Annotated in this window: 55 protein-coding genes, 6 tRNA genes and 1 pseudogene (2 of these 62 running past the window's edge); 28 read left to right on the plus strand and 34 right to left on the minus strand. The window is 63.7% G+C overall.

Annotated elements, in window-relative coordinates; genetic code table 11:
* The 3 genes from ABIC32_RS13335 to ABIC32_RS13345 all read right to left on the minus strand — a co-directional run.
* Positions 1 to 364, minus strand: the 5' portion of a protein-coding gene (locus tag ABIC32_RS13335) for a sugar transferase (RefSeq protein WP_354074496.1). The gene continues 299 nt to the left of window position 1, outside the view; only the first 364 of its 663 coding nucleotides appear in the window; the start codon lies at positions 362 to 364; the stop codon falls past the left edge of the window.
* A gap of 79 nt (positions 365 to 443) precedes the next feature.
* A complete protein-coding gene (locus ABIC32_RS13340; RefSeq protein WP_354074497.1) occupies positions 444 to 941 on the minus strand; it encodes a hypothetical protein in 498 nt (165 codons plus the stop codon).
* Complete coding sequence (locus tag ABIC32_RS13345) at positions 938 to 1,891, minus strand: M28 family peptidase (protein WP_354074498.1); 954 nt, start codon at positions 1,889 to 1,891, stop codon at positions 938 to 940. Before ABIC32_RS13345 ends, ABIC32_RS13340 begins: the two co-directional genes overlap by 4 nt.
* A 120-nt stretch (positions 1,892 to 2,011) precedes the next feature.
* Between ABIC32_RS13345 and ligA the strand changes: the two genes are divergently transcribed.
* Positions 2,012 to 4,345 (plus strand): NAD-dependent DNA ligase LigA, encoded by a 2,334-nt coding sequence (gene ligA / locus ABIC32_RS13350; RefSeq protein ID WP_354074499.1) that lies wholly within the window; start codon positions 2,012 to 2,014, stop codon positions 4,343 to 4,345.
* Positions 4,346 to 4,467: 122 nt separating this feature from the next.
* Positions 4,468 to 4,890, plus strand: coding sequence for a DUF2147 domain-containing protein (locus ABIC32_RS13355; RefSeq protein ID WP_039247316.1), 423 nt, complete (start codon positions 4,468 to 4,470; stop codon positions 4,888 to 4,890).
* A gap of 74 nt (positions 4,891 to 4,964) precedes the next feature.
* On the opposite strand, the gene ABIC32_RS13360 is transcribed toward ABIC32_RS13355, so the two are convergent.
* The 14 genes from ABIC32_RS13360 to ABIC32_RS13425 form a co-directional block, all read right to left on the minus strand.
* Positions 4,965 to 5,951: an aldo/keto reductase gene (locus tag ABIC32_RS13360; protein ID WP_199059293.1), complete on the minus strand. Its 987-nt coding sequence runs from the start codon at positions 5,949 to 5,951 to the stop codon at positions 4,965 to 4,967.
* Positions 5,952 to 6,059: 108 nt separating this feature from the next.
* A tRNA-His gene (locus tag ABIC32_RS13365) sits at positions 6,060 to 6,136 on the minus strand.
* Between the two features lie 123 nt (positions 6,137 to 6,259).
* Positions 6,260 to 6,916: an energy transducer TonB gene (locus tag ABIC32_RS13370; protein WP_354074500.1), complete on the minus strand. Its 657-nt coding sequence runs from the start codon at positions 6,914 to 6,916 to the stop codon at positions 6,260 to 6,262.
* Between the two features lie 71 nt (positions 6,917 to 6,987).
* Entirely contained in the window at positions 6,988 to 7,422 is a 435-nt protein-coding gene (locus ABIC32_RS13375; protein WP_017505196.1) for an ExbD/TolR family protein, read from the minus strand.
* Positions 7,423 to 7,427: 5 nt separating this feature from the next.
* Positions 7,428 to 8,309, minus strand: a complete 882-nt coding sequence (locus tag ABIC32_RS13380) for a MotA/TolQ/ExbB proton channel family protein (protein WP_017505197.1) — start codon at positions 8,307 to 8,309, stop codon at positions 7,428 to 7,430.
* Positions 8,310 to 8,842: 533 nt separating this feature from the next.
* A tRNA-Phe gene (locus ABIC32_RS13385) sits at positions 8,843 to 8,918 on the minus strand.
* A gap of 27 nt (positions 8,919 to 8,945) precedes the next feature.
* The gene (locus ABIC32_RS13390; RefSeq protein ID WP_354074501.1) at positions 8,946 to 9,146 is read right to left on the minus strand and encodes a DNA gyrase inhibitor YacG; all 201 of its coding nucleotides are present in this window, start codon (positions 9,144 to 9,146) and stop codon (positions 8,946 to 8,948) included.
* A gap of 3 nt (positions 9,147 to 9,149) precedes the next feature.
* Positions 9,150 to 10,184 carry a ribonuclease E/G gene (locus ABIC32_RS13395; protein WP_354074502.1) on the minus strand — a complete coding sequence of 345 codons (1,035 nt, stop codon included), beginning with the start codon at positions 10,182 to 10,184 and terminating at the stop codon, positions 9,150 to 9,152.
* Entirely contained in the window at positions 10,181 to 10,762 is a 582-nt protein-coding gene (locus ABIC32_RS13400; RefSeq protein WP_354074503.1) for a Maf family protein, read from the minus strand. Before ABIC32_RS13400 ends, ABIC32_RS13395 begins: the two co-directional genes overlap by 4 nt.
* Complete coding sequence (gene infA / locus ABIC32_RS13405; RefSeq protein WP_008261544.1) at positions 10,763 to 10,981, minus strand: translation initiation factor IF-1; 219 nt, start codon at positions 10,979 to 10,981, stop codon at positions 10,763 to 10,765. It lies immediately after the preceding gene.
* Between the two features lie 103 nt (positions 10,982 to 11,084).
* Complete coding sequence (locus ABIC32_RS13410) at positions 11,085 to 11,552, minus strand: UPF0262 family protein (protein WP_354074504.1); 468 nt, start codon at positions 11,550 to 11,552, stop codon at positions 11,085 to 11,087.
* Positions 11,549 to 12,034: a DUF2948 family protein gene (locus tag ABIC32_RS13415; RefSeq protein ID WP_066551770.1), complete on the minus strand. Its 486-nt coding sequence runs from the start codon at positions 12,032 to 12,034 to the stop codon at positions 11,549 to 11,551. The genes ABIC32_RS13410 and ABIC32_RS13415 overlap by 4 nt, the downstream gene beginning before the upstream one ends.
* The gene (murA, locus tag ABIC32_RS13420) at positions 12,024 to 13,313 is read right to left on the minus strand and encodes a UDP-N-acetylglucosamine 1-carboxyvinyltransferase (RefSeq protein ID WP_354074505.1); all 1,290 of its coding nucleotides are present in this window, start codon (positions 13,311 to 13,313) and stop codon (positions 12,024 to 12,026) included. Before murA ends, ABIC32_RS13415 begins: the two co-directional genes overlap by 11 nt.
* A 103-nt stretch (positions 13,314 to 13,416) precedes the next feature.
* Positions 13,417 to 13,614, minus strand: coding sequence for a hypothetical protein (locus tag ABIC32_RS13425; protein WP_017505204.1), 198 nt, complete (start codon positions 13,612 to 13,614; stop codon positions 13,417 to 13,419).
* Positions 13,615 to 13,724: 110 nt separating this feature from the next.
* Here ABIC32_RS13425 and ABIC32_RS13430 point away from each other — a divergent pair.
* Positions 13,725 to 13,799 (plus strand) — tRNA-Thr (locus tag ABIC32_RS13430).
* 67 nt (positions 13,800 to 13,866) lie between these two features.
* On the opposite strand, the gene ABIC32_RS13435 is transcribed toward ABIC32_RS13430, so the two are convergent.
* The 4 genes from ABIC32_RS13435 to lipB all read right to left on the minus strand — a co-directional run bounded on the left by ABIC32_RS13435 (position 13,867) and on the right by lipB (position 17,402).
* Entirely contained in the window at positions 13,867 to 14,454 is a 588-nt protein-coding gene (locus ABIC32_RS13435) for a hypothetical protein (protein WP_354074506.1), read from the minus strand.
* A 48-nt stretch (positions 14,455 to 14,502) separates the two neighbouring features.
* The gene (gene msrB, locus ABIC32_RS13440; protein ID WP_354074507.1) at positions 14,503 to 14,997 is read right to left on the minus strand and encodes a peptide-methionine (R)-S-oxide reductase MsrB; all 495 of its coding nucleotides are present in this window, start codon (positions 14,995 to 14,997) and stop codon (positions 14,503 to 14,505) included.
* Positions 14,998 to 15,073: 76 nt separating this feature from the next.
* On the minus strand, positions 15,074 to 16,558 hold the full coding sequence (locus tag ABIC32_RS13445; protein ID WP_295209553.1) for a hypothetical protein: 1,485 nt from the start codon (positions 16,556 to 16,558) through the stop codon (positions 15,074 to 15,076).
* A gap of 127 nt (positions 16,559 to 16,685) precedes the next feature.
* Positions 16,686 to 17,402: a lipoyl(octanoyl) transferase LipB gene (gene lipB, locus ABIC32_RS13450; protein WP_112861764.1), complete on the minus strand. Its 717-nt coding sequence runs from the start codon at positions 17,400 to 17,402 to the stop codon at positions 16,686 to 16,688.
* 65 nt (positions 17,403 to 17,467) lie between these two features.
* Between lipB and ABIC32_RS13455 the strand changes: the two genes are divergently transcribed.
* The 7 genes from ABIC32_RS13455 to ABIC32_RS13485 all read left to right on the plus strand — a co-directional run bounded on the left by ABIC32_RS13455 (position 17,468) and on the right by ABIC32_RS13485 (position 22,891).
* A complete protein-coding gene (locus ABIC32_RS13455) occupies positions 17,468 to 17,719 on the plus strand; it encodes a FliM/FliN family flagellar motor switch protein (protein WP_017505209.1) in 252 nt (83 codons plus the stop codon).
* Positions 17,720 to 17,805: 86 nt separating this feature from the next.
* A tRNA-Leu gene (locus tag ABIC32_RS13460) sits at positions 17,806 to 17,890 on the plus strand.
* A 65-nt stretch (positions 17,891 to 17,955) separates the two neighbouring features.
* Positions 17,956 to 19,374 carry a magnesium transporter gene (mgtE, locus tag ABIC32_RS13465; protein ID WP_354074508.1) on the plus strand — a complete coding sequence of 473 codons (1,419 nt, stop codon included), beginning with the start codon at positions 17,956 to 17,958 and terminating at the stop codon, positions 19,372 to 19,374.
* Between the two features lie 78 nt (positions 19,375 to 19,452).
* The gene (locus ABIC32_RS13470) at positions 19,453 to 20,598 is read left to right on the plus strand and encodes a glycoside hydrolase family protein (RefSeq protein WP_354074509.1); all 1,146 of its coding nucleotides are present in this window, start codon (positions 19,453 to 19,455) and stop codon (positions 20,596 to 20,598) included.
* Between the two features lie 43 nt (positions 20,599 to 20,641).
* On the plus strand, positions 20,642 to 21,811 hold the full coding sequence (locus ABIC32_RS13475) for an isovaleryl-CoA dehydrogenase (protein ID WP_354074510.1): 1,170 nt from the start codon (positions 20,642 to 20,644) through the stop codon (positions 21,809 to 21,811).
* A gap of 30 nt (positions 21,812 to 21,841) precedes the next feature.
* Positions 21,842 to 22,027 carry a DUF3008 family protein gene (locus tag ABIC32_RS13480; protein ID WP_039247297.1) on the plus strand — a complete coding sequence of 62 codons (186 nt, stop codon included), beginning with the start codon at positions 21,842 to 21,844 and terminating at the stop codon, positions 22,025 to 22,027.
* A 99-nt stretch (positions 22,028 to 22,126) separates the two neighbouring features.
* A complete protein-coding gene (locus tag ABIC32_RS13485; protein WP_354074511.1) occupies positions 22,127 to 22,891 on the plus strand; it encodes an exopolysaccharide biosynthesis protein in 765 nt (254 codons plus the stop codon).
* A 251-nt stretch (positions 22,892 to 23,142) separates the two neighbouring features.
* Here the strand turns inward: ABIC32_RS13485 and flaF are convergent, their stop codons facing one another.
* A complete protein-coding gene (flaF, locus tag ABIC32_RS13490) occupies positions 23,143 to 23,508 on the minus strand; it encodes a flagellar biosynthesis regulator FlaF (protein ID WP_354074512.1) in 366 nt (121 codons plus the stop codon).
* Positions 23,468 to 23,890 (minus strand): flagellar biosynthesis repressor FlbT, encoded by a 423-nt coding sequence (gene flbT / locus ABIC32_RS13495; RefSeq protein ID WP_045811316.1) that lies wholly within the window; start codon positions 23,888 to 23,890, stop codon positions 23,468 to 23,470. Before flbT ends, flaF begins: the two co-directional genes overlap by 41 nt.
* A gap of 156 nt (positions 23,891 to 24,046) precedes the next feature.
* On the opposite strand from flbT, the gene ABIC32_RS13500 reads away from it, so the two are divergent.
* The 9 genes from ABIC32_RS13500 to ABIC32_RS13540 all read left to right on the plus strand — a co-directional run bounded on the left by ABIC32_RS13500 (position 24,047) and on the right by ABIC32_RS13540 (position 32,294).
* Complete coding sequence (locus tag ABIC32_RS13500; RefSeq protein WP_307510937.1) at positions 24,047 to 24,490, plus strand: hypothetical protein; 444 nt, start codon at positions 24,047 to 24,049, stop codon at positions 24,488 to 24,490.
* A gap of 12 nt (positions 24,491 to 24,502) precedes the next feature.
* Positions 24,503 to 24,697: a hypothetical protein gene (locus ABIC32_RS13505; protein ID WP_161640129.1), complete on the plus strand. Its 195-nt coding sequence runs from the start codon at positions 24,503 to 24,505 to the stop codon at positions 24,695 to 24,697.
* Positions 24,698 to 24,760: 63 nt separating this feature from the next.
* Positions 24,761 to 25,621, plus strand: coding sequence for an AAA family ATPase (locus tag ABIC32_RS13510; protein WP_017505219.1), 861 nt, complete (start codon positions 24,761 to 24,763; stop codon positions 25,619 to 25,621).
* A gap of 73 nt (positions 25,622 to 25,694) precedes the next feature.
* Complete coding sequence (locus ABIC32_RS13515) at positions 25,695 to 26,495, plus strand: methyltransferase type 11 (RefSeq protein WP_354074513.1); 801 nt, start codon at positions 25,695 to 25,697, stop codon at positions 26,493 to 26,495.
* A gap of 94 nt (positions 26,496 to 26,589) precedes the next feature.
* Positions 26,590 to 27,231 (plus strand): YfbR-like 5'-deoxynucleotidase, encoded by a 642-nt coding sequence (locus ABIC32_RS13520; RefSeq protein ID WP_017505221.1) that lies wholly within the window; start codon positions 26,590 to 26,592, stop codon positions 27,229 to 27,231.
* A gap of 4 nt (positions 27,232 to 27,235) precedes the next feature.
* Positions 27,236 to 28,168 carry an NUDIX hydrolase gene (locus ABIC32_RS13525; protein ID WP_354074514.1) on the plus strand — a complete coding sequence of 311 codons (933 nt, stop codon included), beginning with the start codon at positions 27,236 to 27,238 and terminating at the stop codon, positions 28,166 to 28,168.
* 87 nt (positions 28,169 to 28,255) lie between these two features.
* Positions 28,256 to 28,345, plus strand: a tRNA-Ser gene (locus ABIC32_RS13530).
* A 155-nt stretch (positions 28,346 to 28,500) separates the two neighbouring features.
* A complete protein-coding gene (locus ABIC32_RS13535; protein WP_354074515.1) occupies positions 28,501 to 30,387 on the plus strand; it encodes an ATP-dependent nuclease in 1,887 nt (628 codons plus the stop codon).
* Positions 30,384 to 32,294: an ATP-dependent helicase gene (locus ABIC32_RS13540; RefSeq protein ID WP_354074516.1), complete on the plus strand. Its 1,911-nt coding sequence runs from the start codon at positions 30,384 to 30,386 to the stop codon at positions 32,292 to 32,294. The genes ABIC32_RS13535 and ABIC32_RS13540 overlap by 4 nt, the downstream gene beginning before the upstream one ends.
* A gap of 17 nt (positions 32,295 to 32,311) precedes the next feature.
* On the opposite strand, the gene ABIC32_RS13545 is transcribed toward ABIC32_RS13540, so the two are convergent.
* Entirely contained in the window at positions 32,312 to 32,902 is a 591-nt protein-coding gene (locus ABIC32_RS13545; protein ID WP_354074517.1) for a recombinase family protein, read from the minus strand.
* 263 nt (positions 32,903 to 33,165) lie between these two features.
* On the opposite strand from ABIC32_RS13545, the gene ABIC32_RS13550 reads away from it, so the two are divergent.
* Entirely contained in the window at positions 33,166 to 35,535 is a 2,370-nt protein-coding gene (locus ABIC32_RS13550; RefSeq protein ID WP_354074518.1) for a hypothetical protein, read from the plus strand.
* Positions 35,536 to 35,550: 15 nt separating this feature from the next.
* On the opposite strand, the gene ABIC32_RS13555 is transcribed toward ABIC32_RS13550, so the two are convergent.
* The 3 genes and pseudogenes from ABIC32_RS13555 to ABIC32_RS13565 form a co-directional block, all read right to left on the minus strand.
* Complete coding sequence (locus ABIC32_RS13555) at positions 35,551 to 36,762, minus strand: hypothetical protein (RefSeq protein WP_354074519.1); 1,212 nt, start codon at positions 36,760 to 36,762, stop codon at positions 35,551 to 35,553.
* 1,065 nt (positions 36,763 to 37,827) lie between these two features.
* Entirely contained in the window at positions 37,828 to 39,222 is a 1,395-nt protein-coding gene (locus ABIC32_RS13560) for a site-specific integrase (protein ID WP_354074588.1), read from the minus strand.
* 162 nt (positions 39,223 to 39,384) lie between these two features.
* A pseudogene (locus ABIC32_RS13565) lies at positions 39,385 to 39,561 on the minus strand (DUF6538 domain-containing protein); the annotation flags it as partial.
* A 281-nt stretch (positions 39,562 to 39,842) separates the two neighbouring features.
* On the opposite strand from ABIC32_RS13565, the gene ABIC32_RS13570 reads away from it, so the two are divergent.
* Positions 39,843 to 41,405: a carboxylesterase/lipase family protein gene (locus ABIC32_RS13570; protein ID WP_354074520.1), complete on the plus strand. Its 1,563-nt coding sequence runs from the start codon at positions 39,843 to 39,845 to the stop codon at positions 41,403 to 41,405.
* Here the strand turns inward: ABIC32_RS13570 and ABIC32_RS13575 are convergent.
* The 3 genes from ABIC32_RS13575 to ABIC32_RS13585 form a co-directional block, all read right to left on the minus strand.
* Positions 41,402 to 42,388 (minus strand): alpha/beta hydrolase, encoded by a 987-nt coding sequence (locus tag ABIC32_RS13575; protein WP_354074521.1) that lies wholly within the window; start codon positions 42,386 to 42,388, stop codon positions 41,402 to 41,404. The genes ABIC32_RS13570 and ABIC32_RS13575 overlap by 4 nt on opposite strands.
* 92 nt (positions 42,389 to 42,480) lie before the next feature.
* On the minus strand, positions 42,481 to 43,767 hold the full coding sequence (locus ABIC32_RS13580) for an MFS transporter (protein ID WP_354074522.1): 1,287 nt from the start codon (positions 43,765 to 43,767) through the stop codon (positions 42,481 to 42,483).
* 88 nt (positions 43,768 to 43,855) lie between these two features.
* Positions 43,856 to 44,692 (minus strand): 2-keto-4-pentenoate hydratase, encoded by an 837-nt coding sequence (locus ABIC32_RS13585; protein ID WP_354074523.1) that lies wholly within the window; start codon positions 44,690 to 44,692, stop codon positions 43,856 to 43,858.
* Between the two features lie 135 nt (positions 44,693 to 44,827).
* Between ABIC32_RS13585 and ABIC32_RS13590 the strand changes: the two genes are divergently transcribed.
* A complete protein-coding gene (locus tag ABIC32_RS13590; RefSeq protein ID WP_354074524.1) occupies positions 44,828 to 45,877 on the plus strand; it encodes a LacI family DNA-binding transcriptional regulator in 1,050 nt (349 codons plus the stop codon).
* Between the two features lie 40 nt (positions 45,878 to 45,917).
* Here ABIC32_RS13590 and ABIC32_RS13595 read toward each other — a convergent pair whose 3' ends face one another.
* On the minus strand, positions 45,918 to 46,580 hold the full coding sequence (locus ABIC32_RS13595; RefSeq protein WP_354074525.1) for an RpiB/LacA/LacB family sugar-phosphate isomerase: 663 nt from the start codon (positions 46,578 to 46,580) through the stop codon (positions 45,918 to 45,920).
* Between the two features lie 172 nt (positions 46,581 to 46,752).
* On the opposite strand from ABIC32_RS13595, the gene kduI reads away from it, so the two are divergent.
* From kduI to ABIC32_RS13615, 4 genes are all read left to right on the plus strand, one after another.
* Positions 46,753 to 47,598, plus strand: a complete 846-nt coding sequence (gene kduI, locus ABIC32_RS13600; RefSeq protein WP_354074589.1) for a 5-dehydro-4-deoxy-D-glucuronate isomerase — start codon at positions 46,753 to 46,755, stop codon at positions 47,596 to 47,598.
* Positions 47,599 to 47,620: 22 nt separating this feature from the next.
* On the plus strand, positions 47,621 to 48,379 hold the full coding sequence (gene kduD / locus ABIC32_RS13605) for a 2-dehydro-3-deoxy-D-gluconate 5-dehydrogenase KduD (RefSeq protein WP_066551825.1): 759 nt from the start codon (positions 47,621 to 47,623) through the stop codon (positions 48,377 to 48,379).
* Positions 48,380 to 48,400: 21 nt separating this feature from the next.
* Positions 48,401 to 49,444 (plus strand): PfkB family carbohydrate kinase, encoded by a 1,044-nt coding sequence (locus ABIC32_RS13610; RefSeq protein ID WP_354074526.1) that lies wholly within the window; start codon positions 48,401 to 48,403, stop codon positions 49,442 to 49,444.
* Between the two features lie 159 nt (positions 49,445 to 49,603).
* Positions 49,604 to 51,247, plus strand: a complete 1,644-nt coding sequence (locus ABIC32_RS13615; protein WP_354074527.1) for a pectate lyase — start codon at positions 49,604 to 49,606, stop codon at positions 51,245 to 51,247.
* 11 nt (positions 51,248 to 51,258) lie between these two features.
* On the opposite strand, the gene ABIC32_RS13620 is transcribed toward ABIC32_RS13615, so the two are convergent.
* From ABIC32_RS13620 to uxaC, 3 genes are read right to left on the minus strand one after another with little or no spacing between them, the layout of a single operon-like run.
* Positions 51,259 to 52,758 carry a UxaA family hydrolase gene (locus ABIC32_RS13620; RefSeq protein WP_354074528.1) on the minus strand — a complete coding sequence of 500 codons (1,500 nt, stop codon included), beginning with the start codon at positions 52,756 to 52,758 and terminating at the stop codon, positions 51,259 to 51,261.
* A 4-nt stretch (positions 52,759 to 52,762) separates the two neighbouring features.
* Positions 52,763 to 54,232, minus strand: coding sequence for a mannitol dehydrogenase family protein (locus ABIC32_RS13625; RefSeq protein WP_354074529.1), 1,470 nt, complete (start codon positions 54,230 to 54,232; stop codon positions 52,763 to 52,765).
* On the minus strand, positions 54,229 to 55,644 hold the full coding sequence (uxaC, locus tag ABIC32_RS13630; RefSeq protein ID WP_354074530.1) for a glucuronate isomerase: 1,416 nt from the start codon (positions 55,642 to 55,644) through the stop codon (positions 54,229 to 54,231). The genes ABIC32_RS13625 and uxaC overlap by 4 nt, the downstream gene beginning before the upstream one ends.
* Before the next feature lie 210 nt (positions 55,645 to 55,854).
* Between uxaC and ABIC32_RS13635 the strand changes: the two genes are divergently transcribed.
* Together ABIC32_RS13635 and ABIC32_RS13640 are read left to right on the plus strand one after the other, a co-directional pair.
* Positions 55,855 to 55,930: transfer RNA gene (locus ABIC32_RS13635), tRNA-Thr, on the plus strand.
* Between the two features lie 21 nt (positions 55,931 to 55,951).
* Positions 55,952 to 56,049: the 5' portion of a TetR/AcrR family transcriptional regulator gene (locus ABIC32_RS13640; protein WP_307510905.1), read on the plus strand. The gene runs 529 nt beyond the window's last position; 98 of the gene's 627 nt are visible here — the first part of the coding sequence; it begins with the start codon at positions 55,952 to 55,954; its stop codon lies off the right edge, out of view.

The following is a 56,049-nucleotide window of genomic DNA, read 5'->3' on the forward strand; positions in this document are numbered from 1 at the left end:
GTCTCAACAGGCGGCCCAGTGGTGTGACGCGCGGATCGTGCGTCAGCTTTCGCATCGCCTGCCATTCCGGGTCAGCGGCTGACGGCAAGACTTGCTCCGCGCCCATCCTCATGGAGCGAAACTTCAGACAGTCGAATAGTCGGCCGTCGCGCCCGATCCGCTGCTGGCGAAAGATCGCGGCACCTCCATCCTGCGCCCTGACGCCCAGAGCGATGAAAAGGAAGAGCGGCCAGGTCAGAAGCAGGCCTATCAGGGCGAAGGCGACATCCATGGCGCGGGTCGGGTCGTGACGAACACGGCGCCGAGACGCACCGACGCCGCGTGTCGACGTCACATCGCACCCGGCCAATTCCGATATAGACATTCAGCGCCCCCAAGCGTCACCATGACGTGGGATTGCGTGGTTGGCAATCTTGGCGCGTCGTCAGCACAGATTGGTCAGATTAGTCGCCGCCCCACCAACTCAGCGTGAATGGCGTGCGACGGCTGCTCACCGAAATCGTCCCGGTAACGACAGGCGTCTGATCGCCGAGATTGCGCCGCGCCGTCGCCAAAGCGCCCTGGTCAATCCTCGCAGACAACTCGACCGGGCCCATGCCAGGCGCAGACCCGCTCATTTGGATCCGATCGTCGGTGACGACATAGGCGTCCGGCAGAACCCTGACCTCGCCCTGCGGCCCGGTCAGCGACAGGATCAGAGGCGGCGAAGCGCGGGAGCCGCCTTCCCAAGCAGCAAAGGCCTCATCCTGTCCGATGAACAGCGATGCCACGGGCTGACTGGATGCCTCACCTGTCGGGCGATAGTCGCCCGAGATATCCCCGCTTAGACGCTGCTGGAACGTCGCTTCCGGCGTCGACGTCGCTGTCGCAGCGTCGCGCCGCTCGCAAGCGGCCAGGCTCAGCAGGGCAATGACTGCGACGACAACCCATGAGGATCTCATCGATCAAGCGCCTGGTCCAAGGCACGGAACCCGGCGATGGCGATCTCGGTCGCGCTGGTGAAGACCGACGGCGTGATCCGGTCGAAGGTGTCGCTCGGTCGATGATAATCGGGATGATAATCGACGCCCATGTACAGGAAGGGCACGCCCGCCTCATGGAAGGCGCCATGATCGGAGGCGTCGACCCAGTTGTTCTCGCCCGTATCCTGAGGAGTATCCTTGCCGAAGGCGAAGGACACGGCCCCAGACGGCGCCACGGCCTCCAGCACGGGGCGTAGATTGGGGTGCTGATAGGTCCCGGTGACCCACAGATGGCCGTCGGTCTCCGCCCGCGCAGTCATGTCGAAGTTCAGGTTCAGGCTCAGTGACGACAGAGGCACCGGCGGCGCCTTGACGAATTCGCGAGCGCCCAACAGCCCCCGCTCCTCGCCGTCCAGCGCGACGATCAGCACGCTGTGCGCCGGCGGTTGGGCCTTCAGCCGCGCCGCCAGTTCCAGCATCGTCGCCACGCCCGAGGCGTTGTCGTCGGCCCCGTGGAAGATCTGGCCGTCATTGATGCCGACGTGGTCGTAGTGGGCCGTCACCACAATATAGCGGTCGGCGACGCGGGTTCCTGGGATCAGGCCGACGATGTTCACGCCGCTGAAGGTCTTCACGCCCTCGCGCGTGCGGCCCGGCGTCTCAAACCGCTGCAAACGCCCGAACGGCGGCGCTTGAACGCCCATGGCCTCCAGCCGCGAGACGATGTAGGCGCGCGCCCGCTCGCCGCCTTCTGAGCCCGTGTCGCGGCCCTGCATGTCGTCGGCCGACAGGATGCGCACGTCCTCCAGCAGTTGGCTCGTACCGGTCGCGACGGCGCTCGGCGCAATCGGCGCCGTCGCGGGAACGGCGGCGCAACCGCTGACGATTAGGGCGCCGGCGACGAAAAGGCAGAGGGTCGAACGAGTCATACAGGCTCCGATAGGGACGCGCGAACCTAGCGAAGAGCGGACGGCGCGTCAGCCTACGGTTCTGTCATCATCGGCTTTGCGCGATGCACGGGCGGCGCGTCAGATGATATGACGACGACCATGGCCAACGCGATTCCTCTCGAAGTCCCCGTCGACGACCTTACCGCCGAGGCGGCTGCCGAGGCCCTGGCCTGGCTGGCCGCCGAAATGGCCCGTCACGACGCGCTGTACAACGAGGCGACGCCCCAGATTTCCGACGCGGAATACGACGCCCTGCGTGCGCGCAACCTGGCGATAGAAACCGCCTTTCCCGATTTGATCCGTTCAGACTCGCCGTCGAACAAGGTCGGCGCCGCCGCCTCAACCCAGTTCGCCGAGGTGCGCCACGGCGTGCCCATGCTGTCGCTAGACAACGCCTTCGACGAGGGCGAGGCGCGCGACTTCGTGGCCCGGATCGCCCGTTTCCTGAAACTGCCGGCCGACGAACCCATCGCCTTCGTCGCCGAGCCCAAGATCGACGGCCTGTCCGCCAATCTCCTCTATGTCGATGGCAAGCTGACGATCGGCGCCACGCGCGGCGACGGCCGCGCGGGCGAGGACGTCACCGCCAATCTGAACACCATCGCGGATGTACAGCAGACCCTGGCCGGCGACGGCTGGCCCGACCGGATCGAGATCCGCGGCGAGGTCTATGCGCCCAACGACGCCTTCGCCGCCTTCAACGCCGCCGCCGAGGCGGAAGGCCGCCGGACCTACGCCAACCCTCGCAACTTCGCCGCCGGCTCCCTTCGCCAAAAGGACGCCCGGATCACCGCCAAACGCCCGCTGAACTTCTTCGCCTACGCCTGGGGCGAACATTCCAGCGACTTCGCCGAGACCCAGTGGGAAGCCCTGCAAAAGCTCAAGGCCTGGGGCTTCCCCGTCAACGCCCGCTCGCGCCGGGTCGAGGGCGCCGAGGGGCTGATCGAAGTCTATCGCGAACTGGAGCGCGACCGCGCGACCCTGGGCTATGACATCGACGGCGTCGTCTACAAGGTCGACCGCATCGACTGGCAACGCCGCCTGGGCTTCGTCGCCCGCAGCCCACGCTGGGCCATCGCCCACAAATTCCCGGCGCAACAGGCGACCACGGTGCTGGAGGGCATCGACATCCAGGTCGGCCGCACCGGCTCCCTGACCCCCGTCGCCCGCCTGCACCCCGTCACCGTCGGCGGCGTGGTGGTGCGCAACGCCACCCTGCACAATGAAGACGAGATCGAGCGTCTGGATGTCCGCATCGGCGACACCGTCCGCCTGCAACGCGCCGGCGATGTCATCCCCCAGATCCTGGGCGTGGTCCCGGAGTTACGTCCCGCCGACGCCGTCCCCTATGCCTTCCCTGAACACTGCCCCGTCTGCGGCTCGGAAGCCGTGCGCGAAGGCGACGAGGTCAAGCGTCGCTGCACCGGTGGCCTGATCTGCGACGCCCAGATCGTCGAACGGCTGAAGCATTTCGTCGGCCGCCGCGCCTTTGACATCGAGGGCCTGGGCGAGAAACAGCTGATCGCCTTCAATGCGCGCGGCTGGATCAAGGAGCCGGCCGACATCTTCCGTCTGGCGCGCGACGAGGCGCGGTTGAAGGCGCTGGAACGCGACGACGGTTATGGCGAGACGAGCATCCGCAATCTGGTCGCCGGCATCGACGCCCGCCGCGTCATTTCGCTGGACAGGTTCCTGTTCGGCCTGGGAATCCGCGACATCGGCGAACAGACGTCCATCGTCCTGGCCCGCGCCTTCGAGAGCTGGCCCGCGCTGAAGGCCGCCTGCCTCCAGGCCGCTTCGGGTGTGCCGTCCGACGCCTGGACCGCCCTGGCCGCCGCCCACGCCATATCGCCCCGCGTCCTGACCCTTATGGCCGAGGCCGCGCCCCCCGCCGCCGATCCCTGGCCCGAGGCGACTCTGGACATGAAGATCAGCCAGGCCTTCCCCGGCATGGCCGCCCCGGCCCGCCGGTCGCTGGCGACGATGGTTCACGACTGGTCCGGCCTGGTCGCACTGGCCCGAGTCGCGCGCGAGGACGGCCCGTCCGAAATCCTGAACCAGATCGCCGGCGTCACCGGCGTCGGCCCCGTCGCGGCGGAGGCCCTGGCCCACTTCTTCCACGAGCCCCACAATCTAAGGGTCGTGGAGGCTCTGGAAGCCGAACTGACCGAAATCCTCGACGCCGAACGCCCCAAGTCCGACACGGCGGTCGCGGGCAAGACCGTCGTCTTCACCGGCGCCTTGGAGCGTTTCACCCGCGACGAGGCCAAGGCCCGCGCCGAAAGCCTGGGCGCGAAGGTGTCGGGTTCGGTGTCGAAAAAGACCGACTATCTCGTCGCCGGCCCTGGAGCGGGGTCAAAGCTCAAGGACGCGGAAAAACATGGCGTCCAGGTGCTGACTGAGGACGAATGGCTGGCCCTGATCGGCGGCTGAAGTTGACCTAAGGGTCGGTTTTCGTTGGTGATCGCCGGGGTTTTGGCCTTGTTTTCAACCGAAACCGCGATCAACGTCCGCTTTAACGGGCGGTGCGACCGACCCGACGAAAGGGAACGACTATGAAGATCAAGATCATGCTGGCCGCAGCGACCCTGGCGGGCGCCCTCGCCTCTCCGGCCCTGGCAGGCGACCCGACCGGCCTGTGGCAGACGCCGACCAATGGCGGTCAGGTGCGGATCGCGCGCTGCGGACAGGCGCTGTGCGGCACGCTGGTGACCTCGGACCACATTCGCCGCGACGCGAATGCGCGCGACGCCAACAATCGCGACGCCTCGCTGCGGAACCGCACCCTGCGCAATCTGCCGATGCTGACGGGCTTCACCGGTGGTCCGACGGAATGGCGCAACGGCTCGGTCTATAACCCGGCCGACGGCGGCACCTATCGCGGCACCATTACCATGACGAACGACAACAGCCTGCGTCTGCGCGGCTGCATCGTGGCTCCGCTCTGCAAGACCCAGACCTGGACCCGCATCCAGTAGGATCAGGGACGCCCCACATACGAAAGGCCCGGTCGGAGCGATCCGATCGGGCCCTGTTTAATTTGGCTTGTAGCTCAGCGATTCAGCGCCGCCCGCGCCGCCTCGGCGTAGCGATGCCCTGTCGCTGCGCCCTTGGGGAAGACGGCCTCGATCCGGGCGAGATCCTCAGGCGTCAGAACGATGTCCACGGCCGCCGCGTTCTGCTCAAGAGTGGCGATACGGCGCGTGCCGGGGATCGGGATCAGATCCTCGCCCTGCGCCAGCACCCAGGCCAGGGCCAGTTGAGCGGCGGTTATGCCCTTATCCGACGCAATGGCCTCCACGGCCTCGACCAGATCCAGGTTCTTCTGGAAGTTCTCGCCCATGAAGCGCGGATTGGTGCGGCGGAAATCGTCTGCGTCCAGGTCATCGATCGAGGTGATGTCGCCCGACAGGAAGCCGCGGCCCAGCGGGCTGTAGGGCACGAAGCCGATGCCCAGTTCGCGCACGACTGCAAACAGTTCGTCCTCCGGCTCGCGGCTCCACAGCGAATATTCCGTCTGCAGCGCCGTGATCGGATGGGTCGCATGCGCCTTACGCAGGGTGTCCGCCGCGGCCTCGGACAGACCCAGGAAGCGGACCTTGCCCTCCTTCACCAGTTCCGCCATCGCCCCGACCGTGTCCTCGATCGGCGTGTCCGGATCGACGCGGTGCAGATAATAGAGATCGACGTGATCGACGCCCAAGCGTTGCAGGCTGCCCTCGATGGCGCGCCGCACATTGGCCGGGCTGCCGTTGGTCATCAGCTTGGTGCGATCGTCATTGTAGTTGATGCCGAATTTGGTGGCGATGAAGGCTTGGTCGCGCCGGTCCTTCAGCGCCTTGCCGACCAGCACCTCGTTGGTGTGAGGACCGTACATCTCGGCAGTGTCGAAGAGGGTGATGCCCAGATCGAGCGCGCGATGAATGACGGAAATGGACTGGGCCTCGTCGGCGCCGCCGTAGAAGGCGCTCATGCCCATGCAGCCCAAGCCAATGGCCGAAACCTCGGGGCCGTTCACACCCAGCCTGCGCGTCTTCATAGGGCCTTCTCCTGTCGATGTGGGGATCGGCCTGCAACAGATATGGCGACCGATGATCAGGAGATGGTCGCGGCGACGGCGGGCTGCAAGACCGGCCGCGCTTTGCGATGGTACCGCCTCTCAGGCTTGAACTGAGGACCTCCGGTTCCACAAACCGGCGCTCTAACCAACTGAGCTAAGGCGGCCCGCTCATCGCGAGGCGCGTTCTCTACCGAGGCCTTACAGGCCAATCAAGCGAAGAGTTTGGAACAGACAAACAAAAACGCCCCGGCGGATGCCGGGGCGTTCTGTCTAGTCGAAGATTGGTCCTACTGAAGGCGGAAGCGAACCGTGAAACGCGCTTGTCCACCTTGAGCGACACCATCCACCGTGCCCGGCGCAAAGCGCGCGGAACGCATGGACGAAAGCGCCTCGCGACCGAACCCGGCACCCGAAGGCGTTTCGGAAACGACGCTGCAGTTCGTCGCCGATCCATTGGCCTGAACCGAGCAGAGCAATACGACCGTTCCCTCCTCGATCCCACGCTCTTGAGCGCGAGCGGGGAATTCCGGGCGGGGCTGCCGCGACCACGACACGTTCGTGATCGTCGAAGGACGAGCCGGAGCCGGGGGAGCGGGCGGAGGCGGAGGTCCAGGAATATTGACGGGCGGACCCGTGTATTCAACCCGATCTTCCTTCTTCGTCGGCGTGATGTTGACCGGCGGAGGGGGGACGATGTTCGGGACCGGAGCCGGCACACGCACCTGAAGCTTCGGCGGCGGAGGCGTATCCGTCGGCGGAGGCGGCGGGGGCGGAGGCGGCGGAGGCGGCGGAACCGGCTCGACCAACTCGACCTCGACGGACTCATCGACGTAGTTGAACTCCTTCAGCTTGAACTTGGACTGCTGAACAAAGAAGATCAGCAACGCAAACAAGATGCTGACCACCATCAGGCAGACGATCAGCACGGGGTAGGACACCCCCATGAAGCCCTTCTTCTTGGGTACGTCGTAGCGACTGCGATGATATTCGACGTCTGTCATACTATCTCCGCATCCTAACTCGTCGCCTGGTCTTCGCCGACCAGCGCAACGCTATAGAAGCCGTTATCCTGCAGCGCATTCATGACCTGCATAAAGTCGCCGTAACGGGTGTTCTGGTCGCCCCGAATGAAGATCCGCTCATCGGCCGGGTTCCGGGATCCGATCTGTTTTTTCAGATCTTCACCCAGGGCTCCGACGTCGGTCCGGAAATCGCCCACATAGACGTCGCCGTCATTCTGGATCGAAATATAGACCGGCTTGGGCGGGTTCGGGGCCGCCTTGGCGACGGCGATTGGCAACTCAACAGGCACCGACACGGAGGCTAGCGGAGCCGCCACCATGAAGATGATGAGCAGAACCAGCATGATATCGACGAAAGGCGTAACGTTGATATCACTGTTGGCCTGAGGCAGGTTGCCAGCGCCGCCCGATTTAATCTTGGCGGCCATCCGTCTTACGCCCCCTTGTCGAGCTGACGCGAGATGCCGTTCAGCAGCTCAGCGGCGAAGCCGTCGGCGCGCGTGCCGTAAGCAGCGATGCGGGTGTTGAAGTAGTTGTAGAACACAACGGCCGGGATAGCGGCGAACAGACCGATACCGGTGGCCAGCAGAGCCTCAGCGATACCCGGAGCCACGACGGCCAGGTTGGTCGTGTTCGACTGGGCGATACCGATGAAGGAGTTCATGATGCCGTAAACGGTGCCGAACAGACCGACGAACGGACCGATCGAGCCGACCGACGCCAGGAACTGCTGGCCGCCCGACAGGCGCAGGGCCAGACCGGATTGCACGGCGGCGACAGCCGACTGAGCGCGGGCCATGGCCGAGTCGAGGTGATCGCCGGTGACCGACAGACCGGATTGACGCGACAGTTCGATTTCCTCGGTGGCGGCGGCGGCCATGTCGGCCAGCGGGTTGCCGTCGAACTCTTCCTGAGTCGAGACAGCGCGCATGTCAGCGATGGTGCGGGCGCCGCGGAAGTTCTCGAGGAAGTTGTCGGTCTTACGGTTCAGAGCGCCGAACTCGAACAGCTTGATGAGCAGCAGGGTCCACGACAGGATCGAGGCCAGCAGCAGGCCGGCCATCACGACCTTAACGACGACCGTGGCTTCCATGAACATGGAGATCGGGGTGATGTCGCCGTGACCGCCGCCGACGGCGTCGTTCACCGTTGCGGGATCAGCTTCGCCGGCAGCGGGAGCGGCGGCTGCGGGAGCCGCAGTCGAGGCGGCCGGGGTGGGCTCGGCCGGGGCCTGGGCCAGGACCGGCGAGCTCGCCATCAGCGCGGCGGCGCCGGCCATGGCGAGAAGGATATTCGTCTTTTTGCTGTTCAGCATAATTCGCCAGTTCCTGCTTGGTCTGACTCGTGGAACCAAAGGTGCGGCCATAGTCAGCGACCGCCCCCCAACCTGAAATGTTTCCTTCAACGCGCCCGTCCTTTCGAGGATCAGAGCCCGCTGAAATCTTCGGTGGAGATCGAACCGGTCGCCCGCCTCGTCTCCGCTGGTCGAACCTTCGGAGACACGTCTCCGGCGATCCGCATTAACGTCTTCTTGCGAAGGCGCCTCAACCCTTTGACGAACCCTTACCGGAGCGTCAAGGGACAAGAGGGGCTTTTAACCCGTCGAGAGACATGGAGAAAAGTTCCACCAACCGGCGCATTAGAGTGCAGCGGCGCGACATTTTGATGATGATCTGGCGTCAGATGAAGCAAGTTTGTTCAAAACGGCCATCCTGAGCGCGATCATTTCCCGATATGGCGAATTGTAGGGCTGATCGCTGCAAGCCGGCTTAAACCCAAGGGCGGCGCAAAGGCCGCAGCGCAGGATCATGCGCTCAAAACAATCGATTTTCACGGTGTGGGAAAAGATGGTGCCTGGAGGCGGGTTCGAACCACCGACACGCGGATTTTCAATCCGCTGCTCTACCAGCTGAGCTATCCAGGCGCCGACGCGGCGTCGCGAGAGGCGGGTCTATAGGGGAGGCTTTTCCGCCTGTCCAGCGCCCAATCCGTCCTTTTCGTCATCATCTTCCGCACCCTCGTCCAAGGCGACCGGAATGGCATAGGCGCCAGTGAACCAGCGCTGAAGATCGACGTCGGAACAGCGGCGTGAGCAGAAGGGCTTGTACTTGGGATCGGCGTCGGCCTTGCGGCAGATGGGACAGGAAGCCACGGCTCAACCCTCTTCTATTCGTCCGCGTCCCGGCGGGATCGCGGCATCGGCCTGGATCACCACTCGCGGTCCCAGATAGGACGCCAGCAGATGAGCGATCAGGGCTTCTTCGGGCGCGCAACGCGCGGTGATGCGTGGCGATAAGGTATCGGCCAGAAGCTGTCGCCGCAAAGCGCGTACGACAGATATGGCCCGCGTCTGGACCGAGGGGCGTCCGCCGGCGTCGAGCAGAATCTCCTCGATCGGCGTGCGACGCCAGGGAAGCGACATCTGCAACAGGCCGAATCGACTGATGGGTCCGAAGACGGCCTGGGGTTCTTGGCTGAACGTGGCCCGTGCGACCTTGGACTGCGCCTCGGCGTCCTGACCGTCCCCGACTAGGTCGATGACGACTAAACCACCCCAGTTCCGCAGGCCGATCAGCCGCGCCGCCTGCTTCAACCCCTCGCGATTCGCAGCCGCCCTTGCCTGGTTCGGATCACGACCGGGCGTCGCCGCGAAGTCGATGTCCACAGCCACCAGGGCGCGGGTGCGCTCTACGGCGAGATCGATTCCATGCGAGGCGAAACCGATCGATTGAGCCAGAGCCTCTTCCTCCGCCTCGATCACGGCGTCGATGGCCGCGATGCCAGTGATTGATTCCGCGCCGGGCGCGAGATCGCGCAACTGTTCGGCGATGCTAGGTGCGGGCTGAATCAGGCGGGGCGTCCCCTCCCCCGGTCCCAGAAGGCGAACCACCGCCCCTTTCCCGGCACGAGGTTCGGTGGTGACGACGACTTCCAGCCGCTGGCCTTGGGTAAGACGGTCGTTTCTCGGGAAAGGCAGAAAGGCGGCGGCCGGTGCGGCGATATCGACGAAGGCGCCGCGCAAGCCAGGGTTCATCTCGATCACACGCCCCACCGAGCGGGCGCCGAGCCGGGTCTGCGCCGCATCATCCTCACGATGGATCAGAAGATGAGTGTAGTGGCCGTCGCGCATGATCGCGCCACGCGTCTCGCCAGGCGTCTCGTCGAGGAAGACCTCGACTGCGCCGCTCATGAACGCCAGCCGACGCCGTGCAGAAGCTGGACGGCCTCATAGACGGGCAGGCCCATCACGGACGGATGGCTGCCGACGATGCGCTGGATGAAGGCGGCCGCCGGGCCCTGGATGCCATAGCCGCCGGCCTTGCCGCGCCAGTCGCCCGTGGTGACGTAGGATGCGATCTCGTGGTCCGACAAGGGTTTGAAGGTCACGCGGGTTTCGTTGACGCGTGACGATAGTTTTCCGTCGCGCCAGACGGCGACGCCGGTGAAGACGCGGTGATTGCGGCCGGACAGCAGTTTCAGAAAGCGTGTCGCCTCGGCCTCGTCCGCCGCCTTCTCCAGAAAACGACGCCCCACGGCGACCACCGTATCGGCGGCGATGACCACCGCGTCGGGACGGCGTTCTGCGACGACCAGGGCCTTCGAGGTGGCGAGCCGTTCGGCCAGACGCGGCGGGGTCTCGCCCTTCAGAGGCGTTTCGTCGATGTCGGCGGGATCGATATGGTCGGGCGTGATCCCGACCTGCGCCAGCAATTCGATGCGGCGCGGGCTGGCCGAAGCCAGCACCAGTTCGGGGCGACCCGCAGCCACTTACTTGAAGCGATAGGTGATGCGACCCTTGGTCAGGTCGTAGGGGGTCATTTCGACCAGCACCTTGTCGCCGGCCAAAACGCGGATGCGGTTCTTGCGCATCTTGCCGGCGGTGTGGGCGATGATCTCGTGGTCGTTCTCGAGCGTCACGCGGAAGGTGGCGTTCGGCAGCAGTTCGCTGACGGTGCCGGGAAACTCGAGCAGTTCTTCCTTAGCCATGCGGCCTCTCACGCCCGTTGAATATGCGTTCGACCCCACGCCGGGCGGGCGCGAGGGGCGGAATGGACGGGCCTAATGCCCGAAAACACAGAGATAGTCGAGGTCAGCCGCGACGGTAGAGGGCGCAGAGCAATGTAAACAGGCGCCGCGACGTCTCGTGATCGACCACGATCTTGCCGTCCAACCGCGTCTTCAGCTGCTCGGCCCCTTCGTTGTGAAGGCCGCGCCGGCCCATGTCGACCGATTCGATCTGGCTGGCCGAGGATCCGCGCAGAGCCTCATAGTAGCTGTCGCAGATCATCAAATAGTATTTGATCACGCCCTTCAGCGGCGTCAGGCTGATGGCGTAGGTGCGCGTGAAGTTGTCGCCGTCGATGTCGAACACCAGACGATTGTCCTGAAGCGACAGCTTCAGCCTGTAGGGTCCGCCCTCGGCGCCGACGGGCTCGAAGCTGTTCTTCTCGACCAGATCAAAGATGGCGACCCGACGCTCGTGCTCGATCTCGGCCGTCGCCGCCGGCAGGGTCGCGGCGTCCAGTTCGACCGAGGCCAGCTTGTGATCGGCGCTCATGCCGCAGTCCCTTCGTCCAGTTCGGGCGTGTCCAGATGGGTCGGCGCAATGCGCGCGGGCCAGCGGTCGGAAATATCCGTGACCACGGCGTCCAGGCATTCGACGTCGATTCGCAAATCGCCGCCGCCGGCGAACATCAGGATGACGCGTCCGCTCAAATCTTCAGTCGGAATGAAGTCGAGCGCGAGCAGTTCGAGCGAGGCGTCGGGGCTGCGTGACAGGCGACGGCTCTTGACCGCCAGAACGTCGCCGAACTGCATGGCGCACATCACCCGCGTCCCGCCGCACTCCCAGCAGAAGCGGCTGAAGGCGATGGTCAGGGTCCGGGCGGCCTTTTCCCAGACGATGTCGACGGGGCGCAGGATCGCGTCCTGAAGCGCGGCGGAGATGATCTGAAGATCGTCGGCGTCCTCGGCCAGCAGACGCAGCGGTTCGACCGGCGCCTTGGCTTCGGGGATGACGCCGTCGATCTCAGTGCTCATCACCTGTTCCCTTTATGCGGCGGATGTCGGCTCCGCATGCGCCGAGCTTTTCTTCCAAACGCTCAAAACCGCGATCCAGATGATAGACGCGTCCGACCGTCGTTTCGCCCTCCGCGACGAGGCCCGCGATGACCAGGCACATCGAGGCCCGAAGATCCGTGGCCATCACCTGGGCGCCGTGCAGAACTTCGACGCCGGTGACGTGCGCCTCTCCGGCATGAACCGAAATGTCGGCGCCCAGTCGCGCCAACTCCGGCACATGCATGAAGCGGTTTTCGAAGATCGTCTCGCGAACCGTGCTTACGCCCTCCGCCGTCGTCATCAGCGCCATGAACTGGGCCTGAAGATCGGTGGCGAAGCCCGGATAGATGGCCGTCTCGACGTCCACGGCCTTCAGTCGCTGCTTCGGGTCGCGCTTGATAAGCACGCCGTCGGCGGTCGGCGAGACCTCGACGCCTGCCTCGACCATCTTGTCGGTCAGCGAACCAATCAATTCGGCCCGCGTCTTGGTCAGGCGCACCTCGCCGCCCGCCATGGCGGCGGCGACGGCGTAGGAGCCCATTTCGATTCGGTCGGGAATCACCGACCAAGTCGTCCCGTTCAGCGACGAGACGCCGGTGATGGTCAGGACGTCGGTGTCGATTCCCTCGATCCTGGCGCCCATGGCCGTCAGACAGTGGGCCAGATCGCCGATCTCGGGTTCGCGCGCCGCACGACGCAGGACGGTCGTACCCTCAGCCAGCACGGCGGCCAGAAGCGCGTGTTCGGTGGCGCCGACCGAAACGAAGGGGAACTCGATCTCGGCGCCCTTCAGGCCCCTGGGCGCGCGGGCGGTGACATAGCCTTCGTCCAGCTCGATCTCGGCGCCCAGCGCCGTCAGCGCCTGCAGGTGCAGATCGACCGGACGCGCGCCGATGGTGCAGCCGCCCGGCAGGGAGACCTTGGCCTCGCCGGTGCGCGCCAGCAAAGGACCCAGCACGTTGAACGAGGCCCGCATCTGGCGCACCAGATCATAGGGGGCGAAGGTCGAGGTCAGCTCCTTGGCATGAAACAGGCTTTCCTGCCCGTCCGCGCCGTCCCGCTCGGTCACTTCGATGCCGAACTGGCGCAGCAACTGACCCAGGAACCGGGTGTCGGCCAGGCGCGGCATATTGGTCAGCAGCAAGGGCTGATCCGTCAGGATCGAGGCGGCCATCAGCTTGATGGCGGAGTTCTTGGCGCCGCTGACGGGAATGTCCCCGAAAAGCTGGGCGCCGCCCTGAATGGCGATGCTGTCCATGACGTCCTTAAGCGCGCCCGAGGCCAACGCCTCGGGGGGGAAGGTTCTCTAGCAAGCCGGCGGGCGCTTGCCAAAGGGCTGCGTGATCGCGAGCCGATGACTTTCAGTTGCTGTCGCGCGGCGCGGCCGGCGTGCGCGCCGGCGCCTTGCGCCGCCGAAGATTGGCCCGGAGCGCCGAGGCCAGCCGCATGGCCTTTTCCGCCTTAGCCCGCGCTTTCTCGAAATCAGGACCCGATTCGACAATCGGCGTCGCCTGTGCGGCGGCGGAGGGCGTATCGGCGTCATGCGGCGTGCGAGTCATGGCGCGATGATGCCGTGATCACGGGCCATGTCCAAACTTTCTTTCAGATCGTCAAAAAGCCGCTTCCCTCCCCGGAAGGGTTTGGCTATACGGCCGCTTCCTCAGTCGGGGCCGCCGTAGCTCAGTGGTAGAGCGCATCCTTGGTAAGGCTGAGGTCGTGGGTTCGATTCCCCCCGGCGGCACCATCTGAGACTTGAAAAGGCCCGGCTTTCGCCGGGCCTTTTTGATTTTCCAGATCGGACGGAAAAGTCTTCAGTCGTAGCCGTAAAGGCCGCGGCGATAGGGATCGCGGTCATCCGCATCGCCGTCTTTGCTCCAGCTGAACCCCATCGACATCGACTTGGTCGTGGTGTCGGCCCCATAGCCTCGACCGCGCCAGCCGCCGCCATAGGGCGAGTAGAAGCCCGGTCCGCGCAGACCATAGCCGCCGTAGCCGTATCCCCAGGGTTCGTTGCGGCCTTCGCGGTAGGCGAGGTCCAGGCGACCGTTCTCGCCGACCGGCAGGGACACGGCCGCGCCATAGCTGCGATAGCCCCCGGTGCCGATTCCGGCCTCGACCATGCCATGCATCTTGCGCTCGGCCGGGGCGCCCGGCTCTGCACCTTCGTCGAAGGTTGCGCCCGGCGTGCGCGCGCTGATCCAGTTCTGGATCTGCTGTTCGGTGGTCATGCCGTGCGGGGCGGCGTCCTGCGCCGTCGGCGCGGTCAGCGACGCCTCCGGCGCCGCCGTCAGCGCCTGAGCCAGTGTGGGCGCGTTTGTCGGCGCCGTCGTGACCACGCCGTCCGGATCACCGTCCGACGCCGCCAGCGCCACACCCGCCAAGAGACTTGCGATCAGCATAGGCCACCTCCGTTCGGCATCATCCTAGCACAGCGATTGAGGCCAAGGTCAGGCGATGCCGTCGCCGCGGTTGAGGGGGTCCGGCAGAGGCTCACCCTCGGCTACGAAACTGAGCGCGACCGAGTTGATGCAATAGCGGTTTCCGGTCGGCGGCGGGCCGTCGGGGAAGACGTGACCCTGATGGCTGCCGCAGCGGGCGCATTGCGTCTCTATCCGGATCATGCCGTAGCTGGTGTCGCGGATCGCGTGGACGTGCGCTTCATCGACCGGCTGGGTGAAGCTGGGCCAGCCGGTGCCGCTTTCGAACTTGGTTCCGCTCTTGAACAACGGCAGGCCGCATTCGCGGCAGCAGAAGACGCCTGCCCGCTTCTCGCCCAGCAGAGTGCCGCAGAAGGGCGCCTCCGTGCCATGGGACAGCAGGACGCGCTTTTCCTCTGGGTTCAGGTCGGCTTCGAGCCGGGCGCGTTCTTCCGGGTTCGGCGGGGTCAGGTCATAGCCCGACGGCGAACGGAGGGTTTCGGAGGTTTGGGCCAGATCGGTCATGGACTGCAAATAAGAAGGGCGGGCCAAGGGTTCCACCCCTGCCCGCCCCTCGTTCATTCGACCGACCGTTTCCTACTTATTGGAACAGCGTGCCCACCCAGGCGCGCACGGCCGCTTCGTCCGTCGCCGATCCGGTATAGGCAAGGCCCTGCGCCGGGGTGAAGGGCGCATCGTTGCCGCGCTGACGCGTGGTCCAGGCCTTATGCCCATAGGTCAGCTCGGCATAGTTCGACGGCAGGCGCAGAACGGTCGGCTCGATGAAGATCGAATCCTCCGCCGTCACCGATCCGGCCAGGCGCACGTTCGGCAGGCGCGTCAACAGATCCAGCGTATCCAGGCACCCGCTGGTGCAGCCGCCGTCGACCAGGACCACGACAGGACCCGCCACGGGGTTTGCCGCGCCCGTGTCGGCCACCGACGGGCGACCGGGCATTGTGAAGGTCGGCTGATTGGCCGCCAGGGCCGAATCGAAGGCGGCGACGATGGCCTGGGTCTGTTCAATCACCGGGCCGGACTCGGCGACGAATCGCGGGTCGGCCTGCATGCGCGCCAGGGTGTCGGCGAACCACTGACGGTTTGCGGGCGTGGCGCGGTAGGTGATCGAGCCGGCTTCAGGCTGACGGCTGACGGTGAACTCGGGCGTCCAGATGCGGTTGGCCAGGCCATAGCCCTTGCCAGTCGCATTCAGCGAAGCGCCGTTCGCCCCGCGCAGATCGATGACCAGCCCCTGCGCGCCGCGAATGGCGGGCAGTTGGGCTTCGACAGCGGCGTAGAAGGCGTCCCATCCGGCGTCGTCAGCCAGGGTGTGAACGTTGATCCACGGACGGCCGTCGACTGTCTCGACCGACAACGGATTGGCGCCCGGCGTGTAAACGGTGGCGCGATAGGCGGCTTCCAGGCTGGCGGCGTCGGCCGGCTGGGGCTGCATCTGGAAGTCGCGATCACGACGGCCGACCTTGAAGGTGCACAGCGACGGGACGCCGCCGGTGAAGGGATTGTTGCGGTTCCACAGCAGATAGGGGGCGGTGCGGACACGTCCGGCTTCCGTCGTCAGGTCGCCTTCCCAGCGATCCAGCCGCTCTTCGGCCAACTGGGCGGCGGTCTTGTCGCCGCACTTGACCAGGGTCGCCCCGAGCGGCGGCACGTTGCGAACGCCGGGCTTCACATAGGAGACGACATATTCGCCGTTGCGCCACGCCGTGGTCACGCCCGGCCAGCTGGTCGCGAAGAAGGGACCGAGGCCTTCATAGGTCGGGCGAATCGCGATGTTCGAATCGCGGAAGCCGTTGGCGTAGTAGCGCATCAGATAGGCGTGGCTGTCGCCGCTGTTCACGCGTCCAACCTTGCCTTGCGCATCCGTCAGGCCGGCATCGATCCAGCTGCGAAACGCTTCGCTGGGCGCACCGGGAATGACGGCGGCGGGATGGTTGGCGGCCAAGGCGTCATGCGCGGCCTGAAGGTCTTGCTGCGCCAGAGCGCGAAAATCCTGTGCGACAGCGGCGCCGGCGGCGACGGTCAGCGACAGAACGGCGGCCGAAGCGGCGGCGATCATTCGGTTCATGGGGTTTCCTGCGGCCTTTGATTTCAAGCTCGTGGGAAAGGTTAAACCCCATGCGTCCGGCGCTTGCCAACCCCGCCGCGCGGGATTTCGCCCGATTGTCACATGGGCTGCGGCGATGCGGCGCGCATCAAAGCGGCGCCGGCGCCTCGACCGCTGCGCCGAAGATCCGATCGAAGCTGCGCCTCAAGGCCTCGTCCGCCTCGTCCATCGTCGCCAGAACGCCGAGATCGACCAGGCTGGTGACGCCGTGTTCCTGAATGCCGCAGGGGACGATGCCGCCGAAATGATCCAGATCCGGCTCTACGTTCAGGCTGATGCCGTGGAAGCTGACCCATTTGCGGACCTTGACGCCGATGGCGGCGATCTTGTCCTCACGCGACCAGCCCGCCCCTTTGCGCTCGACCCACACGCCCACGCGACCGGGCCGGATGTCGGCCTTTACGCCGAACGTATCCAGGGCGCCGATCAGCCACAGCTCAAGCCCGCGCACGAAACACCGGACGTCCTTGCCGCGCCGATTCAGGTCCAGCATCACATAGGCCACGCGCTGTCCCGGGCCGTGATAGGTGAACTGCCCGCCCCGCCCTGTGCGATGCACCGGAAACCGGCCGGCATCCAGAAGGTCGTCGTCCTTGGCCGAGACGCCGGCGGTGTAGAGCGGCGGATGCTCCAGCAACCAGACCATCTCATTCGCCTCGCCCGCCGCAATGGCCGCGACGCGCGCCTCCATGAAGGCCTCTGCGGCCGCATAATCGACGTAGCCTTTCGACACGGCCCATTCCACCGGTCGGCCATCGTCGAGACGCAGTTTCTGAAGGGACGGGCTTAACGGCTCAGCAAGCATGACGCTTCAATGTGGTCGCCAGGGCGTTTCTGCAAGAGACGGCCCTCCAGTGAAGAGAGCTTTACGTGACCCAGATCAACGCCGTCGATGTCGAAATCTCAGTCGTGCTGGGTCGCTCGGTGCTGCCGATGTCGCAACTGCTGCGCATGGGTCGCGGCGCAGTGATTCCCCTGGACGCTGCAGAGGGCGACGAGGTCTGGATCCTGGCCAACAACTATCCGGTCGCGCGCGGCGAAATCGAGATCCGAGACGACCGCATCGCCATCACCGTCACCCGCCAGGCGGACGTGTACGACTTCATGGCCGGGTCGGCCTGAGGCTTTGATCCGCGACGTCTTTGCGTCGTTCATTTCGCCCTTTCCTTTTCCAACGGCTTCGTCTATTCGCCGCCGCTCCGATGCGAGCGGTCGTGGCGGAATTGGTAGACGCGCAGCGTTGAGGTCGCTGTGGGGCAACCCGTGGAAGTTCGAGTCTTCTCGACCGCACCATCTGGCTAAACAGGGCGATTCATCGGCTAAGTACGGCTGGACATTCTACCAAGGGAGGCGACCACGTGAGCACCACGGACACCGCCTTTGCTCCAGACGAGACGCTCGATAACGAAGACCACGCCGCCCTGGACGAGGACTATGTCCTCACCCCCCAGTTCGTCGAGAAAGTCGTGGACGCCGCCGACGACGGCGACGGCATGCGGCTGCGCTCGCTGCTGGAAGACCTGCACCCGGCCGACGTCGCTGACCTGATGGGCTTTCTGACGGCGGAACACCGCGCCGTCGTCGTGCTGTGGTTGCCGCCGGAGCTTCTGGCAGAAACCCTGCCCGAGCTGGACGACAATATCCGCGAGGAGGTGCTGGAGCGGGTCCCGCACGGCACCCTGGCCGAGGCGTTGCAGGAACTGGATTCCGACGACGCCGCCGCCGTCGTCGAAGACCTGGAAGACGACCAGCGCGAACGCGTTCTGGCCGCCATGCCCGAGGTCGATCGCGCCGCCATCGAAAGCAGCCTGGGCTATGCGGAAGAATCCGCCGGCCGCCTGATGCAGCGCGAGGTGATGGCCGCGCCCCAGTTCTGGAGCGTGGGCGACACCATCGACCACATCCGCAAACAGGGCGACGACCTGCCCGAGCTTTTCTTCGACATCTATGTGGTCGATCCGCTGAACCGTCCGGTCGGCGGCGTGCCGATCAGCGGCCTGCTGCGCGCCGCGCGCACCGTCGCCCTGACCGATCTGATGGAGCCGATCAACGAGATCGCCGTCGATCAGGATCAGGAAGAAGTCGCCTACATCTTCGAGAAATACCACCTGATCTCGGCGCCGGTCGTGGACGCGGCCGGTCGGCTGGTCGGCCAGATCACCGTCGATGACATCGTCAACATCATTCAGGAAGAGAACCGCGAGGACATCCTGCGTCTGGCCGGTGTCGCCGACGAGGACCGCGGTTCGTCCATCCCCGAGATCGTGCGCGGTCGCGTGCCATGGCTGGCGATAAATCTGGCGACGGCGGCGCTGGGCGCCAGCGTCATCGGCCTGTTCGAAGCCACCATCCAGCAGATCGTCGCCCTCGCCGTCCTGATGCCGATCGTCTCGGCCATCGGCGGCAACGCCGGCACCCAGGCCCTGACCGTGACCGTACGCGCCCTGGCGACGCGCGAGCTGAACAGTTCGAACGCCCCGCGCACCTTCTGGCGCGAGATGATGGTCGGCCTGGCCAACGGCCTGATCCTGGCCCCCCTGATCGGCATCGCGGCCGGCTTCTGGTTCCGGGACGAAGACTGGAAGATCGGCCTGGTGATCGGCGCGGCCATGATCCTGAACCTGCTGGTCGCCGCTTCGATCGGGGTCCTGACGCCCCTGACCCTGTCCAAGCTGAAGTTCGACCCGGCCGTGTCCTCGGCCGTGTTCGTCACGGCGACCACCGACTTCTTCGGCTTCTTGATCTTCCTTGGTCTGGCCACACTGGTGCTGCTCTAGGCACGACGCGGACGATCCGGCGCGGCCCTTGCTGGGAGCGGTGCGAGCGCCGCGCGCCTGTTTCCAATTGGGTCAACTGTGTCTGACGTCCTCCCCAAACCCAGCAAGGTGTCCCGCGAGGGCGTCCTGCTGATCAAGAGTTTCGAAGGCTTCCGGCCTCGGGCCATGCAGCGCAGCGACGGTCGCTGGGTCATCGGCTACGGCCACACCCGGTCGGCCCGCGAGGGCGCGAGAGTGTCCGAGGCCGAGGCCGAACTGTTGATGCAGTACGACCTGATCCCGGTCGTGAAGGCCGTGACCGATCACGTCCGCGTTCCCCTCAACCAGCATCAGTTCGACGCCCTGGCCAGTTTCGCCTTTTCCATCGGCGCAGACAGGTTCGCCGCCTCCGACGTGGTCAAGCAGTTGAATGCAGGATCTGCTCGTCAGGCGTCCGCCTCCATGAGCGCCTGGGCCGATGAAGCCGCAGCCGAGACCCCAACCCGCCGTCGTTCGGCTGAACACGCGCTTTTCAACGCCGCACCCGGCGCGCCGGTCACCCTGGCGGATCTTCTCGCAGCGCCCCTGCCGTCTCCTTTCGAGACGGACGAGCCGGCCCTGCCCGCCGTCGAAGGCGCCCTGGATGAAGCCGTCGCCCCCTTCCCGGCTCAGGACGACGTGGCGCTGGCTCAAGCGACTACGGCGACTCAGCCGCACGCCGTTTATGCCGCGACGGCTGTCGGCCCGGTCCCGGACGTCGTGCCGCTGACCGGGCAATCGGAGACCGTGTCCGTCGCTGCGCCGATCATCGCGGCCAACGACATCCACGCGCCGGTTGAGGCCAAACAGCCTGAGACGCCGTCGGGCTTCGCCAATGCGCAAAAGACCAGCGTGGTGCTGACCGCGCCGGGACTGGCCGAAGCCACGTCCGGCGACAGCGCCGCCGCACCGGCCATCGAGGGTGATGCGGCAGCCAGCGAAGACGTGCTGAGCACGCGCGAGGTCGTGGCCCGCGCTCGGGCCCAGCGGCGTTCGGGCCTGGGGGAAACCTTGACCTTCGTCATCATGGGCGGCCTAGGCGCCCTGTGCCTCGGCGTCGCCATGGCCGCCTTTCGCCGCGCGTCGATATCGAACAGCAGCGACACCGCCACGGTCGCCTGGGTCCTGATCCTGGTCGCCGCCGCCTGCCTGGGGGTGTCGGGCTACAACTGCTATCGGCGCTGGGGACGGGCTGACCGCGTCTGACAGCGCTTGGCGAAAGGCCGTGCGCGATGCTACGCCCTAGCGCATGAGCATTCCCTTCGCGCCCCAATCCATGGAATTCGGCCTTGGCGATAACGCCGACGCCATCCGCGACACCACCGCCCGCTGGGCCGCCGATCGCCTGGCCCCGCTGGCCGCCGAGATCGACGAAAAGAACGAATTCAAACGCGAGCTCTGGCCCGAGATGGGCGAACTGGGCTTGCACGGAATCACCGTCGAGGAAGAGTTCGGCGGCCTTGGCCTAGGCTATCTCGAACATGTCGTCGCGATGGAGGAAATGTCGCGCGCCTCGGCCTCGATCGGCCTGAGCTACGGCGCCCACTCCAACCTGTGCGTCAATCAGATCCGGCGCTGGGGCACGGCCAAGCAGAAGCAGAAATACCTGCCCAAGCTGATCAGCGGCGAGCATGTCGGCTCGCTGGCCATGTCCGAGGCCGGATCTGGCTCCGACGTCATGTCGATGCGCACCCGCGCTGAAAAGAGGGGCGATCGCTACGTCCTGAACGGCACCAAGTTCTGGATCACCAACGCACCCCACGCCGACACCCTCGTCGTCTATGCCAAGACCGATCCGGACGCCGGATCAAAGGGTTGCACCGCCTTCCTGATCGAAAAGGGCATGAAGGGTTTCAGCGTCAGCAAGAAGCTGGACAAGATGGGCATGCGCGGCTCGGACACCGCCGAACTGGTTTTCGAAGATTGCGAAGTGCCGGAAGACAACATCATGGGTCCGTTGGGCGGCGGTGCCGGCGTGCTGATGAGCGGCCTGGACTATGAGCGCGCCGTTCTGGCCGCTGGCCCGCTCGGCATCATGCAGGCCGCGCTGGACGTGGTCCTGCCCTACGTCCGCGACCGCAAACAGTTCGGAAAGCCGATCGGCTCGTTCCAGCTGATGCAGGGCAAGATCGCCGACATGTATGTCGCCCTGAACAGCGCCCGCGCCTATGTCTATTCGGTCGCCCGTGCCTGCGACGCCGGCCTGACAACGCGCTACGACGCGGCGGGTGCGATCCTGCTGGCGTCCGAAAATGCGGTGAAGGTCACGATGGAGGCCGTTCAGGCCTTGGGCGGCGCCGGCTACACCAAGGAATGGCCGGTTGAACGACTGGTCCGCGACGCCAAACTGTATGACATTGGTGCCGGCACCAACGAGATTCGCCGCTTCCTGATCGGACGGGAACTGCTGGGCGGCTGACGGCTTGTCTCCGCAAAAGGGAGACAGACCATGCCCGCCAAATCCGCCGCTCAGCAAAAGGCCGCCGGCGCCGCCCTGTCGGCCAAGCGCGGGGACACGCCGAAGTCAAAGCTGAAGGGCGCGTCCAAGTCCATGGTCGAGTCCATGACGGAAAAGCAGCTGGAAGACCTTGCCGAAACCAAGCGCAAGGGCAAACCCGAGCACGTGCAGGACTGAGACACAGTCGATTTATCTGATCGCCTGTCCGTTCTGTAAGTGGCGATCCGCGCGCCGACCGCCTAGATGGGCGCAATCTCCAGCCGAGCGCCCCGCCTGATGCCCGCCCAACCGCCTCCGAACGACGACCTGCGGCGGTTCTCCGACGTTCTTGAAGACCTCGGCCACGCCCCCGAACCCAAGCTGACCATGGCCGAATTAGTCGCGTCGTTCGGCGAGCGCGGCTTCGGGGCTATGATCCTGATCCTGTCGCTGCTGGCGCTCCTGCCCTGGCCGCCCGGCGGCAAGGCGGTCTTCGCCGTACCGATCATCCTGATGTCCTTGGAACTGGCCTTCCAGAGACAGAGTGTGTGGCTGCCGCGCTGGATGTTGAAGGCCTCGGTGTCCCGCGCCGCCTACACGTCCTTGATCGCCACGCCGTTCGCAGCCCCGGCCTGGCTACGTCGCTGGGTGCTGCCGGCAAGGATAAGGATCGCCGGGCACCGCTACATCTTTTCCGACGGCGTGAGGCGCGCCGTTCGCAGACGCCCGAACGGACTGAGCGTCCTGAAAATGGTCCGCGCCGTCGAACGCTTGACCCGCCCGCGCCTGCCGCTGCTCACCGGCGATGTCGCCGACACCTTCACCGGCCTGGTCTGCGTCGTGCTGGCCCTGATCATGGCCTTGCCCATTCCGTTCGGAGACGCCTTGCCCGGCATCGCCCTGGTTCTGTTCGCCCTGGGCATGATGCAGCGCGACGGGATCGCCATCCTGCTCGGCGTCGTCGCCACCGCAGCCAGCGCCCTCTATCTGTTCCTGATTTGGGCGACGGTGGTCGAGGTGGCCCAGCACGTGACCGGCTGGTTCGCCAAACTGCTGCACTGATGGCGACAAAAAGGGCCGCCGGGTTTCCCCGACGACCCTTCATTGCCTGACCGCGAACGGTCCGGCCGCAACTCAGTCTGAAAGGCTCAGACCAGACCCTCTCCGAGGGCCAGGGTCGCGGTCGCCGCTCGCGATTGATGACAATGAGACACTGGATCACCTCCTTTCGACTGTTGAACAGGGAGATGAAACATAAGACGGCTCAACGCCTTGCGCCAATGGGCTTCGCGCTTTCGTGAACGCGTGCCGGTTTACTGCGTCGGCGACGCCCCGCCGGACAGGCCCTGCATGATCATGCGATTGATATCGATCAGGTCCTGAAAGCTCTCTTCGCCCCGCATGATCGCCGAGGAATGGCGATTGATGAACAGGCTCAGGGAAATGATCTGCGCACGCATCGGAGCGCCCAGAGCGTTGCCTGCATCGCTGCACTCGCCGGCCAGCGTCGACCAGAGGCGCCGATTCCAGTCCAGCGCGTCGATACGTGTGGCGATGTCGGACTCGTCGACGGTCGAGGCGTAAACCAGAGCGCGCGTGACCTGACCGAACAGACGGTACTCCAGGTCGCGCGGGCTCTCAGCCCTCGCTGTCGCCGCTGTGTAGGCCTGAAGCGACATTCAGCACTCTCTCTTCATACTCGACAATCTTACGCGCCGACATCAGGGCCTTGTAGTATTCGCGCGCCAGCACATGACGCGAGGCCGAGACGCATTCGGCCAGGATGTCCGGATTCTGCGTCGCGCCCATGAATTCGGTGATCCGCAGAGCGAGTTCGTCGAAGAACTTCGACGCCGAACTCTCGTCCAGATACATCATCATGATCGGGAAATAGATGCGGCGTGCGGGCGTGGTGACGTCCTCGGCCTGCATGATGTCCTTCTCGCGCAGGACGCTGGCGCGATTTTGAAGGATCAGCACGCCGCGACGATCGCCGTTCTGGACCACGGCGCCATTCAGAACGAACTTCTCGCCGGGTTTCAGCGACAGCTTCAAGGCCATTGAGGACCGTACTCCAGTCGTGATCGAGCCGGTCGCGCACGACAGCTCCGAGTGAATCAGACCCTACCCCGGCATCAGTTAACCATCCCTTGTGAGATCGATCCGCTGGAACGCGTATCGTCGCCGTTGCGTTGGCTTGTCGAAGAGGAGACGACCATGCCGGACAACGACTATCAGGACGATCAGGAACAGTCTGAGACGTTCGACGAAACCCATCTGGACGACGAGGGCGACGGCGAATTCCTGCTGGATGAGGCCGATCAGGTGCTGGACGTGACCCAGGCCGATGGCGACGCCGACGAAGAGGAGTTCGACGAGGACGCCGAGGTCGATCTCGACGACCAACTAGCTCTCGACGGCATCGAACGCGAAGCCGATGCCCTATTGGGCGTCGATGGCGAAAACCGCGATCAGATCGACGCCGAAGGCGGGCCGGCGTCAGCGCCGGATGAAATCGAGCTCGTCTATTCCGGCCTGATGGAAAACGAACGCGGCGCACAGGCCAGCACCGCCCACTGGGAAGCTAAACGGCTATCGGATGACGACATCACGGACCTGGGATACGGCCCGGACGGCGATCAAGACGCTCCGGCGCGATAAGGAGACAATGACATGACCGACGACAAAGCCCGTCACGACGCATCGACCGACGCCCCGCACGCCAAGCGCACGCCCTCGCAGGACGGCGTGCCGGACCAACTCGACAAGATCGAAAAGTCCGAAAGCCGCCAGGAGGCCTTAGTCGATGAGGGTCTGGAAGAAACCTTCCCCGCCAGCGATCCGGTCTCGGCCAAGCGCATCACCTGATCGCTGTTCACGACGCGGACGATCCGCTAACCCACTTCGTGGAAACACGGAGTGGGTTTTTCTATGAGCCGTTTCGAAGGCACGGACCGTTATATCGCGACGAGCGACCTCAAGGTCGCGGTGAATGCTGCGGTCGCGTTAGAGCGTCCCCTGCTGATCAAGGGCGAGCCCGGCACAGGCAAGACGGTCTTGGCCTATGAGATCGCCAAGGCCTTCGACGCGCCGCTAATCACCTGGCACGTCAAATCCACGACCAAGGCCCATAACGGACTTTATGAATATGACGCCGTCAGCCGACTGCGCGACAGCCAGTTGGGCGAGGAACGCGTCCATGACGTCAGAAACTATCTGAAAAAAGGCAAGCTCTGGGAGGCCTTCACCGCGCCTGCCCGCCCCGTCCTGCTGATCGACGAGATCGACAAGGCCGACATTGAGTTCCCGAACGACTTGCTTCAGGAACTGGATCGGATGGAGTTCTACGTCCAGGAAACGGACGAGACGATCCGCGCCGAAGTTCGTCCTATCGTCATCATCACCTCCAACAATGAAAAAGAGCTGCCCGACGCCTTCCTGCGGCGCTGTTTCTTCCACTTCATTCGCTTCCCCGACGCCGAGACCCTGTCGGCCATCGTCGACGTGCACTTCCCCGGCATCAAACCGCGCCTGGTGTCCGAGGCGTTGAAGACCTTCTACGAAATCCGCGACACGCCGGGCCTGAAGAAGAAGCCGTCCACCTCGGAGCTTCTGGATTGGCTGAAGCTGCTGCTGGTCGAGGATATCGATGCCGAGACCCTGCGCGAGAAAACGCCGAACAAGCTGATCCCGCCGCTGCACGGTGCGCTGCTGAAGAACGAACAGGACGTGCATCTGTTCGAACGTCTGGCGTTCCTGAACCGCCGCGAAGGCTCGCGCCCCGGCGGCTGACCCGGTGATTACCGCGATTTCACTGGATCATGCGACCGCAGCGCGCAGAATGGGGGCCAAGAGAGGTTCGACCATGCGTCATGTCCTGCTTTATCTAGCCCTCAGCGCCAGCCTGGCCGCCTGCGACGGCGACAACTCGGTCCGCATCACCACCACCTCCTCCAGCGATGATCAGGGCGCGGGCGTATTGAAGGTGATCGACGCCCTGCAATGCCCGGACAGTCTTGGGGTCCTGACGCGGAAGGGCCTGGCGGCGGCGGGCGGCGCGAACTGCGTCTATGGCGGCCCGAAGGGCGCCGACGTCGTGCTGCATCTGGTCAAGCTGGACGGGCGTTCCGTCGATGACGTGCTGCGGGACTTCGAGGCCCGCGCCAGCGCCGATCTGCCCCATACGGTCGCGCGCCTTGCTCCCGGGGCCGGAGATGCGCCGCCGCCGCCAGCGATCGAGGCAGGCGATACGACTTCTGTTCAGGCGCCTGGGGTCGATATCAAGACGCGCGGCGAGGACGCCTCGGTCCGCCTGCCGGGCCTGAAGATCGAGACCCAGGGCGATAACGCCAGCGTCCGCATCGGCGGCATAAACATCCAGTCCAAGGACGGACAAAACGTCCGCACCGAAACCTCGACGGTCAGCGTGGACGCCAACGACAACTCCACGCGCGTGCGCACCCGTGCGCCGGGCGCGGCGACGCGCATGACCTATATCCTGGCTGACGATCAGCCCGGCGATGCGGGCTGGCGCCAGGTCGGCTTCGAGGCGCGCGGCCCCAGCGGCGGCCCGATCGTCATCGCCGTGGTCAGGTCCAAGGATCGCCGAAACGACGGCATTTTCGACGACGCCAAGGAACTGGTTACGTTGAACGTCGGACGCTGACGCGGCGATTTCCTGCACCGTCTGGTCCCTCCCGCTTGATCCCGGCGTATCTTTGCGTCACCTGACCAGCCGACAAGCGATCAGGACACGCGATTTGGCCGAGCGCCCCACCAAGAAGAACGCCCCCCGCGCCTGGCAGCGCATGCTGTCCGGTCGTCGCCTGGATTTGCTGGACCCGTCGCCGTTCGACATCGAGATCGAGGACATCGCTCACGGCCTGGCGCGCGTCGCTCGCTGGAACGGTCAGACCATCGGCGAGCACGCCTTCTCGGTCGCCCAGCATTCGTGTGTGGTTGAAGAAATCGCCGCCCACATAAAGCCCGGCCTGGATCCGAAATGGCGTCTGGCCGCCTTGCTGCATGACGCCTCGGAATACGTCATCGGCGACATGATCTCGCCATTCAAGGCGGCGCTCGGGGCCGGGTACAAGGACTTCGAGGCCAAGCTGGAAGCCGCGATCCACCTGCGCTACGGCCTGCCGCCCAAGACGCCGCAGACGATCAAGACCCTGATCAAGAAGGCCGATAAGGCCTGCGCCTTCTTCGAGGCGACGCAGTTGGCGGGTTTCACCGAAAAAGAATCGCTGGGCTTTTTCGGCAGCCCGCCCGAGGGCTACAGCCTGACGATCGAACCCCAACCTGCGCCGGTCGCCCAGGCCCGCTATCTGGAACGCTATCGCGTCCTGGCGGGCGCCGTCGGCCTGATCCCCGCCGACGACGCCTGGCACACGGAATAGCGCAATGACCCAAGGGGCGGAGGACGGCGTTCGCATCGGTCTGTCGGCGGTCGTGATGACCTTGAAAGACCGACAGGCCGTCGTCCTGACGACCCCCACCGAGGACGGTTCGCGCGCCCTGCCCTTCGGGCCGTTCGATCCGGTGCGTGACCGCACCTTCGAGCGCGCCCTGCGGGACTTTGTGACCGCCCAGACCGGGTTCCGGCTTGGCTTCGTCGAACAGCTCTACACCTTCGGCGACGCGGGCCGCGCCTCGCCGCGCGCCACCCCCGGTCCTGGCCGTCACAGAGAGGTCTCCGTCGGCTACCTGGCCCTGACGCCTGACGCGGCGGAAGGCCAAACCCACGACGCCCGCTGGGACGCCGTGTTCGAATTCTTTCCTTGGGAAGACCGGCGCGGCGGTCAAGGCGCGCGAATTGCGGAAGGTTTGCTCGCCTGGGCCGATGGCGACGAGCACCGCCTAGCCCGCGCCCGCGCCCTGTTCGCCCTGACGCCCGATCACCGCTGGAACGAGGAGCGGGTCCTGGAGCGCTATGAACTGCTCTACGAAGCGCGTCTGGTCGCCGAGGCCTGGCGCGACGCCGACCTGTCGCCCACGCAGCCCATGCCGGGCCGCATCATGTCCTCGGATCACAGGCGCATCCTGGCGACCGCACTCGGCCGTCTGCGCAGCAAGCTGAAATACCGTCCGGTCCTGTTCGATCTGACCCCTGGCGTCTTCACCCTTTCCCAACTTCAGGCCGGCGCCGAGGCCGTCTCGGGCCTCAGCCTGCACAAGCAGAATTTCCGGCGCGGCGTGGAGCGGACAGGGCTGGTCGAACCCACCGGACAGCTCTCTTCGACCACGGGCGGACGACCCGCCGAACTGTTTCGATTCAAGGGCGTGGACGCCCAGACCGGCGCCGCGCCGGGCCTCTCTTTGCCCGCGCAAAGATAGCGTCGGATTTCTTTCACAGACGGGTTGCGAAGCGCTGCGGCTCCGACTAGAGAAGCCCCTCGCTCGACCAAGCGATATCGGCGCCGCGGAGAGGTGGCAGAGTGGTCGAATGTACCGCACTCGAAATGCGGCGTGCCTGGAAGGGTACCGTGGGTTCGAATCCCACCCTCTCCGCCACCGCCCGAAAACTGATTTAAAAACAACCGCTAAACGGAAAACCCGGTAGCGGTGTATCACACCCTGTATCTCAGTGAGATACGCACACTTTCTCCTCCCTTTGGCGACCCCACTCTGGCAACTTGGGGACGAAGCGGCGCTGTGGGAGGAAGTGGATGCATATCAGCCGGATCGTGATCGAGAACTTCCGGTGCATCCGCGCGCTGGATGTTCGCCTGAACCCGACCACCGTGATCATCGGTGAGAACAACGCGGGCAAAAGCACTCTGCTCGATGCGATCAAGCTGGCCCTTGGACGGCGGTGGGGACGGTCGGGCCAGACCGGCTTCAACGAATACGATTTCCCGATGACTCAGAGCGGACAGCCGAAGCCGGATATCCTGATCAAGCTATGGTTTACCGAAGCCTCGCCGGGCGAATGGCCCCAGTCCCTCCTCGACGATCTCTTGGCGATCATCCGGCTCGATCCCGCGACGAACCTCAATAGCATCTGCCTTCAGGTCACCTGCTCTTTTGAAAGCGTGACGAAGTCGGTCGAGCCCAGCTGGGTGTTCCTCAACATCGAGGATGAGCCCTTCTCTGGTGCCGGCGCTCGAAACCAGAATCTTTCGAAGTTCTTTGACTACGCACCCTGTTTCTCACTGGCAGCAATGAGGGACGCGAACGTTGAGTTCGGAGGGCGCTCGCGTTTCTGGGGCGGGCTGCTCAAGACGATCGAAGTTTCGCCGGAAAAGACCGCTGAGCTAGAGGAGAGCTTCGCCACTCTGAACGCCGAGCTTCTGCGGGCCGATCCAAAGCTCGACGCAATCAAGAACACCCTGAAGACGATAGGCAGCGTCATCGCGAACGGCGCTGCTGCTGATGTCGATGTGCGTGCGATCCCGCTCAATCTTTGGGAGATCATCAACAAGGCTGAAGTCGTCATTCAGGGACAGGGTGGCGACCCTTGGCTCCCGATCGGGCGGCATGGACATGGCGTTCAGAGCCTCGCGATCATTTTTCTCTTTCGAGCATTTGTGGAGAATGCGCTGGCGGCGTCGTCGCATGAAGATGCCGAGCCGATCCTCGCCCTGGAGGAGCCCGAAGCCCACTTGCACCCGCAGGCGTGCCGAGCCCTATGGGAGGCGGTTTCCGCGTTGCCGGGTCAAAAGATCATCACGACTCACTCGCCGTTCTTCGTCCAGAACGTGCCGTTCGCCGATATCGTGATCCTTCGTCGACATACAGACGGCCCGCAGGCGGCGTTCATCCCTCAATCGTGCGGGACCACCGTGCCCAACAATGGTGAGCTACAGGCTGTGATCGCCAAGTATCCCGATACGCTGAGCTGGGCAGATGATCGTTTGGAATGCCGGAAGTTCGTGGAGCAGGCACCCTATCGCGAGCTCCTCATGTGCTACCAAGCGGACCGCGCACCTCATGCCGACCTTCTTTCACTTAAAGAGGCTTCCCGAAGCCTGATGCTGGCGGACGATATCCGTGGGCTTGAGCGATGGGCAAAGCGGATCAGGGGCGAGATTTTCTTCAGCAACAAATGGCTCCTCTGCGAGGGGCAATCTGACTATGCGGTGCTTCAATCGATCGCCAAACTGCTGGGATGCCCGCTAGACGTTCACGGCATCTCGGTGATCGATTATCAGAACAACGGGAGTGCGGGCGCTTTCTCTAGCTTAGCTCGGGCGCTCGGGTTCCCTTGGGCAATGGTATGCGACGGAGACGAGGGCGGTAACGGGCACATCGCACAGCTTCGCAGTCATAACTTCATCGAAGGCGATATCGATCAGCGCGTGCGTCAGCTCCCACAAGGTATCGATTTGGAAGCGCTTTTGGTCGGAAGCGCGCTGCGGCCTCTATTCCGAGATTCGGTCCGAGAACTTGATCCCAACGTTCCCGACACGGACCCGGACCTCCTGACATTCGCGAGAGATCATAAGGAGGAAACCGCTGTTAGGTTCTCCGCCAGGCTCGAATCTGAAGGTGATCCCGCTGACATCCCGCCAGTTCTGCGCGAGCTATTTGTGATTATCGGGGCTTGCCAATGACCCAGCCAACGAAACTCGATGCACTGATGGACAGTCTAACGACGGTCCAGCGCGAGGCGGCATCATGGGACGACGGAGCCCTGATGCTGCTGGCCGGGCCGGGTTCCGGAAAAACCAGAGTTCTGACCTCGCGGATTGGCAGGCTCCTCCTTGAGTCAGACCCAGCGACCTGGAGGGTTTTGGCGCTAACGTTCACAACGCGCGCAGCAGACGAAATGCGATCTCGCATATCGGAGATCGCTCCGGAGCAGGCCGACCGATTGCTTGTCGGCACCTTCCATTCCTTTGCGGTCGAGCTACTCCGGCAGAGCGGTTCCCATGTAGGCGTCCGCACCGACTTCAAGATTTATTCGACGCAGCCGGACCGAACGAAGCTGCTCGAAGAAGCGGTGAAGTCGAAGGGCGTGGATTTCCCAGAGCCGCTTTCAAAGGCGTTCTTTGTCCTTGATGGCTTAAGAGACAGGCTCGTTCCGCCAGAGGAATGCGCCAAGCTCTTCCAGAGTCAGCAGCGGGCAGAGTATTTTTCTGCTCTTTACGACGGCTACCACCGTCACTTGCTGGAGCAGAATGCGCTCGATTTTCCTGCGATTATCTTCAAGTGCCACGAGCTCCTGACGAAATATCCGTCAATCGCCGAGAGATACAGGAAGACGTTCAGGCACATTTGCATCGATGAGTTTCAGGACACAAACTCCGCTCAATATAGCTTGATCCGTGCGTTCACGGGGCCATCCTATCGCAACGTCTTCGTGGTGGCTGACGACGATCAGGTTATCTACCAATGGAATGGTGCCTCCCCGAAGCGACTTCAGGATTTCCGCATCGATTTCGAGGCCACCGTCTTGCAGATGCCGACAAACTTTCGGTGTCCGGAGGAAGTGGTGCTCATGGCGAACCGCTTGGTCGCCAACAACAAGTTTCGATCGCCGGGTAAGAGGCCCTTGGAGGCGGGCAAGTCTTCGGACGGCGCGAGCGACAAGGTGCGGGTCTTGCAGTTCGAGACTGATGAGCACGAGGCGTCCGGGATCGCTCAAGATATTGCTGGAGGGATTTCCACTAGAAGCGGGACAGTCGCGGTTTTGGCGCGCACCAAGAAAATCCTCGACGGGATCAAAGCGGCCTTGGTCGAACGAGGCATCGACGCCCGGATCGCACAGCGGCGCGACGCTTTCGCGAGCGTCCCCTATCAGTGGCTCCACGCGACTTTGATGTCGGCCAATAGACGAGCCGACGAAGATGCTTTTCGGGCATTCGTCGAGTCCGGCAATGCCCTGTGGGGCTTCGAGGCAGAAGCAGACCGCCTGATAGCTGAGGCAGCATTGGGGAATGGGGATCTTCTGCAATCCTGGGCCAACTGGGCGCTGCAATCTCCCGCTTCGGGCGCAGACGTTCCGGAAGTGGTCACGGCGCTTTCCAAGAACCTCGCCGAACGGTCAGACTTCCACGCATTTTGTCGAACGACCTTGGGCGTATTCGACCGAAACCATGCCGAGTTTGAAAGCTCCTTTGCCTCGTTCGATGAGGACGCAGAAGCGTGGAAGGCCCTCTACCGGGAAATCCTCAACACCGTGGGACGAGAAGCGCCCCTGGATACGTTCCTTCAGGAACTTGAAATGCGATCCAAGGAGCCGCCGCTCCGGGAGGGCACCATCCCTCTCCTCACGATCCACAGCTCCAAGGGCAACGAGTTCAACCACGTATATCTAGCCGGCCTTGCAGAAGACGTTCTCCCCTCCTTCCAAAGCAAGAAGGAAGGCCCAACCAGCGCCCAGCTGGAGGAGGAACGTCGCAACTGCTTTGTGGCAATCACTCGCTGCAAGGACACTCTGACGATGTCGTGGGCGGCCAGATACGGGAGCTGGAACCGACAGCCGTCGCGTTTCCTAGAGGAGATGCTCCAAGAGTAGCGAGGGCGGCCCGACCTCTAATCCTTCAGAGTTTGGAGCTTCTTTTCTGCTCGCTGAATGGCAGCTCGGGAGACGCAAAAATGTTCGGCCAGTTGACCCAAGCTGGCTCCGGCTGCCCTCCGCTCTCCAATCTCCCGAACCTGCTTTGTCGATAGCGCCGGGCGGCGCCCTAGCGTCTTGCCTTCCTCTTTTGCCCTGCGAAGGCCCGCTTGGGTTCGTTCGATGAGGAGGTCGCGCTCGAACTCGCTCACCGCCGCGATCACACCCATTGTCATCTTCCCAGCCGCGCTCGTCAGGTCGACGCCACCGAGTGCCAGGCAATGCACTCTCACGCCGCTGTTGGACAGCAGCTCTACGGTGGCCCGGACATCCATGGCATTCCGCCCCAAGCGGTCCAGCTTGGTCACGATGAGAACGTCACCTTCCTCCAACCGATCGACTAGGCGAGAGAACCCCGGTCGCTTGAGTGCGGACACCGAGCCCGAAATCGTTTCTGCGATGACCCGCTTAGGGTCGACTTGAAATCCCGCCGCTTCGATCTCGACGATCTGGTTCTCCGTCGCCTGATCGACGGTGCTCACCCGACAGTATGCAAAAGTTCGCGCCATCACGTCCGCCTGTATCTAAAACCTGCATCGGAATATCCCCTGTATCGAAAATGGGGTCAAGGTATTTTTCGATACACTCAGGCGGTGTGGCTCGGAAACGTTCGGTTCCGATACAGGCTCCGAGGTGATGAGGGCCGATCCAGCGGAAGCAACCGGAGGAGGACCGAACAGCGAGGCTTGGGTTGCGGCTGGAGGAGGGCTGCTGCAAGTAGGTGCAGCGATCCGGGTAGCCCGGCTCGATTACCAAGAGGCTGCGGCGTCTAATGAGTTTGAAGGCTTCACTCGCGGTCGCGAAGACCGAGGAGGATATCAAGGACGCATACATCAAGGCGCTCGGTCTAAAAGCGTTCACCAAGGGATTGGTCGATATCCAAACTGAGGAGATTTGGTTCGAGGCCAAGGGAGTCGGCACCCCTGCGGTGATGATGTTCACGCAGCTTCTTTTTTACGTTCGGGCGGCGCGAAAGGTCGGCGAGCGTATCCCGCCGTTCCTAGCCGTCATTGATCGAGAGAAAGCGGCAGTGATGGAAACAGCCAAGGCGCTGCCCATCCTGGACGACAAGACTGTAGCTTGGCCGAAATCGGGGTCGAAGGTCGGCAAGGCCCTGGCTGCGCAGATCGCGCCCCATATCGAAACGCACTTCGTCGTTTATCCGATCGATAGCCATGAGCGGGATTTCATCCGCTCAGTGAAGTCCGCCATCAAAGCGGGCAAGATTATCCGCACCCCCATCACCCCGGACAACCTGCGTCAGGTGTTTGACCGCTGGGTGGAGTTGATCGGCTGCGAACTTGATGGCGTTGATCCGCCGGATTACGCGCTGCTGTTTTTCGCCGATATCATGCACGACGGCAAAAAAGCCGCTATGCGCGACCTTCCCGCCAAACTTCTGCACGACGACACGCAACCCGTGTTCTTGCTGAACGGCAAAGACTACAAACTACATAGCGACCGGGGTTATCGTAACTTCTGGGCCATCTATCACCGCCCACCGGAAGAAGAGTATCGGCGCTATTTGTTGGAACGCCGTGATAGCCTTTTGCCGCTCGATGAGCGCAACTTCAAAGGCGCCTACTACACCCCTCTCCATATCGTGGACAAGGCATACGATCAGCTCGCCGGGACGCTCGGAAAGAACTGGCAGCAGCGTTACATTATTTGGGATATGTGCTGCGGCGTCGGCAATCTTGAGGTAAAGCATAGCAACTATCGCAACGTCTATATGAGCACTCTCGATGCCGCCGATATAAACGTTATGAAAGCGAGCCAGACGTGTGTCGGGGCGACAATATTTCAATACGATTACCTGAATGATGACGTCAACGCGCTTGGCGAGATCGACTATTCCATAACAAACAAGGTGCCGGAAGAGTTGCGCCAAGCCATCGCGGACGCGAAGGCAAAAAAGAAGGGCGCTAAGAAAATCCTCGTCCTCATCAATCCACCGTATGGGGAAGCAGCCAACTCCCAAGGCAATGCTGGGAAGACCGATATCGCCGCCACTCGTATCGGGGCCAGTATGGAAATGGGCTACGCAGGACGCGAACTCTTCGTTCAGTTCTTAGCCCGCATCCAGAAGGAACTACCGACCTCAACGCTGGCAATGTTTAGCAAGCTGAAATACATCTCCGCGCCGAACTTTGAGTCATTCCGTAAAGTTTGGAAGGCTAAATATCTCGGCGGCTTCGTTGTTCACAGCAAAGCCTTTGACGGCTTGAGCGGCAACTTTCCGATTGGCTTCCTGATCTGGGACACCGGGAAGCGAGAAGAGCTAGTATCAGTGACCGCTACTGCGCTCGACCGTTTCGGGACTGCGATTGGTATCAAGTCATTCTACAATCTAGCGAATAAGAAGTTCCTAAGCGGCTACTTGCCTCGCTTGAAAACCAACACGTCAACAATACCGCTCAAGAATGCTATCAGTCCGCAGGACGGCCACGCAAAAGTGACGAGTTGGCGGGACGATGCGATTGGCTATATGTTAGCCAATAGCAACGACCTGCAAAACGCCGGGACCCTTACTGCGATTTTTTCGTCAGTATATAGTGCTGGTAACGGATTCTATATCACCAAAGATAACATTGATAAGGTCGCCGTCGTTTTCTCCGTGCGACGACTGATCAAGCCAACATGGCTCAACGATCGCGATCAGTTTCTCCAACCGACATTCGCACTACCAGACGCGTTCAAATCAGATTGCCTGATTTGGATGCTTTTCAGCACTAGCAATCTCACCGCTGGTGCAGACGGACTGACTTGGAATGGACAGCAGTGGAGCCTCATCAACCACTTCATACCTTTTTCTGAGAACGAAGTTGCCGCACCGACGCGGTTCCGGTCTGACTTTATGGCAAAATACGTCGCCAAGCAGAAGCTGAGCCCCGAGGCGAAAGCGGTATTGCTTCAAGCTCGGAAACTATGGAAATCCTATCACTCGACGCAGTTCGGACGCACGATCCGGGACGAGTTTAAACTCAACTGCCCCGACGTTGGCTGGTATCAAGTGCGCCGTGCGCTGGAGGCCAACATGGACAATGCAGTAACGGACTTCGCTCCGTTCAGAGCCGCCTATGCCGCGCTAAGCGACAAGCTCCGTCCTCAGGTGTTCAGCCTTGGTTTCCTTTGCGAGTAGCCGTTTGCCTAAGGCTCATCGCATTGGCACGGCCTTGCGGGGAAGGAGCAAGCGCCCGTCCTTCCGGCCTGTTTCATACCACTCTCGGCCAAGGGCTCGCATCGATTGCGACGCCGCGAAGGTGTTCGAACCTAAGTGGGCTTTCGTGACCTCTTTGAACTTCGTGATGTAGTCCACCCAGCCCACCGGCTCCGGCAGCCCGCCGATATCGACTTGGGTGTCCACAGTAGCGGTCTTTTTCCAGGGTGAACCTGCGGCCTGTTTTAGGGCGTCTCGAACGATATTCAGGGCTTCAGGGTGGTCCGGGATCATAACGACCCCATGCAGGTGCGGACGCTCCCCCTTGCCTTGCTCCACAAAAAACATGACGCCGGGCGGGTTCACTCCGACCGCTCCAAACTTGGAGCCAAGCGCATCGGTGACCCGTCGCAGCATCCGTTTTGCGAAGCTCTGACCATCGGCCCCGGAGGCGTAGTCGAGAACCCCGTCGTTCATGTGGACGGTGAAGTCGCGAGCTCCTAAGGCCCCCACTCCCGCTGCCATGCCGAATGACCTAATGACCTCAGAGGACTTCTCCCAGTGCGGAAACACTATCCCTATTTCGCCAGCTCCGGGTCCCTCTGAAGATTTTTTCAAACGGACTAGCGCAGCTTCGGATGAGGCCATTCGAACGCCAACCTCGACCTCGAAATATCCTTGGATTTCCGCGATAATCTTGGCATCCCGCTTCTCGTCGCGCCGCCACTTCTCCCGTGATTTTCTGGACGCAGATTTACGCCCCCGGAATGCGACCTCTTCCCGTCTGCGTTCCCGCCGGAGCCGCCCCTCAAGGTCCTTCGCGATCGCCCGTAAAGCCTTCCTAGGATCGTGCCCCGAGGGGCGCACGCCCTCACGTCGCGCCCGCGCCTCTTCCGTGATGCGCCGGAGGTAGGCCAGGTGGGGATCATCAGAGAGGTCTACCCCAGCGGCTTTGGCCGCCGCGATCTCTTCATCAACGTCGAACGGTTCGATGCCTTGGTCAGGGTCGGATTTGATGAGCAGGTCGCCCACCAATCGATCATGATCCTCCTCCGACCACATGACCAACCGCATCACCCGATCATAATATTTCCGGCGCATCTCCGGGGTGGGCCGCGACCCGACCTCCTCGACAAACCACCGCGTAAACGCATCATCTGCGGGATCGGCGATCGGAGTGTGCGAGGTCGTCGACGGTCTTGATTTCATACGCTCGGCCTTACCACCGGCCACTCCCATTTCAAGGACTTGAGCGGCAGATGGTGGAGGCCGAGACGAAGATGCCCGCCACGGCCCCGAGGGAGCCCGCTGGGCGGCAGGCCGATCCGCCCCGGCAGTCCGGACCGTTTGTGTCTACTCCGCCGACCTACGAGCTTCCCTGTGTCTGTGGACCGCCGAGACCTTGCGCAACCCAGGTGCGCGGGACCTGACGGTCCTCTCTGGTTCGCGTTCGTCATGGGGATCTTCAACGGTCATGCTAGGCCGCTTCCGGGGAGCAATCAGGTCCAATGTGTCAGACCTAGGAAAGGACGAGCCGAGGGGCTCCAATACCGCCGCTCTCATCGTTGCCTCCGGAACCACCGCATTGTCGATCAGCCATCCGGCGAACAACTCGACAGGGTCGATATGAAGCGCCTCCGCGAGCCGGGACAGTTCACGTGGTGCGGGCGAACTCCATCCTGCAATCCATGATCGGATTGTTGCCTCGGAGAGGGGTTGGAGAAGATCGACAAGGTGTTCGACGGTTATGCGCCGCTCCAGTAGCCGAGCGGTTAGAAAGGTCGTCATCAGCGTATGTTTTGGAAGTGTTGTGGTCATCGTGCGCTCCGCGTTTGTGGAGCCCGAAACCTACGTTGACGATACCGGGTCGTCTCTTGGCAAACAGGTGGGAAATGATGCCCTGCGGCCCTTACCCCCCCGCCGCGCTTCAAGAGTTTCGCCGGTTGACCTTTCTTTAGATAACAAGACGAGCCAGGATGAGGAACTCGATCACTTGTCGAGCCGTGATCGGCGGTTAGCTTTTGTAAGGTGCGCCCCGGGCAGCCCGTTGGCCCTCGGTTCCTTCAATGACGAGGCCACGCCGGCGATTACGGTCGGAAGGCGCGGGAATCCATAAGGCTTACCTTCCAGCTCCAGCCAAAAACATACAGGATTCATCAGGTCCATTTGACCCGTCGTTTGAACACCCAAAAAGCTTATAGTCCAGAGTATAAGGGTTCGGGGCGGGGCAGCAGAATATTGGAGCCACCCCGCTCTTATATATTGACCGATTTTCTAAGACTTCGCTCTTTGCCGCGCAGACGGGTGGAGGTGAGATATCGCGATACCGTCGAAAGTCGCTTTTTCGAGCTCTCGCCGAAGCGAGACGAGGTCGAACGTGGCGAGATAGCTCGGGTCCTCATCGGATTGCCTATGTCCCAACATCGCGTTCTGAAACTGACGGGAAACACCGGCGGTCGCGAGTTCAGTTTTGAAGTTTGCCCGAAGCGTATGAAACGTGGGCGGCAGGTCCCGCTTCACAACGGACAGCACGACTTCCTCGTTGAAGTTCCGGATTACCCGCGCACTGGAATACTGCTGCGCGAGGTTCTTCGAAGCAGCCCAATCGGGAAATAGCCGGATGTGTCCAGCAGCTCGTTGCGCTTCGACAAAGTCCCCGAAGCCAAGGTCCAGCAGCACCTGATGCAGCGGGATGAGCCGGTTCGCATTCGGCGACTTGAGGCGTCCGCCGGGCAACGGAGCAATGTGGAGGTGAGGTATCTGGGCCTGACAGAGGGACCGATCCACAGTGAGCTGTGCAATCTCCGACGCACGTGCGCCCGTGAACAGACCGAGGAGCGGTGCCCAGTAGTAGTGATCATTGAGCAGAACGTCGCCGGGGCTGTTGGGTCTGTCGGCTCCAGCGCATCCTACGAAAATCGGGTGCTTGAAGAGGGCATTCAGCTCCTCCCTCTGGAAAATGCGGTCGCGAGCCGACACGCTTTTTGTGAGCTTTTTCGGTAGCCGTGTGACGGGATCAGTGCTGATCAGGCCTTCATCCAGCGCGTGACTGATGATCCGTTTTAAACCGGCGACATACCCGTCGAAGATCGTCTTCTCGGACAGTGTTGGATATGGCTCCGTCCTAATACCGTTTAGCTCAATCGCTCCCATGTGACCGATGCCGGGGAACCGCTTGGCCGCGTTTGAAGGCAGCTTGCGAAGGAGCCGGATGTAATCGGCAATGTGCTTTTGGGTCACCTCTGAGACCGGGAGGTCTCCAAAACCTAGATTGTCCCAAGCTGCGACGGCGTCGCCGATCTTCTTCTTCCAGGACGTCTCCAAGGAGGTGCACTCGATCAGATGCTCTTTCAGGTGCCGAACCGTCCAACGTCGTCTAGGGCTGACCGCAGGCGGTGCCTTTCTGACGAGCTCACTAGTCGGCGACGGAAAGAAGTCCCCCTCTCGGACCATGCCATCGATACCGCGAGCCTGATCGACCAGCGCGGTTCGGAAAGCGGCGCGAACGAGAGCACGATCCGCGCTCCCCTCCGGGATGCGCAGATTGTGCTTTCGCTCGGCCCGCTCAACCGCCCACGCGACTTCCTCCTCCAACAGTGCTTCGCCATCCATGGCGAGGACCTCATACTCGTCCTCAAGATGCTCCCGGCCCACACCGGCGGCAGACAAGGTCCGAGTTCTCCACCGTCGAATCCCCCTGTCGTAAAGTTCCCGAGCCATTGCTCGGATCATCTCCTCATCCGGGACGATTGCAGGGGGCGAGCTAGGTCTGTCGTTCGCAATGATATCGCTTGGCAGTGGGTCGCCCCGCACCACCGCGTCGAACCACGCCAGTTCCTTTAGTCCTGCTTCACGGGCCGCAGCCGGATCGGAGGTCTTGAGGGACCGTCTCCAAAACGTCTGACCCTTGAACGCCGGGTTTGAGGCAGCCGAAACTGGAATGCGGCGCGAGAAATAGTAGGTCGCACCTCGCCGCTTGATATACGATGGAAGACGCAGGAGACACACTCTGAGACACAGTTTGAAGCACGGCCCTATGAACCAAGTGGCTGCATTCAGTCAACTATTTGGTCGAGCTAGAGAAAATCGTATCTCACTTGAGAGTCCCACCCTCTCCGCCACCGGCCTAACGAAGGCCTAGGCCAGGTTCCAACATTATCGAAACGAGGTTTCGGCCTTTGCTGTCAGGCTTTTGCGCCTGCATCTCGGCATCGCTGGCATTGCGCATTGAATGATTATGATACCGGTGTCAGGATTGGTCTCGTCGGATATCAGATGGGTGACGATCGATGATCACGCGACGTAAGGCGCTGCTAAGCAGCATGGCGACCGCAGGTCTGCTTTCGGCGCCCTCCGGCGTTCTTGCGGCGACGGCGCCAAATCGCGTGATGACCACAGCCGGGCCGGTCATCGGTCTGCGACAGAACGGGATCAGTGTCTTCAAGGGCGTGCGATATGGAGCGCCGACCCGACGGTTTCAGCCGCCGGAGAAGCCGAAGCCTTGGCGCGACCCGGTTCGTGCAACACGTTACGGCGCGGCCAGTCCGCAGCGCGGCGATGAGCCGAATCAAAGCGAAGACTGCCTGTTTCTGAACGTCTGGACACCGGGGACCGACGCGGGTCGGCGACCGGTGATGGTCTATATCCACGGCGGCGCCTATTCGAGCGGATCGGGGTCGGACCCGCTGTATGACGGCACGCGTCTGGCAGCGCGCGGCGATGTCGTGGTGGTGACGCTGAACCACCGGCTGAACGTCTTCGGCTATGCCTATCTGGCGCGACTGGCGCCGGGGTTCGAAGATTCGGGCAACGTCGGCCAGCTGGATCTGATTCTGGCGCTGCAGTGGATACGCGACAATATCGCGGCGTTCGGCGGCGATCCGTCGAGGGTCATGCTGTTCGGTCAGTCCGGCGGGGGCGCAAAGATCGCCACCCTGATGGCGACGCCGGCGGCGCAAGGTCTGTTCCACCGCGCCGCGACCATGAGTGGTCAGCAGGTGACCGCGTCCGGGCCTATCAACGCCACGACGCGGGCGACGACCTGGCTGAAAGCCTTGGGCCTGACACCGGATCGGGCGGCCGAGGCGGCGACGATGCCGGTCGAGCAGCTGCTCGAAGCGCAGAGCGCCGAGGATTTGATTCTAGGCTACGGCGGCCTGTATTTCGGGCCGGTGCTGGATTTCCGCACCCTGCCCCGCCACCCCTTCTACCCCGATGCGGCGCCGCTGGGCCGGGCAATCCCCATGATCATCGGCAACACGCGCGAAGAGACCTTGGGCTTCATGGGCAACGATCCCAAGAATGTCGGGCTGACATGGGACACCCTAGCGGCGCGACTGTCTCCCGGCGTCATGCGCATCGACATCACGCCCGAAGCCGTAATCGCAGGCTATCGCGCCATGCATCCCGAATGGTCGCCCGACCAGGTGCTGATCGCCGCGACGACGGCTGGGCGGTCCTGGCGCGGCGCGGTGATCGAGGCCGAGGAGCGAGCCAAGGCCGGCGCACCCGCCTGGGTCTATCAACTCGACTTCCCTGGCGAACTGGCCTCGGGTCGCAAGGGCGCCTTCCATACCGCCGACATTCCGTTGGTGTTCGACAATGTCGAGGCGCCCGGCTCGCGGACGCGCGGGCCGGGCGCGCAAATCATGTCGGACCGGATGAGCGACGCCTTCATCGCCCTGGCTCGCGACGGCGATCCGAACCATGCCGGACTGCCGCGCTGGGACCGCTATGAGCTGCCTCGCCGACAGACGATGTTGATGGATATCCAGCCGCGCATGGTCGACGATCCGCGCGGGGACGAGCGGGCCTTCTTCTCGGCCATTCCCTATATCCAGCCGGGAACCTAGAGCGGAAAATCCAGCCGGGCGGCCCAGGCGCGCACCAGATCGGGCCAGACCTGCGCGGGCTTGCCCTGGATCAGACGGACGCCGAAACCGTGGCCGCCTTCCTGGAACAGATGCGCCTCGGTGGGGACAGCGGCGGCTTTAAGCGTGGTCAGCAGTTGGAGGCTGTTCTCCACCGGCACGGACGCGTCGTCCATGGCGTGCAGCAGGAAGACGGGCGCGGCATTGCGCCACTCCATCTGCTCCAAAGAATAGGCCGCGATCCGCTCGGCCGACGGCGTATCGCCCAGCAGGTGCGTCCGCGATCCGGCGTGAACGTACGGGTCCGCCATGGTCGCGACCGGGTACATCAGAACAGTCAGATCCGGTCGCAAGGCTGCGCTGTCGGCGGCGTCGACCGGTTCATAGGTCGCGTCCGTCCGAGCGCTGGCCAGGCCCGCCAGATGCCCCCCCGCCGAGGCGCCCAGCACGGCGATTTTATGTGGATCGACAGCATAGTCAGCGGCGCGGCTGCGGATCAGCCGGATCGCACGCTGGGCGTCCTGAAGGGGTACGTCGGGCCCGGCCGCCCAACCGTCAGCCGGCAGGCGATAGCGCAGGACGAAACAGGTCGTGCCGCTGGCGGCGAAGACGCGCGCGACGTCATACCCTTCCTTGTCCAGCACAGCCCAGCGATAGCCGCCGCCGGGGATAAGAAGCATCGCCGAACCGTTCGGCCGCTCGGGGCGAAAGACGGTCAGGATCGGAACGGTCGTATACTGGGCGTAACGGTCGTGGAAGGCGGGATCGGTCGACCGCTCTGGCACGACCGGCGTGACGGTCACGCCCTGCCCGCCCGGGGCGCCGTCGGGCCATAGGCGGATGATCTCGGTTGGGTCGGCCGGACCGGCGCGGCCGCCATCCGCCACTGTCTGCGCCCTCGCCCCGGATGCGCCGACTACGGCCCCCATCGCCAGACCTAAAAGCGTCCTGCGTTCCACATCCATCACAGTTCTTCCTGAAAAGACGTCGGCCGGACGATCGCTCGCCCGGCCGCAATCCTTGATGACGTCGCGGCGCTGAGCCACTCAGTCGTTCGTCAGACCTTGGCCAGTTCGTATTTCGGCGTGATCAGGTGAATGACCAGAAGCGCGATCAGATAGGCCGAGGCCGCCACGATGAAGATGGGCGTATAGGTTCCGATCTTCTCCAGGACGTAGCCGGCGTATTTGGCCATGGCCATGCCGCCGATGGCGCCCAGCATGCCGCCGATGCCGACGACCGACCCCACCGCCGAGCGGGGGAAGACATCGCCCGGCAGCGCATAGAGATTGGCCGAAAAGCCCTGGTGCGCGGCCGTCGCCAGTCCGATGATGCCGACCGCGAGCCAAAGGCTTGACGCCTCGGCCGCGAAGGCCACCGGCACGGCGCACAGTGCGCAGATCAACATGGTGATCTTGCGGGCCTTGTTGATGCTCATGCCCCTGTGCATGAAGCGCGACGACAGCCAGCCCCCGCCAACCGAGCCGATGTCGGACAGGAGATAGATGGCGACCAGCGGCGGGCCGAAGGTCTTCAGGTCCAGCCCATAGGTCTTGCCTAAGAAGTCCGGCAGCCAGAACAGGAACATCCACCAGATCGGATCGATCAGGAACTTGCCCAGAGCATAGGCCCAGGTTTCCTTGACCGTCAGCAGTTTGGTCCATTTGACCTTTTCGACAACGTCGGCCGGATCCTGCTCGATATAGGCCAGCTCAGCCGCGGACAGCTTCTTCTGCTCGCGCGGCTTGCGATAGACCAAGAGCCAGATCGGCAGCCAGATCAGGCCCAAGGCCCCTGTGATAACGAAGGCCATCTGCCAGCCGAAGGCCAGCACGAGGCCTGGAACGATCAGGGGGGTGACAATGGCGCCGATATTGGTGCCGGCGTTAAACAGGCCCGTCGCGAAGGCGCGTTCCTTCTTGGGAAACCACTCCGCGACCGCCTTGATCCCGCCAGGGAAACCGCCGGCCTCACCGACGCCAAGGACCATCCGCGCCATCATGAAGTGTGACAGGTCTCGCGCCGCACCGTGCATGATATGGCCGATCTGCCAGATGCCGAAGGCGATCCCCAGCCCCCAGCGCGCGCCGATCCGGTCCATGATCCGGCCCCACAACAGGTAAGCCACGGCGTAGGACGCCTGGAACCAGAACACGATGTCGGCATAGTCCGTTTCGGACCAACCGAACTCGGCTGACAGCGTCGGCTTGAGGAAGCCGATCATCTGACGATCGACGTAGTTGATGACCATGGCCGCGAACAGCAGCCACATGATGATCCAGCGATACTTGCCGGGGGATGGCGCCTTGATCTGGATCGGCGGCGCGACGGAGGCGTCTGACATGGTTATGAAAACCCGTTCCTGAATATTCCTCGACACGTCCCTGCTCTTTTCCGTCCCTAAACGGCGGCAGGGTAAGCGTCCGATGATGTTACTGGGCTTCGGCCCTGACGACCGAACAGTGAAGTTCTGCGATACCCTTGAAGATGCACACGGCCTCGTCGCCCGCGTGGACACGGTGAACGCCGGTGACAGCGCCCGTTGAGACCAGCGTGCCCGCCTTCAACGGGCGGCCCCAGCGTGCGCAATGTTCCAGCAAAAACCGCACGGATTCCATCGCCCCGCCCGCGAGGGACTGCGACCCGCCCGTGCCGACGCTGGCGCCGTTGATCACCGTCTCGACCGCGATGCCGTCCAGACGCTCGCGCCAGTTCTCGACCTCGGGACCGATCATCAGTCCGCCATTGTTGCCGAAATCGGAGGCGACCACGGCTGATCCCAGGTCGTTGATCGTCGAAAGCGGGCTGCCGGCCAGTTCGACGCCGATGAAGACCTTGTCCACGACGCCCATGGCGTCTTCGATAGTCCAATCTGTCTTGGCGGGATCCGCGTCGACGCCGATCCGAGCAATGAACTCGGCTTCAACCGCTGCAAACCCGCCCTCGATTTCGGGCAAAGGCACGACCGTGTCGCCGGGCGCCGGCCAGACATTGCGCGCGAAAATGGCGCCGGCCAGACGATGGATCCCCAGCTTCGGCTGCTGCTCGGGCGGGACACCGCCCACCTTCCAGCCCACGACCTCATCGGGAAACAGACCGATGGCGGCGTCCTGGATGGCGTAGGATTCGGCCATGCTCTGGGGAATCACGCCCGGATAGTCTGGCGTGCTGCGCGCCGCCAGACGCGCGGCGACGAACTGCTGTGCGATCGCCGCCGGATCGGCCAACAGCGCGTCGTCCTGGCTCGCAAGAGAGGGGGTCGAAGTCAAAGGTGTCGCCTCGTGAATAGGCTGCGATAAGAGCGACGAAGGAAACCGGTGTCAATGCGCTTTAACTGAGCCCCATGGCGTCGGCCGCGAGTCGCGGCTATGCCTTCAAGCTGCACATAGGGAAGGAGCCGAACCTTGGCTCAAGACGATCCGCGATCCGGCAAGCCGGGCAAGCGGGCAACCATCAACGATGTCGCCCGTGAGGCGCAGGTCTCCAAGAAGACCGTCTCGCGGGTCATCAATCAGTCGCCGTTCGTCAAGGAAGACACGCGCGAAAAGGTCAACGCCGTCATCAAGGCTCTGGGGTTCACACCTGATCCACAGGCGCGCGGCCTGGCCTTTCGACGCTCGTTCCTGGTCGGTCTGATCTACGACAACCCCAGCCCGACCTACGTCGTGAACATGCAGCAAGGCGTGCTGGATGCGCTAAAGGGGTCCGGCCTGGAACTGGTCGTTCATCCTTGCAATCGTAACTCCCCTACCCTGCTGGAAGACATCAGAGGCTTCGTCGAGCGCCAACGTCTGTATGGCGTCATCATGCCGCCGTCGGTTTCCGAGGACGAACAGGTCATCGACCTGCTGCGCGATCTCGACTGCCCCTATGTCCGCATCGCCTCGGTGGCGTTGGACGAGCCTCAGGCGATGGTGGTCACCAATGACTGGATCGGTGCGGCCGAAGCGGCGGCGCATCTGGCCGACCTGGGACACAGACGGATCGGTCTGGTGCGCGGGCCGGACCTGTTCCGGTCGTCGGCCGTGCGGGGCAAGGGGTTTCTGGACGCTCTGGCCGAGCGCGGGATCCCGCTGGATCCGGCTTACGATTTCACAGGCGCCTATACGTTCGAATCAGGCGTGGAGGCGGGACACGCCCTCTTGGCGCTGGAAACGCCGCCTACCGCCATCTTCACCCTCAACGACGACATGGCCATAGGGGTGATGCAGGCGGCGCGTGATCGCGGGCTGGAACTGCCGCGCGACCTGTCCGTCGTCGGCTTCGATGATTTGCCGATGGCGGCTCGGGTTTGGCCCAACCTGACTTCGGTGCGCCTACCGATCCGCGACATGGGACGAATGGCGGCCGAAAAGCTGCTGGCGCCGATGCGGGGAGTGGATCCAGCCAAGATGCAGCAGCCGGACGTTCGACCGGCCCTGGTCGTGCGCAAGTCGGCAATTCCGGCAGTCTGAGTAGGGTCGGCGCGCGTGATCGCGCGCCGACCTGTCTGCCTCAGGCTGTTTCGAGCGCAGGCTTGGCGGCGAGAACGCCCTTCAGATAATCGCGAATGCCTTTGTCGGTGGCGTTGGCGAAGAAGTAGTCCTGGAACTTCTCGCCGGCGATGGCGGCCTTCAGCAGGTCCTGGTCCATCGTCTTCAGAACCGTCAGCATGTCGTGGCAGGTCACGGCCTTCATGTCGCTGAGCACGCCGCGATTCTTGCGCATGATTTCGGCGCGTTCCCTGGGATAGCCCAAGCCGCGCTCGCCCTCGAACAGCTTGCGATAGACGTCCTGCAAATTCAGTTCCGCAGCCCAGCCGAAGCCCTTGGCATAGGGCATCGAGATGGCGTTGCCGTCGTTGATCTGGCCGAACAGGAAGGCGTCGGTCGGGTCGATCACCAAACCGCAGAAGACGCCCGGCATGCTGTTGCAGGCCAGCATCGAGCCCATACCGGTTCCGCAGCCGGTGACGACGAAATCGGCCGCGCCCGAATTCAGCAGGATGCCGGTCAGGACGCCGTTCATCACATAGGTCAGCGAGGCCTTATCTTCGGCTGCATACATTCCATAGTGGAAGACTTCATGGCCCAGTGGTTCGGCGACGGCCGTTAGCGCCGCATGCACCGTTTCACTTTTGGCGGCCTGGCTGTTTTCGATGATGAGAGCGATCTTCATGGGGAAATCCTTAAGACGGTGGCGAGGCGATGCCGACATATGTCGGCGGCGTTGGTCTAATCGATTGCATCATTATATGACACCGGTTACCTAGTCCACAGAAGGACGGGCGTTAGATCCGTTTCGGTGGCTCGCGCTGCGGGTCCGCAGGGAGACCGGCATGTACGACCCCATGTACAACAAAGTCTATCAGGCCACCCATCCCGACATGATGGACTGCGCCTCAAACCAACAGCTGCGCGATCGCTATCTGATCGAGAACCTGTTCGTTCCGGGCAGGATCAGCCTCAACTATTCCCACCATGAGCGGATGATCATCGGCGGTGCCACGCCGGCCGAGACGGCGCTGAGCCTGCCGACGCATTCGGAACCTCCGTCGCTTGCCGGTGCGCCATTCCTGCAGGCCCGAGAACTGGGCGTGGTCAATATCGGTGGCGCGGGTTCGATCACTGTTGACGGCGAGACCGTCAAACTGGGCTTTTGCGATGGCCTCTACGTGCCGATGGGATCGACAGACGTCAGCTTCGCTTCCCAGAACCCCGCCGAACCGGCGAAGTTCTATCTGGTCGCCACGCCCGCCCACGCCCGCTACGACCTGACAAAGATCTCGATCGACGAGGCCGTGCCGCTGGAAATGGGCGCGCTGGAGACGTCGAACGAACGGACCATCTACCAGTATGTCGTGCCGGCGAAGGTAAAGTCCTGCCAGTTACTGATGGGCGTGACGGTGCTGAAGCCCGGCTCGGTTTGGAACACCATGCCGCCTCACATCCATGACCGCCGCTCGGAAGCCTATCTGTATTTCGGCCTAGGCGGAGACGACCGAGTCTTTCACTTCATGGGCGAACCGGACAAGTCGCGCCACATCGTCATCGCCGACGGGGAGGCCGTGATCTGCCCGCCGTGGTCGATCCATACCGGCGCAGGCACTTCAAACTACACCTTCATCTGGGGCATGGGCGGCGAGAACCTTGACTACACCGACATGTACAAACTCGACATCTGCCAGCTGAAGTAATCAGGACAAGAGGAAGAAAAGCATGAGCAATCCATTCGACCTGACCGGCAAGGTCGCGCTGGTGACCGGCGGCAATGTGGGCCTGGGCCAAGGCATCGCCCTGGCTTTGGCTGAGGCTGGCGCCGACATCGTCTCGGTCGCCTTGTCGGACTCCGACGACACGGTCGCCAAGGTGCAGGCGATGGGTCGTCGCGCCCACGCGATCAGCGCCGACCTGACCTCGATCGAGCCGGTCGAGCGCGTGGTTCAGGAAGCTCTGGCCGCCATGGGCCGCATCGACATCCTAGTGAACAACGCCGGCCTGATTCGCCGCGCCGACGCCGTCGACTTCACCGAGGCCGACTGGGACCTAGTGATGAACATCAATCTGAAGACCGTCTTCTTCATGAGCCAGGCGGTCGCCCGCCTGTTCATCAAACAGGGCGACGGCGGCAAGATCATCAACATCGCCTCCATGCTCTCCTTCCAAGGCGGGATCCGCGTGCCGTCCTACACCGCGTCCAAATCGGGCGTCGCCGGCCTGACCAAGCTGATGGCCAACGAATGGGCGCCGCACCGCATCACCGCCAACGCCATCGCCCCCGGCTATTTCGCCACCGCCAACACCCAGGCTCTGCGCGAGGACCCGGTCCGTTCGGCCGAGATCCTGGGCCGTATCCCGGCCGGGCGCTGGGGCGAGCCGTCGGACCTGGGCGGCGCGGCCGTCTTCCTGGCCAGCCGGGCCTCCGACTACGTCCAGGGCGCCATCCTGCCGGTCGACGGCGGCTGGCAGGCGCGCTGATCCGGAGCTAGCGTCGCGATCATGACCCAGGCTGCATCTTCCCGGCGCATCCTCTGCTTCGGCGAGATGCTGCTGCGGTTTTCGCCCAACGCCAACGAACTGCTGATGCAGTCGCCTGCCCTGACCGTGCGTCCCGCCGGCGCCGAGGCCAATGTCGCCGTGTCGCTGGCCCGCTTCGGCGCGCCGACCGGCATGGCGACGGTCCTGGCCGACAATGCGCTGGGTCGCGGCGTGCGTGACGAGGTGCGCAAGCACGGAGTCGACACCTCTCAGGTCGTCTTCAAACCCGGCCGTATGGGTCTGTATTTCCTGACGCCCGGCGCTGTGCGTCGTCCGTCGGAAGTCCTCTACGACCGCGCCGGATCGGCCTTCGTCGAACATGTCGATACGGCCTTCGACTGGGACCAAATGCTGGACGGCGTCGAATGGTTGCACGCCTCGGGCGTGACGCCGGCAACGGGCCCGAACGGCTCGGCCGCTGCCGTCGCCATCATCGAGGCCGCCGTCCGCAAAGGCGTCAAGGTCAGCTACGACGGCAACTTCCGTGGCAAGTTGTGGGAACAATGGGATGGCGATCCCCCAGCCACGCTGGGCAGAATGTTGGCAGGCGCCACGGTCGCCTTCGCCGACGACCGCGACTTCGCCCTGGTGCTGAAGACGACGTTCGACAGCCCCGATCCGGCTGTGCGGCGTCGTGAAGCCGCCAAGGCCGCCTTCGCCGCCTTCCCTCGCCTGCAACGCATCGCCTGCACCCTGCGCGTTCAGGATAGCGTCGCCGACCAGGCCTTGTCGGCTGTCATGCTGACCCGCAATGGCGGCGACGTGATCGAAACCAGAGCCGAGGCCATTCACATGGCCGGCGTCGTGGACCGGGTCGGCGGCGGCGACGCCTTCGCCTCCGGTGTGCTGTTTGGCCTGTGGAGCGGCTGGTCGGATCAGGAGGCCCTCGACTTCGGCCTCGCCGCCGCCGGCTTGAAACATTCGATCCCCGGCGACGTCAACCTGTTCTCAGCCGACGATGTGCGCGCCGCTATGGGCGACGGCGGGTTCGATATCCGCCGGTGAGGCTGCGAACATTGAGATTGTGTGGAGGCCGCATGGGGAAGTCCATGCGGCCTTTTTCAATGGTGCCATAGGGCTAGGAAACCGGTGTCAATCATGCTTCAGTGATGCTTCGAAACGGTCAGAAGAAACCGTGCGAGAGAGGTCACACCAGGAGTTTCCATGTCCGTCACGTCCATGAACCGCCGCGCCTTGCTGGCCGCAGGCGCCGCCGCCACCTTCGTCGCCGCTTCAGGGCCCGTCCTGGCCCAGGCGTCGCCAGAGCGCGCCGCCATTCTGGACACCATGAAGCGCGCCGCTCGGTTCATGAGCGAAGAGGCCGCCGTCGAGGGCGGATACGTTTGGCAATATCTGCCTGACTTTTCGCGCCGTTGGGGCGAGCTTGAGGCCAACCCGACGATGATCTGGGTCCAGCCCCCGGGCACCGCGACCGTGGGCCATCTGTTCCTGGACGCCTATCATGCCACCGGCGACGAATTTTACTATGAAGCGGCCAAGAAGGCTGCAGACGCTCTGATCAAGGGCCAGCACCCTCTGGGCGGCTGGAACTATGTGATCGACACCGCCGGCGAGGAGTCGCTGAAGCAGTGGTACGGCACGGTCGCCGCCAACGCCTGGCGGTTGGAGGAATTCCACCACTACTACGGCAACGCGACGTTCGACGACGCGGGGACAGCCGAGGCGTCGCAGCTGTTGCTGCGGATCTACCTTGAGAAAAAGGATCGCAAATATCTGGCGCCGCTGAACAAGGCGATCAGCTTCGTGCTGGAAAGCCAGTACGAGAACGGCGGCTGGCCCCAGCGCTATCCGTTCGTCGAGAACGGCGGTCTGCACGGCCATGCGGACTATACGCCCTACATCACCTTCAACGACGACGTGGCCGGCGAGAACCTGGAGTTCCTGATCTACGCCTATCACGGGCTGGCGCGGAACGGCCGGGGCGATGCAAGGATTCTGGACGCCATCAATCGCGGCATGGACATCTTCGTAAAGACCCAGCAACCGCAGCCGCAGCCCGCCTGGGGCTTGCAGCATTTCCCCGACACGCTGAAGCCGGCGGGTGCCCGGACGATCGAGCCGCAAGCCTTCGTCACCCACACGACCGGCACCAACATCAAGTCGATGATGGGCTTCTATCGCCTGACGGGCGACCGCAAGTATCTGGCCCGCCTGCCCGAGGCGATGGACTGGCTGGATCAGGTCGCGGCCAAGCCGCCGCTGAACACGCCGGGCCGCACGCACCCGACCTTCATCCTGGAAGGCGCCAACACCCCGATCTACATCCACCGGCGCGGGTCCAACATCGCCAACGGCCAGTACTACGCCGACGACAACCCCACCAATCTGATCGTCCACTACGGTTCGTTCCGCAATGTGGACACCCCGGCCCTGCGCGCGGAGTACGCGCGTCTGTCGGCCATGCCGGTCGATGAGGCCACGCGCGGGTCGCCGCTGAAGGCGCGCCCCGGCTCGCTAAATCTGCCCAAGTACTTCACGCTTCAGGATGTGGACGTGTGGGACATGTCCAGCGATGCTCGTCGCCCGACCGCGCCTCACGCCGGTCGCGCGGCCGAAGTCATGGCCGGGCTGAATGCGCGCGGCTATTGGCCCACGCCGCTGACCACGACGTCAAACCCGTACAAGGGCCCCTCCCCCACCGCCGTAACAGGCGGCGAATACCAGATGACCCGCGTCGGCGACCTGTGGGACACCTCGCCTTACAATACCGACTTCCCGGTGGAGGGCGTCTCCACCTCGGTCTTCATCCGCAACATGGGCGACCTGATCGAGGCGTTGGGGGCTTAGGGCTGCGGAGCCTAGAGATACGCCCCCACCTGCCAGGGCACGAACTCGTTGTCGCCGATGCCGAGGGCCTCGGATTTGGAGGGCTCGCCTGACGCGACATCGAGCATTTTCTGGAAGATGACGGCGCCGACCTCGGCCAGGCTGGTCCCGGTCAGGACGGGCGATGCGTCGATGTCCATGTCTTCGTCCATCCAGTTCGCCAGTTTGGCGTTGGAGGCGACCTTGATCGACGGGGCGGGCTTGGCGCCGAAGACCGAGCCCCGACCGGTGGTGAAGACGATCAGATTGGCGCCCGAGGCGATCTGGCCCGTGGCCGAGCACGGGTCGTAGCCGGGGCTGTCCATGAAGCTGAGGCCCTTGGCTTGAAGCGGTTCGGCGTATCCGATCACATCGTTCAGCGGGGTCGAACCGGACTTGGCCACCGCACCCAGCGATTTCTCCAGGATGGTGGTCAAACCGCCCTTGAGATTGCCGGGCGACGGATTGTTGTTCAGCTCCATCTGGTGACGATCCGCATAGTCGCGCCACCACGCCAGGCGCGCGTTCAGCTTGTCCGCAACATTCTGCGACGCCGCGCGCCTAAGCAGCAGATGTTCCGCACCCCAGATTTCCGGCGTCTCGGACAACATGGCCGAGCCGCCGTGCGCGACCAGCAAATCGACAGCTGCGCCTAAGGCCGGATTGGCGGTGACGCCGGACCAGCCGTCCGAACCACCGCATTGCAAGCCGACGGTCAGGTGAGATGCGGAAACAGGTTGGCGCTGGACTTGCGCCGCCTCGGTGACCAGATCGCGAACGATCTCGATCCCGGCCTCGATGGCGCGGGCGGTTCCGCCGGCCTCCTGGATGGTCAGGGTGCGCAGGTGCGGGCCGGATTGAAGGCCTTCGTTGGCCAGCCAGGCGGGGATCTGGTTGGCTTCACAGCCCAGGCCGACGATCAGGATGGAATGGAAGTTCGGGTGGCGTGCATAACCGGCAAGGGTCCGCTGCAGCAGCGTCACGTCGCTGCTGAGCGATGAGCCGCCGCAACCGCCTTGGTGGGTGAAAGCAACCACGCCGTCAACGCCCTTCGGCAGGATGGAATCCGGGAAGGCGTCGGCGATGCGGCGCGCCACTGTGGCCGAACAGTTCACGCTGGTCAGGACGCCAATATAGTTGCGTGTGCCGACGTGGCCGCCGGGGCGAACGATGCCGTTGAACGTCGCGCCTGACAACGGCGCAGGCGGACGCAGGTCGGCCCCGATCTCGGCCTCGCGGCCGTCTTCCGCCATGGCCAGGTTGTGGACGTGGACGTGATCACCGGCGGCGATGGCGGCCTTGGCGCGTCCGATGACCTGACCGTAGCGGCGGACCAGACCGCCCGCCTCCACCGCATGACGGGCGATCTTGTGGCCGGTAGCGATGTCGGCGCGCGCCGGCGCGGTCAAGCCATCAGGCGTATCGCCGCTGACGATGTCGTCCAAGGTGATTGCGACGTCGTCGGCGGGGTTCAGGATCAGAACGCGAGACATGGATTTACTCCGCGACCAGACGCGCTGCCTCGACGGCGCCGTTCTGGCTGAGCGACAGATAAGCGGACGTGACCGCTGCGGCGAACCGGTCGTCAGCGGCCAGCGCGGGTGGGAAGACGGCGGACAGGCTCAGCAAGGCCGAAACGCGCGACTGATCAGTATCGGCGCCGGCCAATAGTTCGCAGGTCTTGGCCGCCAGCGGATCGTCGACGACGAAGGTTTCGCCGCTTTCGGTCACGCCCGACTGCCATTTCATCCAGGCGGCGACGCCCAAGGCCATGGCATCGACACCCTGCCCCGTCGCCAGACGTTCGGCGGCGCCGGCCACCAGGCGCTGGGGCAGTTTCTGCGAGCCGTCCATGGCGATCTGGCGCGTGCGGTGCATCAGGGCCGCATTGGAGAATCGCGCCATCAGCGCGTCGCGATAGGCGGGGATGTCCAGACCCGGCGGCGGGTTCAGCGTGGTTTCGGCCTCGTCCCATAAGGCCTCGACATAGGCGCGGAAGCCGGGAACGGCCACGACTTCGTGGACATGTTCATAACCCGACAAGGTGCCCAGATAGGCGATGGCCGAGTGTGCGCCGTTCAGAAGGCGCAGCTTAGCGTCCTCCCACGGCTCGACCGCGTCGGTCAGTTGCACGCCCAGAGACGCGAAGTCGGGCCGCTCGCCGGCGAACCAGTCTTCGATCACCCACTGGGTGAAGGGTTCGGCCTTCACCATCCCCTGGTCCTCGACACCGAGATGGGCGGTCAGGCGGGCGATATCGTCGGGGGTGGTCGCCGGGACAATCCGATCGATCATCGTCTGGGGGAAGGCGCCCTCGGCCTCGATCCAGTCCGCCAGCGACGGATCGATCCGGCGCGCCATGGCGATGACCCCGGCACGGATCCGCTTGCCATTATGCGGAAGGTTGTCGCAACTGATGACGGTGAAGGGCTTCCGCCCCGCCGCCCTTCGCGCCTGCAACGCCGCGACGATGAATCCAGGCGCGGTACGGGGCGCGGCGATATCAACCAGATCGCCCGCGACATCAGCGTCGCTCAAAAGCAGATCGCCGGTCGCCGGATCGAGGCGATAGCCCTTCTCGGTCACGGTCAGGGTGACGATATGGACATCGGCGTCGGCCATGGCGGCGACCAGGGCGGCGGGATCCTCCGGCCCGACCATCACGCCCGCGCAGGCGCCGATCACCCGCAGATGCTCGTCCGATCCATCACGCACGACCAGGGTATACAGCCCATCCTGCGGATTCAGCTGATCGCGTACGCCGGGCGACCGAAGCGAAGCGCCCAGCATACCCCAGCGCGGATCGCCCGACCTGATCGCATCGTCGAACACGACCGCCTGGTGGGCGCGGTGGAAGGCGCCGATGCCCAGATGGACGACACCCGTGTTCACCTGGGCGCGGTCGTAGCCGGGGACGGCGACATCGGCGGGCAGCCCCGTCAGGGCGGCTTGATCCAGTCTGCTCACAGCTTGTAGGCCGCCTTGACCAGGCCATAGGTCAGGGCGTGAGCCAGGTCGTGAGCCTCGTCCTCCTCCATCCGGTGCTCGACGACCAGTTTGGCCAGGAAGCCGCAGTCCATACGCCGCGCCACGTCGTGGCGGGCGGGTATGGACAGGAAGGCGCGAGTGTCGTCGTTGAAGCCGACCGTATTGTAGAAGCCGGCCGTTTCGGTGACCTGTTCGCGGAAGCGACGCATCCCCTCGGGACTGTCGTGGAACCACCAGCTGGGCCCCAGCTTCAGCGCCGGATAGTGGCCGGCGAGCGGCGCCAATTCGCGGCTGTATGTGGTCTCGTCCAGGGTGAACAGGATCAGAGACAGACGGCTGTCCGAACCGAACCGATCCAGCAGCGGCTTCAGCGCGCGGACGTAGTCGGTCTGGGTCGGGATATCGCAGCCCTTGTCACGGCCGAAACGGTTGAAGACGGTGGCGGAATGGTTGCGGAAACTGCCGGGGTGCAACTGCAAGACCAGACCGTCCTCGACCGACATGGCGGCCATTTCAGTCAGCATCTGGCCGCGGAACAACTCGGCATCGGCGGCGCTGGCAGGGGCGGTCGAGACACGCCGGAACAGGGCCTCGGCTTCGGCCCTGGGCAGATCGGCAGTGAAGGCTGTCGGGTGGCCGTGATCGGTCGAGGTGGCGCCCATTTCGATGAAGAAGGCACGCCGATCGCGTAGGGCCTGCAGGTATCCGTCCCAGCTTAGCGTGTCGCGGCCGGTCTGTTCGGCCAGGATTTTCAGATTGTCGCGGAAGCCTTCATAGTCGGGATCCAGAACCGGATCCGGACGATAGGCGGTCAGCACCCGTCCCTTCCAGTCCGAGGCTGCGATGGTCTTGTGATGCTCCAGCGTGTCCAGCGGGCTCTCGGTCGTGGTTAGGACCTCGATATTGTAGCGATCGAACAGGGCGCGCGGCCTGAAGGCGTCGGTCTTCAGGGCCGCATCGATCACGTCATAATAAAGATCGGCCGTCTCGGCCGACAGGCGCACGTCGATGCCGAAGGCCTCAGCATAGACCCAGTCGTGCCACATTCGCGAAGGCGTCCCCCGGAACAGGTGATAGTTCTCGGCGAAGCGCCGCCAGATCTTGCGCGGATCGGTCTCGACCGGCCCGCCATCGGCGCGCGGCACGCCCAGATCCTCCATCGCCATGCCCTGCGAGTGCAGCATCCGGAAGACGTAGTGGTCGGGCGTGATCAGAAGTTCGGCCGGATTGGCGAAGGGTTCGTTCAACGCAAACCAGCTCGGGTCCGTATGACCATGCGGGCTGATGATCGGCAGCCCCTTGATCTCGCCATATAGACGACGCGCGATCGCGCGGGTGTCGGCGTCCGCCGAAAACAGGCGATCGGGGTTCAGTTTGAGCGGATGAACCATAGCGTTCCTCATTGCCTCGTGGCGGAGGCTTGGGTCGCCTCTCGATCTTGATCCAACAAACCTACAACATGGGCCGCAAAAAGACACCGGTTACCATCATGGAACCTCAGCTTGTTTTCGGCTTCGGACGTCGGATTTTAGGCAAGGCTGCGCTGACGCCTTGCGTCCGGGCGTGAGGCTGGACATAAGGGCCGCTCACCGCCCGTGCGGGCCGGCTTAGCTCAGTTGGTAGAGCGCCAGTTTTGTAAACTGGATGTCGCGGGTTCGATTCCTGCAGCCGGCACCACGCCTTTCGACCATCGGGGACATGGCCGACACAACCAACAAGCTGGGCCACAAGATCGGTGCGCGAGGCGGCAGAACCCGCCAGGCGATCCTCGACGCGACCCAACGCCTGTTGAACGA

Source organism: Brevundimonas sp. 1080, assembly GCF_040545985.1.
GTDB lineage: Bacteria > Pseudomonadota > Alphaproteobacteria > Caulobacterales > Caulobacteraceae > Brevundimonas.

Coding starts and splice junctions, on each gene's coding strand:
- ABIC32_RS13340 (WP_354074497.1), bottom strand. CDS start 941: ATGAGATCCTCATGGGTTGTCGTCGCAGTCATTGCCCTGCTGAGCCTG.
- kduD (WP_066551825.1), top strand. CDS start 47,621: ATGAGCAATCCATTCGACCTGACCGGCAAGGTCGCGCTGGTGACCGGC.
- flaF (WP_354074512.1), bottom strand. CDS start 23,508: ATGTCGCTTCAGGCCTACACAGCGGCGACAGCGAGGGCTGAGAGCCCG.
- ABIC32_RS13445 (WP_295209553.1), bottom strand. CDS start 16,558: ATGAACCGAATGATCGCCGCCGCTTCGGCCGCCGTTCTGTCGCTGACC.
- msrB (WP_354074507.1), bottom strand. CDS start 14,997: ATGACCGATCTGGCCCAAACCTCCGAAACCCTCCGTTCGCCGTCGGGC.
- ABIC32_RS13410 (WP_354074504.1), bottom strand. CDS start 11,552: ATGAGCGCCGATCACAAGCTGGCCTCGGTCGAACTGGACGCCGCGACC.
- ABIC32_RS13355 (WP_039247316.1), top strand. CDS start 4,468: ATGAAGATCAAGATCATGCTGGCCGCAGCGACCCTGGCGGGCGCCCTC.
- ABIC32_RS13615 (WP_354074527.1), top strand. CDS start 49,604: ATGTCCGTCACGTCCATGAACCGCCGCGCCTTGCTGGCCGCAGGCGCC.
- ABIC32_RS13540 (WP_354074516.1), top strand. CDS start 30,384: ATGACCCAGCCAACGAAACTCGATGCACTGATGGACAGTCTAACGACG.
- ABIC32_RS13610 (WP_354074526.1), top strand. CDS start 48,401: ATGACCCAGGCTGCATCTTCCCGGCGCATCCTCTGCTTCGGCGAGATG.
- ABIC32_RS13480 (WP_039247297.1), top strand. CDS start 21,842: ATGCCCGCCAAATCCGCCGCTCAGCAAAAGGCCGCCGGCGCCGCCCTG.
- ABIC32_RS13345 (WP_354074498.1), bottom strand. CDS start 1,891: ATGACTCGTTCGACCCTCTGCCTTTTCGTCGCCGGCGCCCTAATCGTC.
- ABIC32_RS13505 (WP_161640129.1), top strand. CDS start 24,503: ATGACCGACGACAAAGCCCGTCACGACGCATCGACCGACGCCCCGCAC.
- ABIC32_RS13360 (WP_199059293.1), bottom strand. CDS start 5,951: ATGAAGACGCGCAGGCTGGGTGTGAACGGCCCCGAGGTTTCGGCCATT.
- ABIC32_RS13580 (WP_354074522.1), bottom strand. CDS start 43,767: ATGTCAGACGCCTCCGTCGCGCCGCCGATCCAGATCAAGGCGCCATCC.
- ABIC32_RS13570 (WP_354074520.1), top strand. CDS start 39,843: ATGATCACGCGACGTAAGGCGCTGCTAAGCAGCATGGCGACCGCAGGT.
- ABIC32_RS13550 (WP_354074518.1), top strand. CDS start 33,166: ATGAGTTTGAAGGCTTCACTCGCGGTCGCGAAGACCGAGGAGGATATC.
- ABIC32_RS13375 (WP_017505196.1), bottom strand. CDS start 7,422: ATGGCCGCCAAGATTAAATCGGGCGGCGCTGGCAACCTGCCTCAGGCC.
- ABIC32_RS13435 (WP_354074506.1), bottom strand. CDS start 14,454: ATGCTGATCGCAAGTCTCTTGGCGGGTGTGGCGCTGGCGGCGTCGGAC.
- ABIC32_RS13370 (WP_354074500.1), bottom strand. CDS start 6,916: ATGGGGGTGTCCTACCCCGTGCTGATCGTCTGCCTGATGGTGGTCAGC.
- lipB (WP_112861764.1), bottom strand. CDS start 17,402: ATGCTTGCTGAGCCGTTAAGCCCGTCCCTTCAGAAACTGCGTCTCGAC.
- ABIC32_RS13535 (WP_354074515.1), top strand. CDS start 28,501: ATGCATATCAGCCGGATCGTGATCGAGAACTTCCGGTGCATCCGCGCG.
- ABIC32_RS13620 (WP_354074528.1), bottom strand. CDS start 52,758: ATGTCTCGCGTTCTGATCCTGAACCCCGCCGACGACGTCGCAATCACC.
- ligA (WP_354074499.1), top strand. CDS start 2,012: ATGGCCAACGCGATTCCTCTCGAAGTCCCCGTCGACGACCTTACCGCC.
- ABIC32_RS13395 (WP_354074502.1), bottom strand. CDS start 10,184: ATGAGCGGCGCAGTCGAGGTCTTCCTCGACGAGACGCCTGGCGAGACG.
- ABIC32_RS13500 (WP_307510937.1), top strand. CDS start 24,047: ATGCCGGACAACGACTATCAGGACGATCAGGAACAGTCTGAGACGTTC.
- ABIC32_RS13555 (WP_354074519.1), bottom strand. CDS start 36,762: ATGAAATCAAGACCGTCGACGACCTCGCACACTCCGATCGCCGATCCC.
- ABIC32_RS13475 (WP_354074510.1), top strand. CDS start 20,642: ATGAGCATTCCCTTCGCGCCCCAATCCATGGAATTCGGCCTTGGCGAT.
- ABIC32_RS13425 (WP_017505204.1), bottom strand. CDS start 13,614: ATGACTCGCACGCCGCATGACGCCGATACGCCCTCCGCCGCCGCACAG.
- flbT (WP_045811316.1), bottom strand. CDS start 23,890: ATGGCCTTGAAGCTGTCGCTGAAACCCGGCGAGAAGTTCGTTCTGAAT.
- murA (WP_354074505.1), bottom strand. CDS start 13,313: ATGGACAGCATCGCCATTCAGGGCGGCGCCCAGCTTTTCGGGGACATT.
- ABIC32_RS13415 (WP_066551770.1), bottom strand. CDS start 12,034: ATGAGCACTGAGATCGACGGCGTCATCCCCGAAGCCAAGGCGCCGGTC.
- ABIC32_RS13525 (WP_354074514.1), top strand. CDS start 27,236: ATGACCCAAGGGGCGGAGGACGGCGTTCGCATCGGTCTGTCGGCGGTC.
- ABIC32_RS13575 (WP_354074521.1), bottom strand. CDS start 42,388: ATGGATGTGGAACGCAGGACGCTTTTAGGTCTGGCGATGGGGGCCGTA.
- ABIC32_RS13515 (WP_354074513.1), top strand. CDS start 25,695: ATGCGTCATGTCCTGCTTTATCTAGCCCTCAGCGCCAGCCTGGCCGCC.
- uxaC (WP_354074530.1), bottom strand. CDS start 55,644: ATGGTTCATCCGCTCAAACTGAACCCCGATCGCCTGTTTTCGGCGGAC.
- ABIC32_RS13510 (WP_017505219.1), top strand. CDS start 24,761: ATGAGCCGTTTCGAAGGCACGGACCGTTATATCGCGACGAGCGACCTC.
- ABIC32_RS13485 (WP_354074511.1), top strand. CDS start 22,127: ATGCCCGCCCAACCGCCTCCGAACGACGACCTGCGGCGGTTCTCCGAC.
- ABIC32_RS13595 (WP_354074525.1), bottom strand. CDS start 46,580: ATGAAGATCGCTCTCATCATCGAAAACAGCCAGGCCGCCAAAAGTGAA.
- infA (WP_008261544.1), bottom strand. CDS start 10,981: ATGGCTAAGGAAGAACTGCTCGAGTTTCCCGGCACCGTCAGCGAACTG.
- kduI (WP_354074589.1), top strand. CDS start 46,753: ATGTACAACAAAGTCTATCAGGCCACCCATCCCGACATGATGGACTGC.
- ABIC32_RS13380 (WP_017505197.1), bottom strand. CDS start 8,309: ATGCTGAACAGCAAAAAGACGAATATCCTTCTCGCCATGGCCGGCGCC.
- ABIC32_RS13545 (WP_354074517.1), bottom strand. CDS start 32,902: ATGGCGCGAACTTTTGCATACTGTCGGGTGAGCACCGTCGATCAGGCG.